General features: G+C 65.0%; 54 protein-coding genes and 2 tRNA genes (1 of these 56 running past the window's edge). 14 read left to right on the top strand and 42 right to left on the bottom strand.

The window, feature by feature from the left end; all coding sequences use genetic code 11:
* On the bottom strand, positions 1-1200 hold the 5' portion of the coding sequence (gene murA / locus CH292_RS10025) for a UDP-N-acetylglucosamine 1-carboxyvinyltransferase (protein WP_094654598.1). 54 nt of this gene lie to the left of the window's left edge; only the first 1200 of its 1254 coding nucleotides appear in the window; the start codon lies at positions 1198-1200; its stop codon lies beyond the left edge, outside the window.
* 55 nt (positions 1201-1255) lie between these two features.
* Between murA and CH292_RS10020 the strand changes: the two genes are divergently transcribed.
* Positions 1256-1840, top strand: a complete 585-nt coding sequence (locus tag CH292_RS10020; RefSeq protein ID WP_019667288.1) for a cob(I)yrinic acid a,c-diamide adenosyltransferase — start codon at positions 1256-1258, stop codon at positions 1838-1840.
* Position 1841: 1 nt separating this feature from the next.
* Here the strand turns inward: CH292_RS10020 and CH292_RS10015 are convergent, their stop codons facing one another.
* The 23 genes from CH292_RS10015 to argS all read right to left on the bottom strand — a co-directional run bounded on the left by CH292_RS10015 (position 1842) and on the right by argS (position 25764).
* Positions 1842-2279 (bottom strand): DUF2550 domain-containing protein, encoded by a 438-nt coding sequence (locus CH292_RS10015; protein WP_037162297.1) that lies wholly within the window; start codon positions 2277-2279, stop codon positions 1842-1844.
* A 32-nt stretch (positions 2280-2311) separates the two neighbouring features.
* Positions 2312-2671: a F0F1 ATP synthase subunit epsilon gene (locus CH292_RS10010; RefSeq protein ID WP_094654597.1), complete on the bottom strand. Its 360-nt coding sequence runs from the start codon at positions 2669-2671 to the stop codon at positions 2312-2314.
* A gap of 30 nt (positions 2672-2701) precedes the next feature.
* A complete protein-coding gene (gene atpD / locus CH292_RS10005; protein ID WP_019667285.1) occupies positions 2702-4150 on the bottom strand; it encodes a F0F1 ATP synthase subunit beta in 1449 nt (482 codons plus the stop codon).
* Between the two features lie 3 nt (positions 4151-4153).
* Entirely contained in the window at positions 4154-5128 is a 975-nt protein-coding gene (locus CH292_RS10000; protein ID WP_094654596.1) for a F0F1 ATP synthase subunit gamma, read from the bottom strand.
* 55 nt (positions 5129-5183) lie between these two features.
* Entirely contained in the window at positions 5184-6827 is a 1644-nt protein-coding gene (gene atpA / locus CH292_RS09995) for a F0F1 ATP synthase subunit alpha (protein WP_019667283.1), read from the bottom strand.
* 91 nt (positions 6828-6918) lie between these two features.
* Complete coding sequence (locus tag CH292_RS09990) at positions 6919-7740, bottom strand: F0F1 ATP synthase subunit delta (RefSeq protein WP_019667282.1); 822 nt, start codon at positions 7738-7740, stop codon at positions 6919-6921.
* 7 nt (positions 7741-7747) lie between these two features.
* Positions 7748-8311 (bottom strand): F0F1 ATP synthase subunit B, encoded by a 564-nt coding sequence (locus CH292_RS09985; RefSeq protein WP_019667281.1) that lies wholly within the window; start codon positions 8309-8311, stop codon positions 7748-7750.
* A 6-nt stretch (positions 8312-8317) separates the two neighbouring features.
* Positions 8318-8569, bottom strand: a complete 252-nt coding sequence (locus tag CH292_RS09980) for an ATP synthase F0 subunit C (protein ID WP_019667280.1) — start codon at positions 8567-8569, stop codon at positions 8318-8320.
* A 93-nt stretch (positions 8570-8662) separates the two neighbouring features.
* The gene (gene atpB / locus CH292_RS09975; protein ID WP_373454674.1) at positions 8663-9349 is read right to left on the bottom strand and encodes a F0F1 ATP synthase subunit A; all 687 of its coding nucleotides are present in this window, start codon (positions 9347-9349) and stop codon (positions 8663-8665) included.
* A 447-nt stretch (positions 9350-9796) separates the two neighbouring features.
* The gene (locus tag CH292_RS09970; protein ID WP_019667277.1) at positions 9797-10237 is read right to left on the bottom strand and encodes a hypothetical protein; all 441 of its coding nucleotides are present in this window, start codon (positions 10235-10237) and stop codon (positions 9797-9799) included.
* Positions 10238-10268: 31 nt separating this feature from the next.
* Positions 10269-11483 (bottom strand): glycosyltransferase family 4 protein, encoded by a 1215-nt coding sequence (locus tag CH292_RS09965; RefSeq protein ID WP_019667276.1) that lies wholly within the window; start codon positions 11481-11483, stop codon positions 10269-10271.
* Positions 11480-12763, bottom strand: a complete 1284-nt coding sequence (gene glyA / locus CH292_RS09960) for a serine hydroxymethyltransferase (RefSeq protein ID WP_019667275.1) — start codon at positions 12761-12763, stop codon at positions 11480-11482. Before glyA ends, CH292_RS09965 begins: the two co-directional genes overlap by 4 nt.
* Entirely contained in the window at positions 12760-13425 is a 666-nt protein-coding gene (locus CH292_RS09955) for an L-threonylcarbamoyladenylate synthase (RefSeq protein WP_094654594.1), read from the bottom strand. Before CH292_RS09955 ends, glyA begins: the two co-directional genes overlap by 4 nt.
* Before the next feature lie 85 nt (positions 13426-13510).
* Positions 13511-14395, bottom strand: a complete 885-nt coding sequence (gene prmC / locus CH292_RS09950; RefSeq protein WP_026348157.1) for a peptide chain release factor N(5)-glutamine methyltransferase — start codon at positions 14393-14395, stop codon at positions 13511-13513.
* 41 nt (positions 14396-14436) lie between these two features.
* The gene (locus tag CH292_RS09945; protein WP_094654593.1) at positions 14437-15177 is read right to left on the bottom strand and encodes an SHOCT domain-containing protein; all 741 of its coding nucleotides are present in this window, start codon (positions 15175-15177) and stop codon (positions 14437-14439) included.
* Positions 15178-15238: 61 nt separating this feature from the next.
* Entirely contained in the window at positions 15239-16318 is a 1080-nt protein-coding gene (prfA, locus tag CH292_RS09940) for a peptide chain release factor 1 (protein ID WP_019667271.1), read from the bottom strand.
* Positions 16319-16413: 95 nt separating this feature from the next.
* Positions 16414-16647 (bottom strand): 50S ribosomal protein L31, encoded by a 234-nt coding sequence (gene rpmE, locus CH292_RS09935; protein ID WP_019667270.1) that lies wholly within the window; start codon positions 16645-16647, stop codon positions 16414-16416.
* 201 nt (positions 16648-16848) lie between these two features.
* Entirely contained in the window at positions 16849-19038 is a 2190-nt protein-coding gene (gene rho, locus CH292_RS09930; RefSeq protein ID WP_094654592.1) for a transcription termination factor Rho, read from the bottom strand.
* A gap of 352 nt (positions 19039-19390) precedes the next feature.
* Positions 19391-20317, bottom strand: a complete 927-nt coding sequence (gene thrB, locus CH292_RS09925) for a homoserine kinase (protein ID WP_019667268.1) — start codon at positions 20315-20317, stop codon at positions 19391-19393.
* Positions 20318-20334: 17 nt separating this feature from the next.
* Positions 20335-21402, bottom strand: coding sequence for a threonine synthase (gene thrC, locus CH292_RS09920; protein WP_019667267.1), 1068 nt, complete (start codon positions 21400-21402; stop codon positions 20335-20337).
* Positions 21399-22697: a homoserine dehydrogenase gene (locus CH292_RS09915; protein WP_019667266.1), complete on the bottom strand. Its 1299-nt coding sequence runs from the start codon at positions 22695-22697 to the stop codon at positions 21399-21401. Before CH292_RS09915 ends, thrC begins: the two co-directional genes overlap by 4 nt.
* Positions 22694-24115, bottom strand: coding sequence for a diaminopimelate decarboxylase (gene lysA / locus CH292_RS09910; protein WP_019667265.1), 1422 nt, complete (start codon positions 24113-24115; stop codon positions 22694-22696). The genes CH292_RS09915 and lysA overlap by 4 nt, the downstream gene beginning before the upstream one ends.
* Positions 24112-25764 (bottom strand): arginine--tRNA ligase, encoded by a 1653-nt coding sequence (argS, locus tag CH292_RS09905; RefSeq protein ID WP_094654591.1) that lies wholly within the window; start codon positions 25762-25764, stop codon positions 24112-24114. The genes lysA and argS overlap by 4 nt, the downstream gene beginning before the upstream one ends.
* Before the next feature lie 220 nt (positions 25765-25984).
* Here argS and CH292_RS09900 point away from each other — a divergent pair, with 220 nt between their 5' ends.
* Both CH292_RS09900 and CH292_RS09895 read left to right on the top strand, forming a co-directional pair.
* Positions 25985-26899: a DUF3105 domain-containing protein gene (locus tag CH292_RS09900; protein WP_019667263.1), complete on the top strand. Its 915-nt coding sequence runs from the start codon at positions 25985-25987 to the stop codon at positions 26897-26899.
* Positions 26899-27606: a DUF305 domain-containing protein gene (locus CH292_RS09895; RefSeq protein WP_037140294.1), complete on the top strand. Its 708-nt coding sequence runs from the start codon at positions 26899-26901 to the stop codon at positions 27604-27606. The genes CH292_RS09900 and CH292_RS09895 overlap by 1 nt, the downstream gene beginning before the upstream one ends.
* Here CH292_RS09895 and CH292_RS09890 read toward each other — a convergent pair.
* Complete coding sequence (locus CH292_RS09890) at positions 27599-29995, bottom strand: phosphoketolase (RefSeq protein WP_094654590.1); 2397 nt, start codon at positions 29993-29995, stop codon at positions 27599-27601. The genes CH292_RS09895 and CH292_RS09890 overlap by 8 nt on opposite strands.
* A 122-nt stretch (positions 29996-30117) precedes the next feature.
* Here CH292_RS09890 and CH292_RS09885 point away from each other — a divergent pair.
* Together CH292_RS09885 and CH292_RS09880 are read left to right on the top strand one after the other, a co-directional pair.
* A tRNA-Arg gene (locus CH292_RS09885) sits at positions 30118-30190 on the top strand.
* Between the two features lie 34 nt (positions 30191-30224).
* Positions 30225-31145: a hypothetical protein gene (locus CH292_RS09880; protein ID WP_094654589.1), complete on the top strand. Its 921-nt coding sequence runs from the start codon at positions 30225-30227 to the stop codon at positions 31143-31145.
* Here CH292_RS09880 and CH292_RS09875 read toward each other — a convergent pair.
* On the bottom strand, positions 31075-31905 hold the full coding sequence (locus CH292_RS09875) for a TioE family transcriptional regulator (RefSeq protein ID WP_094654602.1): 831 nt from the start codon (positions 31903-31905) through the stop codon (positions 31075-31077). The genes CH292_RS09880 and CH292_RS09875 overlap by 71 nt on opposite strands.
* Before the next feature lie 76 nt (positions 31906-31981).
* Between CH292_RS09875 and CH292_RS09870 the strand changes: the two genes are divergently transcribed.
* Positions 31982-33214, top strand: coding sequence for an erythromycin esterase family protein (locus tag CH292_RS09870; RefSeq protein WP_094654588.1), 1233 nt, complete (start codon positions 31982-31984; stop codon positions 33212-33214).
* Here the strand turns inward: CH292_RS09870 and CH292_RS09865 are convergent.
* Positions 33175-34320: a 3'(2'),5'-bisphosphate nucleotidase CysQ gene (locus tag CH292_RS09865; RefSeq protein WP_033190364.1), complete on the bottom strand. Its 1146-nt coding sequence runs from the start codon at positions 34318-34320 to the stop codon at positions 33175-33177. The genes CH292_RS09870 and CH292_RS09865 overlap by 40 nt on opposite strands.
* A gap of 72 nt (positions 34321-34392) precedes the next feature.
* On the opposite strand from CH292_RS09865, the gene CH292_RS09860 reads away from it, so the two are divergent.
* Positions 34393-34983 (top strand): bifunctional 2-polyprenyl-6-hydroxyphenol methylase/3-demethylubiquinol 3-O-methyltransferase UbiG, encoded by a 591-nt coding sequence (locus CH292_RS09860; protein ID WP_179275241.1) that lies wholly within the window; start codon positions 34393-34395, stop codon positions 34981-34983.
* Here CH292_RS09860 and CH292_RS09855 read toward each other — a convergent pair.
* Entirely contained in the window at positions 34949-35566 is a 618-nt protein-coding gene (locus CH292_RS09855; RefSeq protein WP_037140424.1) for a PadR family transcriptional regulator, read from the bottom strand. The genes CH292_RS09860 and CH292_RS09855 overlap by 35 nt on opposite strands.
* Positions 35567-35612: 46 nt before the next feature.
* On the opposite strand from CH292_RS09855, the gene CH292_RS09850 reads away from it, so the two are divergent.
* Positions 35613-36059 carry a DUF1707 domain-containing protein gene (locus tag CH292_RS09850; protein WP_256978002.1) on the top strand — a complete coding sequence of 149 codons (447 nt, stop codon included), beginning with the start codon at positions 35613-35615 and terminating at the stop codon, positions 36057-36059.
* A gap of 7 nt (positions 36060-36066) precedes the next feature.
* On the opposite strand, the gene CH292_RS09845 is transcribed toward CH292_RS09850, so the two are convergent.
* Positions 36067-37008 (bottom strand): NADP-dependent oxidoreductase, encoded by a 942-nt coding sequence (locus CH292_RS09845; protein ID WP_019667253.1) that lies wholly within the window; start codon positions 37006-37008, stop codon positions 36067-36069.
* 115 nt (positions 37009-37123) lie between these two features.
* On the opposite strand from CH292_RS09845, the gene CH292_RS09840 reads away from it, so the two are divergent.
* Positions 37124-37621, top strand: a complete 498-nt coding sequence (locus CH292_RS09840; RefSeq protein WP_019667252.1) for a MarR family winged helix-turn-helix transcriptional regulator — start codon at positions 37124-37126, stop codon at positions 37619-37621.
* An 88-nt stretch (positions 37622-37709) separates the two neighbouring features.
* Here the strand turns inward: CH292_RS09840 and CH292_RS09835 are convergent.
* Positions 37710-37780: transfer RNA gene (locus CH292_RS09835), tRNA-Cys, on the bottom strand.
* 115 nt (positions 37781-37895) lie between these two features.
* Between CH292_RS09835 and CH292_RS09830 the strand changes: the two genes are divergently transcribed.
* Positions 37896-38429: a MarR family winged helix-turn-helix transcriptional regulator gene (locus tag CH292_RS09830; protein ID WP_026348155.1), complete on the top strand. Its 534-nt coding sequence runs from the start codon at positions 37896-37898 to the stop codon at positions 38427-38429.
* A 77-nt stretch (positions 38430-38506) separates the two neighbouring features.
* Positions 38507-39358, top strand: coding sequence for a hypothetical protein (locus CH292_RS09825; RefSeq protein WP_256978001.1), 852 nt, complete (start codon positions 38507-38509; stop codon positions 39356-39358).
* Here the strand turns inward: CH292_RS09825 and CH292_RS09820 are convergent.
* The 7 genes from CH292_RS09820 to CH292_RS09790 all read right to left on the bottom strand — a co-directional run bounded on the left by CH292_RS09820 (position 39348) and on the right by CH292_RS09790 (position 48436).
* On the bottom strand, positions 39348-40124 hold the full coding sequence (locus CH292_RS09820; protein ID WP_037180634.1) for an enoyl-CoA hydratase: 777 nt from the start codon (positions 40122-40124) through the stop codon (positions 39348-39350). The genes CH292_RS09825 and CH292_RS09820 overlap by 11 nt on opposite strands.
* Entirely contained in the window at positions 40121-41029 is a 909-nt protein-coding gene (mmsB, locus tag CH292_RS09815) for a 3-hydroxyisobutyrate dehydrogenase (RefSeq protein WP_037104646.1), read from the bottom strand. Before mmsB ends, CH292_RS09820 begins: the two co-directional genes overlap by 4 nt.
* Positions 41026-42141: an enoyl-CoA hydratase/isomerase family protein gene (locus CH292_RS09810; RefSeq protein WP_094654585.1), complete on the bottom strand. Its 1116-nt coding sequence runs from the start codon at positions 42139-42141 to the stop codon at positions 41026-41028. The genes mmsB and CH292_RS09810 overlap by 4 nt, the downstream gene beginning before the upstream one ends.
* Positions 42138-43277, bottom strand: coding sequence for an isobutyryl-CoA dehydrogenase (locus CH292_RS09805; RefSeq protein WP_019667246.1), 1140 nt, complete (start codon positions 43275-43277; stop codon positions 42138-42140). Before CH292_RS09805 ends, CH292_RS09810 begins: the two co-directional genes overlap by 4 nt.
* Before the next feature lie 3 nt (positions 43278-43280).
* The gene (locus tag CH292_RS09800) at positions 43281-44786 is read right to left on the bottom strand and encodes a CoA-acylating methylmalonate-semialdehyde dehydrogenase (protein WP_020113147.1); all 1506 of its coding nucleotides are present in this window, start codon (positions 44784-44786) and stop codon (positions 43281-43283) included.
* An 81-nt stretch (positions 44787-44867) separates the two neighbouring features.
* Positions 44868-45620 (bottom strand): SWIM zinc finger family protein, encoded by a 753-nt coding sequence (locus tag CH292_RS09795; protein WP_020113146.1) that lies wholly within the window; start codon positions 45618-45620, stop codon positions 44868-44870.
* A complete protein-coding gene (locus CH292_RS09790; protein WP_094654584.1) occupies positions 45620-48436 on the bottom strand; it encodes a DEAD/DEAH box helicase in 2817 nt (938 codons plus the stop codon). Before CH292_RS09790 ends, CH292_RS09795 begins: the two co-directional genes overlap by 1 nt.
* A 142-nt stretch (positions 48437-48578) precedes the next feature.
* Here CH292_RS09790 and CH292_RS09785 point away from each other — a divergent pair, with 142 nt between their 5' ends.
* From CH292_RS09785 to CH292_RS09775, 3 genes are all read left to right on the top strand, one after another.
* Complete coding sequence (locus CH292_RS09785) at positions 48579-49484, top strand: NADP-dependent oxidoreductase (protein ID WP_094654583.1); 906 nt, start codon at positions 48579-48581, stop codon at positions 49482-49484.
* Between the two features lie 115 nt (positions 49485-49599).
* The gene (locus CH292_RS09780; protein ID WP_256978004.1) at positions 49600-50268 is read left to right on the top strand and encodes an HNH endonuclease family protein; all 669 of its coding nucleotides are present in this window, start codon (positions 49600-49602) and stop codon (positions 50266-50268) included.
* Between the two features lie 16 nt (positions 50269-50284).
* Positions 50285-51103, top strand: coding sequence for a shikimate 5-dehydrogenase (locus CH292_RS09775; protein ID WP_094654581.1), 819 nt, complete (start codon positions 50285-50287; stop codon positions 51101-51103).
* 664 nt (positions 51104-51767) lie between these two features.
* Here CH292_RS09775 and CH292_RS09770 read toward each other — a convergent pair.
* The 5 genes from CH292_RS09770 to CH292_RS09750 all read right to left on the bottom strand — a co-directional run.
* Positions 51768-53951 (bottom strand): malate synthase G, encoded by a 2184-nt coding sequence (locus CH292_RS09770; RefSeq protein WP_094654580.1) that lies wholly within the window; start codon positions 53949-53951, stop codon positions 51768-51770.
* Positions 53948-55171: an acetyl-CoA C-acetyltransferase gene (locus CH292_RS09765; RefSeq protein WP_094654579.1), complete on the bottom strand. Its 1224-nt coding sequence runs from the start codon at positions 55169-55171 to the stop codon at positions 53948-53950. Before CH292_RS09765 ends, CH292_RS09770 begins: the two co-directional genes overlap by 4 nt.
* Positions 55168-55809, bottom strand: a complete 642-nt coding sequence (locus tag CH292_RS09760; protein WP_094654578.1) for a 3-oxoacid CoA-transferase subunit B — start codon at positions 55807-55809, stop codon at positions 55168-55170. The genes CH292_RS09765 and CH292_RS09760 overlap by 4 nt, the downstream gene beginning before the upstream one ends.
* Positions 55806-56567 carry a CoA transferase subunit A gene (locus tag CH292_RS09755; protein ID WP_094654577.1) on the bottom strand — a complete coding sequence of 254 codons (762 nt, stop codon included), beginning with the start codon at positions 56565-56567 and terminating at the stop codon, positions 55806-55808. Before CH292_RS09755 ends, CH292_RS09760 begins: the two co-directional genes overlap by 4 nt.
* Positions 56568-56802: 235 nt before the next feature.
* The coding region (locus CH292_RS09750) for a CoA ester lyase (protein ID WP_179277947.1) at positions 56803-57248 on the bottom strand (446 nt) is incomplete at its 5' end.

The following is a 57248-nucleotide window of genomic DNA, read 5'->3' as shown; positions in this document are numbered from 1 at the left end:
CGGGTAACCCCGATCGATGTGGTAGACGTCGTACACCTCGGTGACCCCGTCGGCGCACAGTCCTGCGAGTACCAGTCCTGCACCCGCCCTGATGTCGGACGACCACACGGGTGCACTCGACAACTGGGCTACGCCACGCACCACCGCGTGGTGACCGTCGGTACGGGCGTCGGCGCCGAGTCGGATCATCTCCTCGACGAACCGGAAGCGCGCTTCGAACACGTTCTCGGTGATCATCGACGTTCCGTTGGCCACTGCCGCGAGGCCGATCGCCATCGGCTGCAGATCGGTGGGAAAACCGGGGAACGGCAACGTCGCGAAGTTCACGGCGGTCGGCCGCTCACGCTGGACCACGCGGAACCCGTCGGCCTCGGACGTCACCTCCGAACCCGCAAGCCTCAGCTTGTCCAACACGAGTGACAGATGCTTGGGGTTGACGCCTCGAACTCGCACGTCGCCCCGCGTCATCGCGGCAGCGATTCCCCACGTCGCGGCGACGATACGGTCACCGATCACTTTGTGCGTGGTGGGCTTCAACGACTCGACGCCCCTGATGGTCAACGTGGAGGTGCCGGCGCCGCTGACCTGCGCCCCCATCTCGTTGAGCATGTTGCACACGTCGACGATGTCGGGTTCGCGCGCAGCGTTGTCGATGACGGTGTCGCCCTTGGCGAGCACTGCTGCCATCAGGATGTTCTCCGTCGCGCCGACCGACGGGAAAGCAAGACGGATGTTGGCGCCCCGAAGTTCCTCGGCCTCCGCCACGACGCAGCCGTGCTGGATCTCGCTGTGCGCACCGAGCAGGCGCAGTCCCGACTGGTGCATGTCCAACGGACGAGACCCGATTGCGTCACCACCGGGAAGAGCCACCACCGCTCGTTTGCACCGGGCGACGAGCGGACCGAGGACACAGACCGATGCTCGGAACTGCGTGACGGCCGGGAAATCTGCATGGTGCTTGGGTTCCGCCGGCGTGGTGATGTGCACGACGTCGCCTTCCAGCACGACCTCGCACCCCAATCCGCGGAGGACCTCGGCCATCAACGGCACGTCGAGGATGTCGGGGCAGTTGGTGATGGTGCTCGTGCCCTCGGCGAGCAGCGCTGCCGCCATCAACTTGAGCACGCTGTTCTTCGCGCCGCCGACCGACACCTCACCGACGAGCCGGTTACCACCGGAGACCAAAAAGCGTTCACTCACAGTTCGACAGCGTAGCCAGGGTTCGGTCGCCCCATCCGGGCGGTACCGTAGCGCCATGGCTGTGCACCTGACTCGCATCTACACCCGCACCGGTGACGACGGAACCACCGGTCTCAGCGACTTCTCGCGGGTCGGGAAGAACGATCCGCGGCTCGTTGCGTACGCGGACTGCGACGAGACCAACGCCAGCCTCGGAGTCGTTCTGGCACTGGGCAATCCGTCGGAGAAGGTCGTCTCGGTCATTCGAACGATTCAAAGCGATCTGTTCGACGCCGGAGCCGATCTCTCGACACCCGTCGTCGCCGACCCCGAGTATCCACCCCTACGCATCGATCAGTCCTACGTCGACCGGCTCGAAGGATGGTGCGACGAGTTCAACGAAGGCCTGAAGGCGCTCGATTCGTTCATTCTTCCCGGCGGCACTCCGCTGGCGGCGCTGCTGCACACCTCCCGAACCGTGGCGCGTCGAGCAGAGCGCTCGGCGTGGGCCGCGGTGGACGCCAACCCCGAGAACACGAGCGTCCTACCGGCGAAGTACTTGAACAGGCTCTCCGACCTGCTGTTCATCCTGAGCAGGTACGCGAACCCCGAAGGTGACGTGAAATGGGTGCCGGGAGCATCACGCTCCACCGACACGTAGATCAGGCGGCGGGCCGGCCCCGCCGAGAACGGCCGGACGGACGCGATTCCAGCCACGACATGAATGCGGTGAGCGCACCGCGGTCGAGAGCGATCTCGTAGCCCTGGCCCTGATCGGTCAGCTCGAGAATCGCGATCTCGTCGGACATGATGTCGAACTCGTCGTTGCGTGGGGTGCGCCGCTCCCCGACCTCGATGCCCTGACGGCTCATCCGGTGGTCCGGGCCGGGCCGCAGGCTCGACAGCTTGAAGAACACCAGGGTGTTGTCTCCGTACCGGATGACCCCGTGCCGCCAACCGCTTCCACCCGCAGCGGGCGTCATGCGCAGAATGGCAGCCGTTCCACCGCGACGAAGAATGGTGAGACGGTACAGAAAAGCCGCGACGAGGCCTGCGAGCAGCACGACCAGAATGATCAGAACGATCACTCCCATGTGCATCACAGAACCTCGTCGCGGCTTTCTCTTGGAACCTAGGCCCGCTCGACGGCGCGAATTCGGCCCTTCGCCACAGCGAGGGCTTCCTTGTCGTCGCCGCCGGCGTCGAGGACCGAACGGGCTGCGTCGACGTCGATGTCCTGAGCGAAGTCCGCGGACTCCGCCAGGACCGTGACGGTCTTACCCGTCACGGACAGGAACCCACCGTGAACCGCAGCAACGATCTTCTCGCCGTCGATCGTCGTGATGGACACCGTGCCTGCCTCGACGAGCTGGCCGAGCACTGGCTCGTGGCCGGCCATGATGCCGATCTCGCCCTCGGTCGTCTGAGCACTGACCAGAGTTGCGTTGCCGGACCACAGCTCGCGCTCGACCGCGACGAGAGCGACCTCCATGCCGGAGCTTTCCGCAGAAGTCACGTCGGGCTACTTTCCGGCGATCTTCTTGGCTGCAGCCTCGACGTCGTCGAGTCCACCGCAGCTGTTGAATGCCTGCTCGGGAAGGTGGTCGTACTCGCCCTTGGTGACCTTGTCGAACGCCTCGATGGTGTCCGAGAGGGACACGACCGAGCCGGCCTCACCGGTGAACTTCTCGGCGACGATGAAGTTCTGTCCGAGGAACTTCTGGAGGCGACGTGCGCGACCGACCAGAACCTTGTCCTCTTCCTGAAGCTCGTCCATACCGAGGATGGCGATGATGTCCTGCAGTTCCTTGTACTTCTGCAGGATCCGCTTGACCTCGTTGGCGACGCGGAAGTGCTCCGCACCGACGATGCCCGGCTCGAGGATTCGCGACGTCGAGCTGAGCGGGTCCACAGCGGGGTAGATACCCATCTGCGAAATCGGACGCGACAGCTCGGTCGTTGCGTCGAGGTGGGCGAACGTCGTCGCAGGCGCCGGGTCGGTGTAGTCGTCGGCGGGAACGTAGATCGCCTGCAGCGAGGTGATCGAGCGTCCACGGGTCGAGGTGATGCGCTCCTGGAGCTCACCCATCTCGTCCGCCAGCGTCGGCTGGTAACCCACGGCAGAAGGCATACGTCCCAGCAGGGTCGACACCTCGGAACCTGCCTGCGTGAAACGGAAGATGTTGTCGATGAACAGCAGCACGTCCTGGCCCTGAACATCGCGGAAGTACTCCGCCATGGTCAGTGCGGACAGGGCGACGCGCATACGCGTGCCCGGCGGCTCGTCCATCTGGCCGAAGACGAGGGCGGTGTCCTGGAGGACGCCCATCTCTTCCATCTCGAGGTGGAGGTCGGTTCCCTCACGGGTGCGCTCACCGACGCCGGCGAACACCGACGTACCGGAGAACTCACGCGCGATACGGGTGATCATCTCCTGGATCAGAACGGTCTTGCCGACACCGGCGCCACCGAACAGACCGATCTTTCCACCCTTCACGTACGGGGTGAGGAGGTCGATGACCTTGATGCCGGTCTCGAGGATCTCCGTCTTGCCCTCGAGCTGATCGAAGGCTGGTGGCTTGCGGTGGATGCCCCACTGCTCGCCGTCGCGTCCGAGGCCCGGGCTGTCGAGGCAGTCACCGAGGGCGTTGAACACGTGGCCCTTGACGACGTCGCCGACGGGCACCGAGATCGGCTTGCCGGAGTCGGACACCGAGGCGCCACGAACCAGACCGTCGGTCGGCTGCATCGAGATGGTGCGGACCAGGTTGTCACCGAGGTGCTGTGCAACCTCGAGTGTCAGGGTCTTCGCCACCGTGGGCAGCGTGATCTCTGCGTGGAGTGCGTTGAACAGGGCGGGGATGGAGCCGCGCGGGAACTCGACGTCCACAACGGGGCCGATGACCCGAACGACACGGCCGGACTGAGTGTCCGCTCCGCTCGCGTTCTCTTGGGCTACTGCTGCGGTCATTGCTTAGTCACTTCCTGCGCTGTCAGCCAACGCGTTTGCGCCACCAACGATTTCGCTGATTTCCTGGGTGATCTGGGCTTGCCGAGCCTGGTTCGCCTGACGGCTCAGGGTCTCGACCAATTCGTTCGCGTTGTCCGTGGCCGCCTTCATGGCAGTACGGCGCGCGGCCGACTCGGATGCAGCCGCATCGAGCAACGAGGAGTAGACCCTCGTGCTGATGTACTTCGGCAGCAGAGCCGACAGGAGAGTTCCGGCTTCGGGCTCGAAATCGTACTGAGCCTGAACCTCGGACGCCGACGGGGAATCGGTCAGAGCATCTGCGCCCAGCTCGATTTCCTCGTCCGTGTACGACACCTCGAGCGGAGCCATACGCCGGACCTCGGGCTTCTGCGTCAGCATCGACACGAACCGCGTGTAGACGATGTGCAGTTCGTCGACGCCCTCGACGGTGCCTTCACCGTTGGGAGCCTCGACCTCGGAGCCCGAACCCGCCATGAACAGCTCGACCAGGTGCTTGCTCGCCTTGGCTGCATCCGCGTAACCGGGCTCCTGCGAGAAGCCGGTCCACGCGCCCTTCACGTCGCGCTGACGGAAGGTGTAGTAGCCGAGGCCCTTTGCGCCGAGCACGTAGATGACCGGATCCTTGCCCTCCTTGCGCAGAAGCTGGAACAGCTCCTCCGCTTCCTTGAGGACGTTGGAGTTGTAGCCACCGCACATGCCGCGGTCACTGGTGACGACCAGAACTGCTGCGCGCGTGGGCTCGTCACGCTCGTTCAGCAGCGGGTGGTCGAGCGAACCCGACGCACTGGCCAGCGCGGAGAGGACCTTGGTGATCTCCTCCGCGTACGGCTTCGACGCTGCAACGCGCGCCTGCGCCTTGGTGATTCGCGACGTCGCGATCAGCTCTTGAGCCTTGGTGATCTTCTTCGTCGAGTTGACCGACTTGATCCGGGAACGTAGCTCGAGAATGCTTGCCATCTAGCTGTTCACGCTCCCTTCTCTGCTCGTAAAGACACTTGGCATCTCGTAAGACCTACTTACTGACTGTCTTGCGAGTGACGTTGACCTGCTCCTGGCTGACCTCGTCGGGGTTCAGCGTGTCCGCCTCTGCCTCGTTGACGACGCGGTTGCCCTCGGAGTCGAGGAACCCTGCCTTGAACTTCTCGGTTGCCTCGAGCAGCGACTTCTGAGCGTCGTCGTCGAGAGCCTTGCCGCCGGCGATGCTGTCGTAGACGCCGCTCGCGTTGCGATGCAGGTCCTCGAGCAGCTCGCTCTCGAAGCGACGGACGTCGCCGACGGGAACGGAGTCGTACGTGCCCTGACCGGCGAGCCAGATCGAGACGATCTGATCCTCGACGGCGACCGGTGCGTACTGGTCCTGCTTGAGGAGCTCGACGAGGCGAGCACCGCGGTCCAGCTGAGCCTTCGATGCAGCATCCAGGTCCGACGCGAACGCCGAGAATGCTTCCAGCTCACGGAACTGAGCGAGCTCGAGACGAAGCGAACCGGAGACCTTCTTCATGCCCTTGGTCTGCGCAGCGCCACCGACTCGGGACACCGAGATACCGACGTTGATCGCGGGACGAACACCCTTGTTGAAGAGGTCCGACTCGAGGAAGACCTGTCCGTCGGTGATCGAGATGACGTTGGTCGGGATGTATGCCGAGACGTCGTTGGCCTTGGTCTCGATGATCGGCAGCGCCGTCAGCGATCCACCGCCGAGCTCGTCGGACAGCTTCGCCGAACGCTCGAGCAGACGAGAGTGCAAGTAGAAGACGTCACCGGGGTATGCCTCGCGGCCCGGCGGGCGACGCAGCAGAAGCGAGATGGCGCGGTACGCCTCGGCCTGCTTGGTCAGGTCGTCGAACACGATGAGGACGTGCTTGCCCTGGTACATCCAGTGCTGGCCGATGGCCGAACCGGTGTACGGAGCGAGCCACTTGAAGCCGGCCGAATCGGATGCGGGAGCCGCGACGATGGTCGTGTACTCGAGTGCACCCTGCTCTTCGAGCGCAGCCTTGACGCCTGCGATCGTGGAGCCCTTCTGACCGATGGCGACGTAGATGCAGCGAACCTGCTTCTTCTCGTCTCCGGACTCCCAGTTGGCCTTCTGGTTGAGGATGGCGTCGATGCAGACGGCGGTCTTGCCCGTCTTGCGGTCACCGATGACGAGCTGGCGCTGTCCGCGACCGATCGGCGTCATGGCGTCGATGGCCTTGATGCCGGTCTGCAGCGGCTCTTCCACCGGCTGGCGCTCGAGCACGGACGCAGCCTGCAGTTCGAGGGCGCGGTTCTCGCTGGACTCGATGTCGCCGAGGCCGTCGATGGGCTGGCCGAGTGGGTTGACGACGCGGCCGAGGTAGCCGTCGCCGACCGGCACGGACAGAACGTCGCCGGTGCGCTTGACTTCCTGGCCTTCTTCGATGTGCTCGTAGTCACCGAGGATGACGGCACCGATTTCGGTGGCATCCAGGTTGAGCGCCACACCGAGAACGCCACCGGGGAATTCCAGCAGCTCGTTGGACATCGCCGACGGCAGTCCGGACACGTGAGCGATACCGTCGCTCGTGTCGGTAACCGTGCCGACCTCCTCGCGAGAGGACTCCGGTGAGTAGCTCGCGGTGAAGTTCTCGATCGCGCTACGGATCTCGTCGGAGGAGATCGTCAGCTCCGCCATATTTTTTCCTGCTCTTCCTTCAATGTTCGCGGTGTGAAGGGCTTCGAAGGTTCGAAACGCTTCTTCGTAAGAAGTGGTGTCCGCTCGCGGACTACTTGAGGGTCTTTCGTAGTGCGGCGAGACGACCCGCCCCGCTGCCGTCGATGACCTCGTCGCCGACCCGGACCACCAGTCCGCTGAGCAGTTCGGCATCGACCTCGACATGCACGGTGACCGGCTTGCCGTAGGTGCGTGTGAGTGTCGCGGTCAGCTTCTCGAGCTGGCTGGCGCTGAGCGGAGCAGCACTCCGCACGTGTGCGACAGCCCGATCGCGAACCTGTGCCGCCAAGCCTGCAAGCGCATCGAGTGCGTCCGCAGGTGCCGTCTTGCGCAGGCGGCTGACCGTCTGGATTGCCAGGGCTTCGGTCACCGCGGTGACCTTGCCGTACAGCAACCGGCCCAGCAGCTCACGCTTCGCCTGAACCGGCTTGCCGAGATCCGACAATGCCTGTTCCAGCTGAGGATTCGCGGCGACGATGCGACCGAGGCGGAACAATTCGTCCTCGACCGTGTCGAGCTGATCCTGATCGGCCGCGGCGCGAAGCAGTGCTTCCCGACCCAGTTCGACCAGAGAGTTCAGCAGGTCCGACGCCTTGGACCAGTTGTCCGCGACGGCGGACTTCAGGATCTGCGCCGTGGTGGCGGAGACCTGACCGGCGAACACTTCCTCCGCGAGCGCGCTGCGACGTTCGGCAGAGACCGAAGCGTCGGCCAGCGCAGTACGCAACGTGCGCTGGCCGTCGAGGGCCTCCACGACTGCGAAGAGCTCTGCACCGGTCTGAGCAGCGACCGCTGTCGCGTCCCCCGCCTGTCCCAGTGCTTCGTTCGCAACCGAACGCGTGCGAGCGAGAGCCTCGCGAGAAGTTGCGTACATGGTTATCTCACTTTCCCGCTGCAGAGTCAGCGGTGACGGAGTCGAGTTCGCTCAGGAAGCGGTCGATCGAACCAGCGCGCTTGGCCTCGTCGGACAGCTGCTCTCCGATGACCTTCTCTGCGAGTTCGACTGCAGTGCGTCCCAGGTCGCCACGGAGTTCCGTCACGATCTGCTGGCGCTGCGCAGCGAGCTGGTTGTGGCCTGCAGCCACGATCCGGTCGCTTTCTTCCTGTGCCTTCGTCTTCATTTCGGCGAGGATGGCCTGGCCTTGAGTGCGCGCTTCCTCACGGATCTGCGCAGCCTCGGCGCGGGCGTCGGCAAGCTGCTTCTGGTACTGCTCGAGAGCAGCCTTGGCTTCTGCCTGAGCCTCTTCGGCCTTCTTGATGCCGCCTTCGATCAGATCGCTACGCTGCGCCAACACTTCCTGGAACTTCGGAAGGATGTACTTCCAGAAGACGAAGCCGATGACAGCGATGCAGACCGCAGACCAAACGATGTCGTATGTCGCGGGGAGGAGAGGATTGATGTCCTCGCCTTCCTCCGCGGCCAAGATCGCGATGTTGGTTGCCATAGTGGATTAACCGAACAGGAAGCCGGCGACGATACCGATCAGCGCGAGCGCTTCGGTGAACGCGATGCCGAGGAACATGTTGGTACGGATGGTGCCCTGAAGCTCAGGCTGACGAGCGATGCCCTCGATAGCCTTTCCGACCACGATGCCTACACCGATGCCAGGTCCGATGGCAGCGAGGCCGTAACCGATTGCGCCGTAGCCGCCACCCGTGACGGTGGTTTCGGTGACTTCCTGTGCCAGGTACGCGAGGCTCATTTGATTTCCGTTCCCTTTCTGTTGCCCATCACCGGTCGGTGCGTGGGTCAGGTAGATCTTGGTCGTGCGGTCTAGTGAGAATCGGCGTGCAGATCAGTGCGAGTCTGCATGCAGGGCGAGATCGATGTACACCGCGGTCAGCAGTGCGAACACGTACGCCTGCAGACCGATGACGAGCATCTCGAACAGCGTGAAGCCGAAGCCCGCTGCAAGGGAGAACACGCCGAAAATCTTCATTCCCGCCGCGGCCTGGAAGAAGAAGAACTGAGTCGCGCTGAAGAACAGCACGAGCATGAGGTGGCCGGCCAGCATGTTCGCCATGAGACGAACGGTGAGCGTGAACGGACGGAGGATGAACGTCGAGATGAACTCGATCGGAATCAGAATGATGTGCAGTGCGGGCGGGACGTCCGGAACCACGACGCTGCTCTTGACGTACTTGAAGAATCCGTACTTCTTGATTCCCACGTAGTTGAACGTCACGTAGGCGATCAGTGCGAGCACGATCGGCATACCGATTCGAGCGTTCGGCGAGATGTTCAGGAACGGGATGATGCCCGACAGGTTCATGAACAGCACGGCGAAGAAAATCGTCATGATGATCGGCAGGAACCGCCTGCCCTGCTCCTTGCCGAGAATCTCGTCGGCGATCTGCACCTTGACGAAGTCCAGCATGTACTCGATGCAGTTCTGCAGACCACGCGGAACGACCTTCGGGCTGCGCATGGCCACTGCGAACAGCACGACCAACACGAGGGTCATCAGGATGCGGATCAGCATCAGCCGGTCGAGTTCGAAGGGTGTGCCCTCGAACAGTACAGCGGGAGGAAAGAAGTCGGATAGTGACGGCGGGTGGAACTCCGCAGCCAGGTTGGTGACGCTCAGCGGTCTCTCCCGTGTTCGGGCCGCAGACGCCAAAGGACTGCGGTTCGATCGGACATTGACGATCTATCAAGTCGACGAGATCGGCTCGAGGTCGTCAGCAGCTGAGGCCTGGTCTTGAAAGGCCAGCGTCTGTCGGGTGTCGGCGACTCACGTCGACTCGGTAACTTTGCGGCCGCGTCTGTAAGCAATTTCACGCAGCTTCGGTTACCTGCAAGGGCTGTTCTGCACGCCTTTTGTCCTATTAGCGGCAGTCCTACCCTTACTTGGTCGGAACTTTATCAACACAACTACGACGTTGTGTAGGTGGGGCTACTTCTTGACCGATTACGACTGGTCGTCGTACTACGCCTTGTCGGATTCAGGATCGTCGACGTAGGGGGCCTTCGTACGGACGACACCGTATACCTCCGCGCCGAGAACCAGAACCAGTGCGGCGATCACCACCCCGGCAAGAGCTTTCCTGTTGTAGAAATCCATGTCCTTCAGAACCGCGAGCACGACAACGGCGATCAGCATCTTCACGATCCAGCCCCCGAGCAGCACCGCGCCTGCCATCGTCGGCGGAAACTTGGACGTCAGGGCGATGGACAGCGCCGTGGTGAGAATGAATCCCCCACCGAGTGCCGCACCGATGAGCGCACCCCACAAACCGGGAAGACCGGCGGCCACCGTGGCGACGACGGCTCCGAGAACCGTCAGCGCAAGGAGGCCGATGATTCCGTACCGAACCGCGGCTCGCATCGAGTCGGACTGATCGGGCACCGGAGAAGGAGAGAAGCTCACAGCCGCACAGACTACCCAGCCATGTCCGACTTCAGGCCCGACGGCCTCGTCCAGCGGACTTTCTGGTGCGCCTGCGCTGCCTGGCCATGTCGAGACGGATGCTCGGCACGGCCGTCACCACCAGTGCGAACACCAATCCGGCAGCAACCAGCAACACCACTATTCGACGGTCGATCAACGACGAGCCGACGGCGCCGAACGCGAGGACACCGACCCAGAGGTAGATCACCAACACCACGCGCCGGTGAGAGTGCCCGATCTGCAGCAAACGGTGGTGCAGGTGCATCTTGTCCGGACTGAACGGACTTCGGCCTGCGCGCGTCCGTCGGATCACCGCGAGAAGGAGATCGAGGATCGGGATGAACATCACCGCGCCGACCAGGAGCAACGGCGACAGCAGACCGAGGAGGTCGCGTGGGCCGTACGCGACGAGCGGGATTCTGCCCGACGCACTGGTCGCGACCGTCGCGAGCATCAGCCCGATCATCATGGACCCGGAGTCGCCCATGAAGATCCGCGCAGGCTGGAAATTGTGCGGAAGAAATCCCAGGCAGGCACCGGCCAACGTCGCCGCGATGATCGCCGGCGGATAGATACCGGTGTCGCCGCCCTGCTCGTGCAACAGTCCGACGGAGAAGACACAGATGGCGAGCGACGCGATCAACCCGAGCCCTGCCGCGAGGCCGTCCAGACCGTCGACGAAGTTCATGGCATTGACCATCACGACCGTCACCAGCACCGTCACCAGCCCGGCCTGAAGCTGATCGAGCACGAGAGTGCTACCGCCGTCCGGCCCCCAAGGCAGATAGACGATGTTCCAACTCACGCCCATCACGACGAGCACACCCGCCGCCGTCACCTGCCCGACGAATTTGGTGAGCGCGTCGAGGCCCCATCGGTCGTCGATGATCCCCACCGCCACGATGACGAAACCGGCGACGGCCGCAGCTCGGACGTCCTGGTTGTAGGCCGAGTCGAAACCACGTGCGAGAGCAGGCAGCTGCGACGCGAACAACAAGGCAACCAGCATCCCGAGGAACATTCCGGTTCCGCCGAGACGCGGCGTCGGCGTCACGTGCACGTCGCGGTCACGGGGAGCGGCGACGGCACCGAACTTGACGGCGAGCACCCGCACACCACCGGTCGCCAGGAAGGTCACCACCGCAGCCGTGAAGAACACCAGCAGGAGTTCGCGGATCGGAACGCCTGCGCCCTGGCCGGACTGAGCGAGAACCTCGACCGTCATATGCCGGGATACGCAGGCTTGCGTGCCACGAGGGTGGTGACCTCGTCCCTGACGGCGGCGAGTTCACGGTCACCGTTGGCGGTGCCTGCCTCGGCGCGCACCGCACGGGCCACGAGAGATCCGACCGCGTTCATGTCCGCCGCGTCGAACCCCTGTGTCGTCACGGCCGCGGAACCGACCCGGATGCCCGACGCCACCGCAGGCGGCGCGGGGTCGAACGGAATCGCGTTCTTGTTGAGGGTGATCCCGGCTGCGGCACATCGTGCTTCGGCGGTACGTCCGTCGATCCCCAGATGCTGTAGGTCGAACAGAATCAGATGTGTGTCCGTCCCTCCGGACACGGCACGCATCCCGGCGTCGGTCAAGGACGCGGACAGTGTCTGCGCGTTCGCGACGACCTGGGCTGCGTAGCGTGCATAGCTCTCGGTCTGCGCCTCACCGAACGCGACGGCCTTGGCCGCGATCGTGTGCATCATCGGCCCGCCCTGGCCGAACGGGAACACAGCCTTGTCGATGGCGCGTGCGTGCTCCGCGCGGCACATCAACATTCCTCCGCGAGGCCCTCGCAGCACCTTGTGAGTGGTCGCGGACACCACGTCGGCGTACGGCACGGGCGAGGGAATTGCCTTGCCTGCCACCAGTCCGACGAAGTGCGCTGCGTCCACCCACAGGATGGCGCCCACCTCGTCGGCGATGGCTCTGAAGGCCGCGAAGTCGAGCTCCCGCGAGTACGCCGTCGCCCCGGCGACGATGATGCGCGGGCGGTGGACCAATGCGAGTTCACGGACCTCGTCGTAATCGATCAGTTCCGTGTCTTTTCGCACGTGATACGGCACCGCGGTGAACCATCGGCCGGAGAAGTTGACCGTCGCCCCGTGGGTGAGGTGGCCGCCGTGCGGGAGGCTCATCGCCAGAATCGAGTCGCCCGGCTGCGCGAAGGCTGCATAGACCGCGAGGTTCGCCGAAGCGCCGGAATGAGGTTGCACGTTGACGTGATCCGCGCCGAACAGTGCCTTCGCTCGTTCGATCGCAATGGTCTCCGCACGATCGACGACCTCGCAGCCCCCGTAGTACCGCGCACCCGGGTAACCCTCGGCGTACTTGTTGGTCAGCACGCTCCCCTGCGCCGCGAGAACAGCAGGCGACGTCAGATTCTCGCTCGCGATGAGCTGCAGACCGCCACGTTGACGGTCCAGCTCGTCCAGGACGATGCCCGCGATCTCGGGATCGGACGCCTCGAGCGCCGCGAAGTCGGGTCCGTGGAAACGCGGCTCGGTCATGCCTTACTCCCCTGCGTCAGGCTCTCCGCCGTCACTCCGAGCACCTCGGCGACGGCTTCGGTCGCGATGGCTCCGGCGCGCAGGATCCTCGGCTGCTCGGACGTGAGATCGACGATCGTCGACGCTTTCGCGTGCGCCGCAGGCCCGCCGTCGAGATACACCGCCGCAGATCCGCCGAGCTGATCGCGAGCTTCGACGACCGTCGTAGCCGGCGGTTGTCCGGAGATGTTCGCACTCGAGACGGCGAGCGGTCCGACTTCGCGGAGCAGTTCGAGCGCCACCGGGTGCAGCGGCATCCTGAGCATCACCGTGCCCTGCGCGTCACCGAGGTCCCAGGCAAGGGACGGTGCCTGCTGCACGACGAGGCTCAGCGCGCCCGGCCAGAAGGCCCGAATCAGATCTCTGGTGCGCGGCCTGACACTGCCGACCAGCCCGTCGATGGTGTTCCACGAACCCACGAGAACAGGAACCGGCATGTCGCGCCCACGGCCCTTGGCGCGGAGAAGGTCGGTGACCGCGCTGCCGTCGAATGCATCGGCCGCGAGGCCGTACAACGTGTCCGTCGGCATGACCACGAGGCGGCCGGATTTGAGTGCGCCTCTGGCTGCAGACAACCCTGCTGTTCGTGAATCGGCGTGCTGGCAGTCGTAGACGGTACTCACCCGTTCATCTTCTCACCTGTGTCTCCCGCGGTGCAGGACGCCTCTGCCGTGCGTCGCCTACCCGTCCGGCGGCAGCCGAGTGATGTCAGCTGTCCGCGGACACTGCGCGCGACGCGACGACGAACCGGGGCCGTCCGGACAGGTCGGGATGCTCGACGACGTCGCCGAACACGCGGCGCTTCTCGAACAGCGCAGCCACGCGATCACCGTGAGAATCGTCGTGTTCGACGCCTACTCCCCCGCCGACGCGGAGCCACCGCGCGATGTTCTGGATCATCGGCTCGATGACCGACAGACCGTCGACACCTCCGAACAGGGCGAGATGCGGGTCGTGATCGATCACCTCGGGATCCAGCTCGGCGCCCTCCGGGATGTAGGGCGGATTGGCGACCACGACGTCGACGCGGCCGTCCAGCTCTCGTAGCAGTTCGCGGTCGGTGACATCGCCGTGGTGGAGGGTGATGGGCGTGTCTCCCCGCTCGGCCCGCAGGTCGGCGTTGCGCCGAGCCCACGCGAGAGCCGACGGGTCGAGTTCGACGGCGTGGACCTGAGCGTCGGGCCTGGCGTTGGCGAGCGCCAGCGCGAGTGCCCCCGATCCGGTACACAGATCGAGAATCACCGGCGGCTTGCGATCGACGCCCTCGAGGAATGCGAGCGCCCACCCGAGCAGCAGCTCCGTCTCCGGCCGCGGAACGAAAACCCCCGGTCCGACCTCGACGTCGATGTTGCCGAGCGCCGTCGTTCCGGTGATGTACTGCAACGGGATTCGCTTAGCACGCTGTTCGATGGTGCGGTTGTAGGCCTCGACCACCTCGGGTTCCACGAGAGGGACCAGCCCGAGCCGACCACGCTCGACTCCGACGAGATGAGACGCGAGGAGTTCCGCGTCCACCCGCGGGCTCGGAACACCGGCCGCTTCGAGTATCGCTGTTGCTTCGAGAATGGCCAGTCGAAGAGGTTTCCGGGTCACGGTTACAGCCTGCCACGTCCCGCCGGCCACCCACGCGACGGTCAGATTCGCTTCAGCAGCTCGGCCTTCTTCGAGAAGAACTCGTCGTCCGTCAGGATGCCTTTGCCGTGCAGTGCCGCCAACGCCTCGATGGCCGACGTGATCTCGTCGAAATTCGTCGACGGTGGCGCTACCGGGCTCGTCGCCGGCGTGGGATCTGGTGCGGAACCGGAGATCGAATCGGCCGGCGCGGGATCCACCAGCGGAAGACTTGCCGCGGTGAACGTTCCGTACTGGCTGGTGAACTCCACCGAGCCTGGACTCCCGCCCTGCTGTTGCTGAACACCGCCGATGGAGTGGTCGAGAGTGTCGTACACCGACAACCGTCCACCGACCAGAACCGCGAGCCGCCGCGCAGCAGGAAAATACGCGTACTGCGAACCGTTCTGACCCCCGCTCGAACTGGGGCTTCCGAGGCCGCTCGGCCACCAGTTCCCGCCGAAACCCTGGTTCGACTGCAGCGGCGGATAGATCTGGTGCGAGGCCAGAAGCTCGGACAGATCGCGGCACAGGCCGTCGACGCGAGCTTTGAGACCGTGATCGAACATGTTGCCGACCATCGTCATTCCGCCGCGCATCCACTGCCCGCCGCCACCGAGCTCGGGAATGTGGAACTGCGCCATCGATCCCCGGCCTGCATTCACGGCGTCGAGCATCGCCCGCACAGCGTCGGTGGATACTCCGTGGCGAGCGGCCAGGTCCGCCACGGCGTCCTCGCCGGTGGGTGTGAGCTGCTGATGCATCGGTTCCCCTTCGTGTGCCCGTGCGGTGTCGTGCAGCGGAACCTACGCGCTCACGACCACATCATTCTGCCTGCATCCGAGCGTCGCGGTCGGCCTTGCCCAGAGCGTCGAGGAGAGCGTCGAGCTCGCCGTCGAGCACCGCGTCGAGATTGTGAGACTTGAACCCGATCCGGTGATCGGTGATGCGGTTCTCCGGAAAGTTGTACGTGCGGATGCGTTCCGAGCGGTCGACGGTACGGACCTGGCTCGCCCGACCGGCCGCGGCTTCCTCGTCGGCAGCCTCTTCGGCTGCGGCCTGCAACCGCGCGGCGAGTACCTGCATCGCACGCGCCTTGTTCTGCAACTGCGACCGCTCGTTCTGGCAGGTGACGACGATGCCCGTCGGCAAGTGCGTGATGCGCACCGCGGAGTCCGTCGTGTTGACGCCCTGACCACCCTTGCCCGAGGACCGGTAGACGTCGATGCGCAGGTCGGTCTCGTCGATCTGGACTTCCTCGACCTCGTCGGGCTCCGGATAGACGAGAATTCCGGCGGCCGACGTGTGCACTCGGCCCTGCGATTCGGTCACGGGAACGCGCTGCACGCGGTGGACTCCACCTTCGAACTTCAGCCGCGCCCAGACGCCGTCGAGCGGATCGCCTTTGGCTTTGATCGACAGGGTCGCGTCCTTGTAACCGCCGAGATCCGACACGTTCGCGTCGAGAATTTCGACGCGCCATCCGCGACGCTCGGCGTACCGGACGTACATCCGTGCGAGGTCCGCGGCGAACAGCGCTGATTCCTCGCCGCCCTCACCGGACTTGACCTCCATGACGATGTCGTCGCCGTCGTGCGGATCGCGCGGTGCGAGCAGATCGGCGAGCGTCTGTTCGAGCGACTCGACGGTGTGCTCGAGCTCCGGAATCTCGGCAGCGAAGGATGCGTCGTCGGCGGCGAGCTCACGAGCCGCAGCCAGATCGTCCGTGGCGGACATCAGCTTTCCGTGCACCGACATGATCGGCGCCAGCTCGGCGAAACGCTTGCCTGCCTTGCGCGCAGCGGACGGATCGTTGTGCAGAGCCGGATCGGCCAACTGCTGCTCGAGGCCTGAATGTTCGGCCAGAATGTCGTCGATGGCCGAAGGCTTCGTGGTCCTCGCCATGGTGTCGCTCCGCTCTGCTTCCCTGAAAAAGAATCGGTGGTGAAAAGCCGAACGCCCGCCCTGCAGACATCGCAGGACGGGCGTCGGGAGAGCAGCTAGCTGTCGGCTGCAGCCTTCTTGCCGGCGCGCTTTCCGTAGCGAGCCTCGAAGCGTGCAACGCGACCACCGGTGTCGAGGATCTTCTGCTTGCCCGTGTAGAACGGGTGGCACTGCGAGCACACCTCGACGTTGATGCGCTCTTTGTCGGTGGTGCTGCGCGTCTCGAAAGTATTTCCGCAACCGCACACGACCGTGGTCAGCGTGTAGTCGGGGTGAATTCCTGCCTTCATGGTGTCCCTTTCATATGGTCGCCGGGTCGACCTCGCTGTTCGAGGACGTGAACCGGAACCGGACTCGGCCGTTCAGTATGCCAGATATGCGATCCGACCTGCTAATCGCTCACCGACAGTGGCTTCAACACGAACCCCTGTCGGCTTGTTCCCCGCTGGGAGTACTTGTGTGTCCCAGGGGACACACAAGTACTCACGAGGTCAGTCGTCGAGCGCGCCGGGTGCCGTCTTCGACACCTGGATCAGGAACTCGATGTTGCTCTTGCTCTTCTTCAACCGGTCGATCAGCAGATCGATCGCCTGATGCGAATCGAGACCGGACAACACGCGACGCAGCTTGTGCAGCACCGCGGCTTCGTCGGAACTCAGCAGCAGTTCGTCCTTGCGGGTACCCGACGGGTTGACGTCGACCGCAGGGAACACACGACGCTCGGCGATCTTGCGATCGAGCTTGAGCTCCGCGTTACCGGTGCCCTTGAACTCCTCGAAGATCACCGTGTCGCCGGTCGAACCGGTCTCGACCATCGCCGTGGCGATGATGGTGAGCGATCCACCGTTCTCGATGTTGCGAGCAGCACCGAGGAAACGCTTCGGCGGGTAGAGGGCCGTGGAATCGACACCACCGGACAGGATCCGGCCCGACGCAGGTGAACTGTTGTTGTACGCACGACCCAGACGGGTGATGGAGTCGAGCAACACGACGACGTCCTGACCGGCTTCCACGAGACGCTTCGCGCGCTCGATCGCGAGCTCGGCGACCGAGGTGTGATCGCCCGGCGGACGGTCGAACGTGGAGGCGATGACCTCACCGTTCACCGAACGCTGCATGTCGGTCACTTCCTCGGGACGCTCGTCGACCAGAACGACCATGAGGTAGCACTCGGGGTTGTTGACCGAGATCGCGTTGGCGATGGCCTGCAGAACGCTCGTCTTGCCTGCCTTCGGCGGGCTCACGATCAATGCACGCTGGCCCTTACCGATCGGCATGACCAGGTCGATGATGCGCGTGGTCAGGATGTTCGGCGTGGTCTCGAGCCGCAGACGCTGGTTCGGGTACAGCGGCGTGAGCTTGCCGAACTCGGGACGCTTGCGCGCGGCCTCGACGTCTCCGCCGTTGACCGTGTCCAGACGCACCAGTGGGTTGAACTTCTGACGCTGGTTCGACTGCTCACCCTCGCGGGCCACCCGGACGGCGCCGGTGATCGCGTCACCGCGACGAAGACCGTTCTTGCGCACCAGGTTCATCGACACGTACACGTCGTTCGGGCCCGCAAGGTAGCCGGACGTACGCACGAACGCGTAGTTGTCCAGGACATCGAGGATGCCCGCTACCGGCTGAAGAACATCGTCCTCGCGGATCTCGGGCTCGCGCTCGTTGCCACCGCCGCCTTCGCCGCGGTCACGACCACGCCGACGCTCACGGAACCGACGGCCCCTGCGTCCGCGGCCGTCGCCGTCGTCCTCGGCGTTGTCCCGGTTGTCCCGGCCGTCACGCGGTCCGTTGCCGCGGTCTTCGGAACGGTTGTCGTTCTGGTTCTGATTGCGATTGCGGTTCCGGCCGTTCTCGCCGCGCGAGTTCTCCCGGTTGCCGTCACGGCTGTCCCGGTTGCCGTCACCACGGTTGCTGTCCCGGTTGCCGTCACCACGGTTGTTGTCCCGGTTGCCGTCACCACGGTTGTTGTCGCGGTTGCGGTCTCCGCGGCCACCCTCGGCGCGGTTGCCCTCGCCGTCCTGGCCTGCCGAATCACGACCGGGTGCGTCACCGCGCTGTGCGCGGGCACCGTCGTTGCTGTCGGCAGCGTTGCGGTTATCGGCAGCGTTGCGGTTATCGGCAGCGTTGCGGTTGTCGGCAGCGTTGCGGTTCTCTCGGTCACCACGATCGGCGCGAGCGCGACGCGGTCGCGTCGATGAACCGGTGTCCGACGCCGGGGCATCGGGGGTCGATCCCGAGTCCTGCTGAGCGGCGTCCGAATCGACCGACTGCGAGGCAGTGTCGTCCAGCGGAAGCTGGTCGGGAGCGCCTGCTCGGCGGCCTGCGGTGCGTCGACCACGTGTCCGGCGGGGCGGCTCGGTCGACGCGTCGTCGGACGCGGGCGCATCTGCTGCGGCCGGGGCTTCGGCTGCAGGAGCCTCGGCAGCGGGAGCGGCGTCCTGCGCACGAGCCTTGTCGGCTGCGCCTCGCCTTGTTGCCTTGGGCGCCTCGGTCGTTGCCGACGCACCACCGCCCTGACGTGCAGAGATGGCGGCGATCAGATCGCCCTTGCGCATGCCGGAAATGCTTTTGATTCCGAGTTCGCCCGCGAGAGTACGCAGCTCGGTGAGCACCATTCCGGACAGGCCAGCTCCACGACGCGTCTTTTCGGGCGCAGAGATCAGTTCCGTATCGGTCACGGAGGTCCTTTCCTTCCCTCGCTCGCAGTCTGCGCAGCCAAGGGTTCGTTCCGCAGCTCGAATCTCTTTCGAGCACGGATATTGCCGTTCACGATCACGCCACTTCCGACGGACGACCGACCCGCAGCCGTGTGAGAACCACGGTGGGTCGAAGCCGGCGACTTCCGGTCACTCCGCAGGCTCCTCTCCAAGGACGACAGTCGGCTCGGGCGTGGAACCCCCCGAATGCGATGACGTGATTGCCCTGGCGAAAACCGGCGTCTGAAGCGCACGATGTACGGACGACCCTCAGGATAGCGTCGATCCTCTCGGTCGGCAAGAAGCACCTACCGGCGAGTCACGAAAGGTTTTCTCAGGATGTGCTGACGCCGTCGGCGACGTCGAGTTCCAGGACCCGGAGACCGTCGGCGACGGCTTTGTCCTTGAGGTCCTGCGGGAACGGTTCGGTGCAGAGAGCAAGGACCGTCGGTCCGGCACCGGACAGTACTGCCGCGATTCCCCTGGACCGAAGTGAAGCAATCAATTCCGTGGCACCCGGGAGCGCGCTCGCACGTTGCCCCTGATGCAGCATGTCCTCGGTCGCGGGAATGAGAAGGTCCGGACGCTGGGTGAGCGCGACGACGGCCAACGCGCCGCGGCTGACGTTGAACGCGGCGTCACGGTGCGGAACCAACTCGGGCAACAGGCCTCGCGTGTGCGATGTCGACGATCGCTCCGCGGGGACGAACGCCACCACGTGGATGTCGGGGTGCACGGGCAGTCGCACCGCGGAGTACGTCCGCTGCGTGATGCTCGCGGGCTCGCTCCAGGAGACGACGGCACCGCCCAGGACGCTCGCCGACGCATTGTCCGGGTGACCTTCGAACTCGGATGCGAGCTGAACCAACTGGGCATCCGACAATGCGAACGACGAGTCCAGTTTGGCCGCAAGACCGTTCGCTGCCGACAGTCCACCGACGACAGCGGACGCCGACGAGCCGAGCCCACGTGAATGCGGAATCACGTTGGTGCACACCACGTCCAAGCCATCAGCCCAGACACCGGCGGCTTCGAGGCCCCGTTCGATGGCGCGGACGACGAGATGCGAAGGTCCCCACGGGACGTCGTCGGCACCTTCGCCCTCGACGTGAATACTCAGACCCGACGCCGTGGTGGTGACCTTGATCTCGTCGTACAGCCCGAGAGCAATCCCCAAGGTATCGAATCCGGGGCCGAGGTTGGCGCTCGACGCAGGAACCCGCGCCGTGACCGTCAAACCGTGCGGCAGTGTCGTCGTCATGGAACGAGACTCTGCCACTACGCCAACTCGAGCGCAGATGCCACAGCGACAGGGTCGACGGGAATGGGCTCGACCACCGGCATTCCGGACAACGCGGTGTCCGGATCCTTGAGTCCGTTGCCGGTGACCGTGCAGACGACGCGCAGGCCGCTGTCCAGCCAGCCTTCCTTGCGGGCTGCGATCAGGCCGGCGATGGAAGCCGCGGACGCGGGTTCGACGAAGACGCCTTCGGTCTTCGCGACCAGACGGTACGCCTCGAGGATTTCCTCGTCGGTGGCCGCGCGGAAGGCACCGCCGGACTCTTCTTTCGCGGCGACCGCACCGTTCCAGGACGCGGGCGAGCCGATCCGGATGGCCGTGGCGATGGTCTCGGGGTCCGCGACGGGCGCGCCGTGAACCAGCGGTGCAGCACCGGCGGCCTGGACGCCGAGCATGCGCGGCTTCACCGTGGTCAATCCGTCACGGAAGTACTCGGAGTAGCCCCGCCAGTAGGCGGTGATGTTGCCTGCGTTGCCCACCGGCAGCGCATGGACGTCGGGCGCGTTGCCCAGTGCGTCACAGATCTCGAACGCAGCCGTCTTCTGGCCCTCGATGCGCACCGGGTTGACCGAGTTGACGAGGCCGATGGTCGGGAACTCGGCCGTGGTCTTGCGCGCCAGCTCGAGGCAGTCGTCGAAGTTGCCCTGCACCTGAATGATCTTGGCGCCGTGCATGACTGCCTGCGCGAGCTTGCCCATCGCGATCTTGCCCTGCGGGACGAGGACAGCGCAGCCCATACCTGCCTTCGCGGCGTACGCGGCAGCGGACGCGGACGTGTTGCCCGTCGACGCGCACAGCACCGCTTCCTGGCCGCGCGCAAGGGAATCCGTCACGGCCATGGTCATGCCGCGGTCCTTGAACGAGCCCGTCGGGTTCAAGCCCTCGACCTTGAGATGGACTTCGCAGCCCGTCATCTCGGACAGACGCTCGGCGTGGATCAGCGGCGTGCCGCCCTCGAGCAGCGTGACGGTCTTCCAGTCCGGTCCGATCGCCAGACGATCGCGGTACGCCTCGATCAGTCCCGGCCACGGCGTATGCACGGTCATTCGGTGCCTTCCAATCTCAGAACACTGACTACAGAGGTGACGACGTCGAGCTTGTCCAACGCCGAGACGGTTTCGGACAGAGCGGAATCGGCGGCGAGATGGGTGACGACGACGAGCCTCGCCCCGTCACCCGAACCGGCCTGGCGAACGGTGGAGATGCTGACGTCGCGAGTGGCGAACTCCGCCGCCACGGTCGCGAGGACCCCTGGCTTGTCCGCCACCTGCATGCTGACGTAGTACCGCGTGGGGATGTCGCCCATGGGAGCTACCTTCAGCTTCGCGTACTTCGACTCCAGCGGGCCTCGGCCGCCGTAGAACTTGTTGCGGGCAGCCATGACGAGGTCACCCAGAACTGCCGACGCGGTCGGGGCTCCGCCGGCACCCTGCCCGTAGAACATCAGGCGTCCAGCGGCTTCCGCCTCGACGACGATGGCGTTGAAGGCCCCGTTGACGGTGGCAAGCGGGTGGTCACGCGGAACGAGCGCCGGGTAGACACGCGCCGAGATGCGTTCCTTGCCCTTGGGCGTCGTGATGCGCTCGCAGATCGCCAGCAACTTGATGGTGCAGTCGAGCGAGCGAGCCGTCTCCAGGTCCGCCGAGGTGATCTTCGAGATTCCCTCGCGGTAGACATCCCCCGCGGTCACGCGGGTGTGGAAGGCAATGGACGCCAGAATCGCAGCCTTCGACGCCGCGTCGTATCCCTCGACGTCGGCCGTGGGATCGGCTTCGGCGTAGCCCAACCGTCCGGCCTCGGCCAGGGTTTCGGCGTAGTCCGCGCCGGTCTCGTCCATGGCGGACAGGATGAAGTTGGTGGTGCCGTTGACGATTCCGGCGACCTTGTTGACGCGGTCACCTGCAAGCGACTGCATCAACGGACGTACGACGGGAATGGCACCGGCGACCGCGGCCTCGAAATACAGGTCTGCGCGTGACTTCTCGGCAGCGTCGGCAAGCTCGCCGGTGTACTCCGCGAGAAGAGCCTTGTTGGCCGTGACGACCGACTTGCCCTTCTCCAGAGCCGACAGGATCAGTTTGCGCGGGATGTCGATACCACCGAGCACCTCGACGACCAGGTCCACATCGTCGCGGGCGACGAGGGACTCGGGATCGTCGGTGAGCAACGCGGTGTCGACTCCGCGATCTCCATCGACTCGCCGGACCGCGATGCCGCGAATCTCGAGAGGTGCACCGACACGTGCGGCGAGGTCCTCGGCGTTCTCGGTCAGAATTCGGACGACTTCACTTCCGACGTTCCCGAGGCCGAGAACGGCTACTCCCAACGGCTTCGTTGTCATGGCTGCACCTCCAAGCTGAGCAGGTCTTCGAGTGTCTCTCGGCGCAGGACGAGCCGAGACTTTCCGTCTTTCACCGCGACGACGGCGGGTCGCGTCAGCAAGTTGTACCGGCTGGACATCGAGTAGCAGTACGCGCCGGTCGCGGCGACGGCAAGCAGATCACCGGGGCCGACATCGCTCGGCATCCAGGTGTTCTTGATCACCACATCACCGCTCTCACAATGCTTTCCGACGACGCGAGCGAGCACTGCATCGGCGTCGGAGTCACGCGAGACGAGCCTGCAGTCGTACTCCGCCTGATACAGGGAGGTGCGAATGTTGTCGCTCATTCCGCCGTCGACGCTCACGTAGCGTCGACGAGTCTGCGCGTCGACGGTGACGTCCTTGATGGTCCCGACCTCGTACAGCGTCACCGTTCCCGGGCCTGCGATGGCACGGCCGGGCTCGACGTCGATGTTGGGCACCGGAAGACCCACCAGAGCGGATTCCGTGGCGACGATCGACTTCAGCTTCGCGGCGAGTTGATCGACCGGCGGCGGATCGTCGCTCGGCACGTAGGAAATTCCCATTCCTCCGCCGAGATCGACCGTCGAGATCTGGGACGTCTTCTCGACGCCGAACTCCGCCACCACGTCTCGCAGCAGGCCCAGCAACTTGTGCGCGGCCAGCTCGAAGCCGTCGACCTCGAAGATCTGCGAACCGATGTGGCTGTGCAATCCGACGAGGCGGAGGTTGTCGGTCGCGAACACGCGCTTGATCGCTTCGAGCGCCGAACCGTCGGCGAGGGAGAAGCCGAACTTCTGGTCCTCGTGCGCCGTCGCGATGAACTCGTGGGTATGAGCTTCCACGCCGACGGTCACGCGAACCAGAACGTCCTGGACCTTCTTCTCGTCCGCGGCGACTGCGTCGAGACGGTCGATCTCGATCATGGAATCGAGCACGACGTGCTCCACGCCCGCTCGAACACCGGCCGTCAACTCCGCGACGGATTTGTTGTTGCCGTGCATCGCAATTCGCTCGGCGGGGAAGCCCGCCGCGAGTGCAATCCCCAGTTCACCGCCGGAGCAGATGTCGAGGGACAGTCCTTCGTCCGCCACCCACCGTGCGATCTCGCCGCACAGAAATGCCTTCGAGGCGTAGTGAACCCGTGCGGGATCACCGAACGCTTCCGCCATTTCCCTTGCGCGGGAACGGAAATCGTCCTCGTCGATGACGAACAGCGGAGTCCCGTACTGCTCGGCCAACTCGGTGACCGGCACACCCGCAAGCGTGACCACACCGTCGTCGCCGCGAGCAGCGTTGCGCGGGTAGACGTGCTCGGGAAGAGCAGTCATGTCGGAAGCGACCTTCGGGCGTTCGGCGAGCCCGTCCTGGGAGCGTACGTCCGCGTGCTTCGGACCCGCCGGATGCGCGCTCACATCCGCTCCGGTGCGCTGACACCGAGCAGGCGCAGGCCGTTGGCCAGTACCTGACGGGTTGCGTTGCCCAATGCCAATCGAGCAGTGTTCACGGGGCCTGGCTCCTCGTCTCCTTGTGGCAGTACTCGGCATGCGCCGTAGAACCGGTGGTACGCGCCGGCCAATTCTTCCAGGTACCGCGCGATGCGGTGAGGCTCACGGAGGTCGGCAGCGCTGGCGACGACCCGCGGATACTCGCCGATGGTCCTGATCAATTCGCCCTCCTGATCCTGCATGAGCAGGCTCAGGTCCGGATCGTCCCCACTGATACCCAGTTCGGCGGCGTTGCGCGCCAACGACGCGAGCCTCGCGTGCGCGTACTGCACGTAGTAGACCGGATTCTCGTTGCTCGCGCTCGCCCACAGTTCGAGATCGATGTCGATGCTCGAGTCCACCGACGAGCGGACCATCACGTAGCGGGCCGCATCCACACCGATGGCCTCGACCAGGTCGTCGAGGGTGATGACCGTGCCCGCACGCTTGCTCATCTTCACCGCGACACCGTCGCGGACCAGGTTGACCATCTGGCCGATCAGAACCTCGACCGTGTTCGGGTCGTCTCCGAACGCTGCCGCGGCGGCCTTGAGGCGGCCGATGTACCCGTGGTGGTCCGCGCCGAGCATGTAGATGCACAGGTCGAAACCACGTTGCCGCTTGTTCTGGAAGTACGCGATGTCCCCGGCGATGTAGGCGGCGTTGCCGTCGCTCTTGATGACGACGCGATCCTTGTCGTCGCCGTAATCGGTACTACGCAGCCACCACGCACCGTCGTCCTCGAAAAGACTTCCCGAGTTCTTCAGGAATTCGACGCTCTTCTCCACTGCACCGGATTCGAACAGCGAGTTCTCGTGGAAGTACACGTCGAAGTCGACACCGAACTCGTGCAGGTTGTTCTTGATCTGGTCGAACATCAACTCGACACCGATCGACCGGAACGTCTCGGCCTGCGGAACATCGGCCATGGCCAGAACCTCGGGGCTCTTGGCGAGCACCTGCTGCGCGATCTCGTGGATGTAAGCGCCTGCGTAACCGTTCTCCGGAGCAGGCTCACCCTTCGCCGCAGCGATCAGGGAGTTGGAGAACCGGTCGATCTGAGCACCGTGATCGTTGAAGTAGTACTCGCGTACCACCTCCGCGCCCTGAGCCGACAGAATGCGGCCGAGTGCGTCGCCGACCGCAGCCCACCGCGTTCCACCCAGGTGGATGGGACCCGTCGGATTGGCCGAGACGAACTCGAGGTTGATCTTGGTACCTGCCAGCGTCGACGAGGTGCCGTACGCGGCACCCGCGTCGAGCGCCTGCGCGACGATCGCGCCCTGGGCGTCGGCGTCGAGACGGATGTTCAGGAAGCCGGGACCTGCCACCTCTGCACTGGCGATCGATGCGTCGGCGCTCAAGGCCTCGGCGAGCCACCCGGCGAACTCACGAGGGTTCGCGCCTGCCTTCTTCGCGACCTGAAGGGCGACGTTGGTGGCGTAGTCGCCGTGTTCGGGGTTGCGTGGGCGCTCGACCGTCACCTTGTCAGGCAGGACGGATACGTCGAGGCCACGGTCGGCGAGTACCGCACTTGCGGTCGCGCGTAGTAGTTCGGCAAGGTCGGCGGGAGTCACAGGTGTCTATCCTATTGTCTGAGGTGCCCGAGGTTCGAGGCGCCCGTGGTCTGAGGCGGGGACTGTCGGCAACCACTGGCCCGAGGCAACGCGAGCCCGTACTGGCGGCACCTCAAAGCAAGCACTCAGACTAGGACCGTACAGTAAGGGCGCTCTGCGATCACAAGTAGTTTTTGCGCGCCCAACTGCACCTCCGACAACCGAAAGAGCGACGACAGCGATGCCCACGGGTTCCAACAACGGCGGTCCGGACAAGAAGTCTGCAGCCAAAGCCAACAAGGCCATCAAGGCTGCGAAGAAAAGCAGCGGCGTCCCCGCGACCAGAAAATCGGGCGCGCCGAAGAACCGCCAGGTCCCATGGCTGACCGTTGGAGCCGTCGTCGTCGTGGTCGGCCTCATCGCGGCTCTCGCCATCAACCTCTTCCCGAAGTACCAGGACCGCGCCGAGGCGCAGCGCTGGGAGCCCAGCGAAAGCAACCAGGACCCCTCGTCGGAAATCGCCGACGTGGTGGTTCAGCCGTACGAGGCTGCCCTGCACGTGTCCGCCACCCAGCGCGTCGCCTACGACCAGACGCCTCCGTTCGGCGGACCCCACGACGCGACGTGGGCCACCTGCACCGGCGTCGTGTACCCGGAAGCGATTCGCACCGAGAACGCAGTCCACTCCCTCGAGCACGGTGCCGTGTGGATCACCTACAACCCCGACGCACTGTCCGAGGACCAGATCCAGGTTCTCGCCGACAAGGTCGACGGTGAGACGTACATGCTGATGTCGCCGTACCCCGGTCAGGAATCTCCCGTCTCGCTGCAGTCCTGGGGACACCAGCTCAAGGTGGACAGCGTCGACGACGAGCGCGTGGACCAGTTCATCTCGGCGCTCCGCCTCAACCGGTACCAGTACCCCGAGGTCGGCGCGAGCTGCTCGACGGTGCCCGGTGGCGGATTCGATCCCGACAACCCACCGCCGTTCGACGCCTCGGCACCCGGCCCCGACGCCGTCCCGATGGACGGCGCAGGCATCACACCCGACGCCAGCGAGACGGGCGCGACCGGCGGCCTGCCGTCGGACCTGCAGCTTCCGAGTGACCTCCAGATCCCGACCGAAGCACCGGCAGCTCCGGCACCTGCTTCCTGATGACTGCTCCCACGAAGCCGAGGGTCAGCAGGCCACAGTTGGTCGCCCTGTTGGCCCTCGGCGTCGTCGCCGCAGTCGCAATCGGGTTCGCTCTGGGTTTCTTGGCACGAACGAACTTCCTCGGCGGAAACGACAACGTTCCTGCATCCGATTCGGTGGACGTCGGCTTCGCGCAGGACATGTCGGTGCACCACAATCAAGCCATCGACATGTCGTCGATCGCGCTGACCAACGCCTCCGACCCACTCGTCCGTAACCTCGCGTTCGACATGCTCACTTCGCAGCAGAACCAGGTCGGCCAGATGCAGGGCTGGCTCGCCATCTGGGACCGCTCCCCCGTCGGGACCGACGGCTACATGGGCTGGATGTCCGGCGACGAGCACGGCCACTCGATGGCCGGAATGTCCGCCGGCTCCGACGGATCCGAGACGACGGGCCCCGTCGCGGCAATGCCGGGAATGGCGACCAGCGACGAACTCGCCGCCCTCCGCCAGGCAACCGGACCGGCTGTCGACGTCATGTTCCTGCAACTGATGCTGCGTCACCACCAGGGTGGACTCTCGATGATGGAGTACGCGGCGGATCACGCCGAGACTCCGGCGCTCGTCCGTCTCGCTCAGTCGATGATCTCGACTCAGGAAAGCGAATCCACCCTGATGACACAGATGCTCGCCGAGAAGGGCGCTCAGCCCCTCGGTACTAACTGACGGTCGGCGAGTACGTCCAGTCCGCTACCTCGGGCATGTCCTCCATGCGCTCGACGACGTAGGTCGCATGCCGCTCGAGTTGGGCGTTGCAGTAGGACACCAACTCTGCGCCGCGCTCCGGTACCCGCCTCGATCGACGCAGGGCCTCGAGCACGAGGTGGTAGCGGCTCATTCTGTTGAGCACCACCATGTCGAACGGCGTTGTGGTCGTGCCCTGTTCGTTGAAGCCGCGCACGTGGAACCGATCGACCTTCGGCCGGCCGTGCAGTAGTTCGTGGACCGCGCGGGGATAGCCGTGGAACGCGAACACCACGTCGGTGTCCGCGGTGAAGAGATCGACGAACTTCTCGTGCGTGAACCCGTGCGGGTGGTCCCCCGGCGTCACCAGCGCCATCAGATCCACGACGTTGACGACGCGGATCCGCAAGTAGGGAACCCACTCGGCGAGGATCTGTGCGGCGGCGAGGATTTCCTGGGTCGGTACGTCACCCGCTGCGGCGAGCACCACGTCGGGTTCGCTGGGGCTCCCGGCGGACTCGGTTTCCGTTCCCGCCCAGTGCCACACCGACGCGCCCGCGGCACAGTGCTCGGCCGCCTGTTGGAGCGTCAAATACTGCAGGTGAGGTTGCTTGTCCACGACGATCAGGTTCACGTGGTCCCTGCTGCGGAAGCAGTGATCGGCGATCGACAGCAGGGTGTTGGAGTCCGGTGGTAGCCAGATTCGCACGACCTCGGGCGAGAGCGGAATCGCGGCGTCGATCATGCCTGGTCCTTGATGGCTGAACCCGTTGTGGTCGTTGCGCCAACACGTACTGGTCAGCAGCACGTTCAGCGACGCCACCGGTTCTCGCCACGGCAGATCGGCGGCGTGCTGCAGCCACTTGACGTGCTGGATCATCATGGACACGCTCACCATCGCGAATGCCTCGTAGCTCGCGAACAGTCCGTGGCCTCCCGCCAGCAGATAGCCTTCGAGCCACCCTTCGCACAGGTGCTCGCTGAGTACCTCCATCACACGTCCGTCGGGTGAGAGGTGGTCGTCCCAGTCCTCCGTCGGGAGTTGCCAGCAGCGGTCGGTCTGCTCGAAGACCGCAGCCAAGCGGTTGCTCGAGGTTTCGTCCGGTGAGAACAACCGGAAGTTTCCTCCACCGTCGTCCGTGGTGTTCCCCGCGTAGATGTCGCGCATCAATTCACCGAGCACCCTCGTCGTCTCGTGGAAACCTGCGCCGGGCGACTCGACCGAGATCTCGTAGTTCTCGAGTGGCGGGATACGTAGTGGTTGCAGCAGACGGCCGCCGTTGGCGTACGGCGTCGACCCCATACGTTTGTCCCCCGCCGGAGCCAGCGCTGCGATCTGCGGGGCCAGGGCTCCGTCGCCGTCGAACAGTTCGTGCGGACGGTAGGACTGCAGCCAGGTCTCCAACTGCGCCAGGTGCTCCGGGTTGGTCCTGACACCGGACAGGGGCACCTGGTGCGCCCGGAAAGTGCCCTCGACGAGGACACCGTCGACGGTGTGAGGGCCCGTCCAGCCCTTGGGTGTGCGCAGGATGATCGCGGGCCATCGGGCACCGGTCTCGGGCTCCCCGGTTCGAGCGGCGCTTTGGATCGCTCGGATTCTCCGATGCGACTCACGAAGCACGCGGAGCAGTTCCGGGAACACCACACGTGGATCGTCACCGGCCACCACGACGGGTTCCCATCCTTGCCCGTGCAGGAAGTCGACGATGTCCTCGTCGCGACTCCGGCCGAACACCGTCGGCCCCGCGATTTTCGCGCCGTTCACGTTGACGATCGGCAGCACAGCACCGTCGCGTCGTGCGTTCAGGAAAGCCGGGAGCTTCCAGGAGCCCGCGAGCGGACCCGTCTCCGCCTCTCCGTCACCGATGACGCACGCAACCGTCAACTGTGGTCGGTCGAATGCTGCTCCGCCCGCATGAACGAGTGCATAGCCGAGTTCGCCGCCCTCGTGGATGCTGCCCGGCGTCTGCACGCTGACGTGACTCGGTATCCCTCCGGGAGCGGAGAACTGACGGCACAAGCGTCGTATCCCGTCCGCGTCGCGGGACACGTGCGGGTAGATCTCGGTGTACGTCCCTTCGAGATAGGTCGACGCCACGAGCGCCGGGCCGCCGTGTCCCGGTCCTGTCACGTAGAGCCAGTCGGTGTCGGTCTCTGTGATGTGACGGTTGAGCAGGGTGTAGATCATCGACAGGCAAGGGCTTGTCCCCCAGTGCCCGAGCAAGCGCGGTTTGATGTGCGACGCATCGAGCGGCTCACGCAGAAGCGTGTTGTCCTTCAGGTATATCTGCGCGACGGTCAGATAGTTCGCTGCCGACCACCACGCCAGGTCGAGATCGAGAGCGTCGTCCGAATACTCGTAGTCGGTCATGCCCTCGACTGTCCTCTTGTTGCGTTAACACCAGGTGCGATTTCAGGTGACGGTTGCAATGCGCTAGTCTTGGAGCCGCCCAACAGGCACGCCGAATACGCAGGTTTTCTTCGTCTCGGCGCGCCCCCGTAGCTCAGGGGATAGAGCGTTCGCCTCCGGAGCGAAAGGCCGCAGGTTCGAATCCTGCCGGGGGCACACATTTCTGCCGCGCGGTGCAACAATTGCGCACATGCCCTCCGCCGAACTCGACGACGTTGCAGCCGAGCTGTATTCCGTCGATCCGGCCGAGTTCGTCGCCGCTCGCACATCCGCTGCCGCAGCCGCCAAGGACTCGGGGAATCGAAAACTAGCGGCCGCGATCAACAAGCTCCGTAAGCCGACGACCGTCGGATGGATGGTCAACCTCCTCGTCCGTGAAGAACCCGAGGACGTGGCAGATCTGTTCGACCTCGGCGACAGGCTTCGCGACGCCCAGCGCCGATCGGCCGCCGGGGACCTCCGAGAACTGTCGGCGGACCGTCAGAAATCGATCCGCGCCCTCTCCGCCCGTGCCGTCGAGATCGCCGCCGATCGCGGACGGACCACCACGGAGGACGCGGCCCGCGAAGTCGGTCAGACCCTCGGTGCCGCACTCGCGGATCCCGATGTCGCCGAGCGCGTACGCGCGGGACGAGTGGTGACGGCCGAGTCCTACAGCGGCTTCGGCCCGGCCGTGCTGTCGTTGGCGCCGGAACCGGCCACATCCACCGACACTGCCGAACCCGAGCAGCCGGACGAGGCGACGCACGAGGAGGACACAGAGGCGGCCGCCAGGGCCGCGGAGGTGCGAGCGGAGGCTCGGAAGCGATTCGACGAGGCCAAGGAACGGCTCGAGGAGGCTCGGGAGGACGAGGAGGCAGCCGAGAACGCCGCCGCGGCCGCCGACGCCGCGGCCGAGGCTGCGTCGACCCGATTGACCGAGATCAAACAGCGGTTGACTCAGCTGCGCTCCGAGTTGCACGACGCCGAAGAGCACGAAGCCGACGCCAGAAAGGACGAGAAATCGACCGAGCGCGAATCCCGCCGTCTACGAAGGATTCTCACCGATACACAGGCACGGACGGCGGAGCATCGGGCAGCTCTGGACGAACTCGACCGTCAGGATTCCTGAGCACGAGGTACCGGTCCAACTCTGCAGCACCGCTGAGCATCGCGCGCCCGCGAGCATGAATCCGGTCGCGCCAGTCGTCCATCAGATCCACAAGCGGTTCCACCCCGCCCGCGCTTCGAACGTGAGCAATCAGCGGCGCAATCCGGCTCAGCGCAAACCCTCCTCGCCGCAGCTGCCTGATCAGCTGCGCGTCGCGTACCGCGGACTCGGCGTAGACCCGATACCCCGTCTTCCTGTCACGGTCGGGTCGCACCAAACCGGCGCGCTCCCACTTGCGCAAGGTCGCGGGCTCGACACCCAGCTTGTGAGCAAGCGGGCCGATGAACAACCCGGCGCCCGACGAGGCCACAGGCTGCACTCCCCCTCGAGTCGTTCCTGCAGGCTGCACTCCCCCTCGATTCGTTCCTGCAGGCTGCACTCCCCCTCGAGTCGTTCCTGCAGGCTGCACTCCTGCCAGAGCATGTTCGACCGAGCGCAGGGTTGCACGTTCTTCGCGCAGCTGTGCGTGTGCGTCGTCGATCGTCTGAAGCGCGGCGTCGACATCACCGGAGTTCACAGCGCACATGATTGCCGTCGACATCGCGTGACCGTGCCCCGCGGTGAGAGCTCGGAACGTCCTCACGGCTTGCGCGTGCATCGGCGTGTACGTCCGGTAACCGTGCTCGGTTCTCGTGGCCGCGGGAAGTATTCCGGCATCCTCGTAATTTCGCACAGCCTGCGTCGACACCCCGTGTTCGCGAGCCAGGTCGACGGGACGCAATCGAGACTTTTCGGCAGCCGAAATGGCAGGATCCTTCCAAAGCTTCAACCGTTGGTTCAACGATAGCGTTCACTGTATGCCTGCTTCGATCGAACACGCCGTCCACCCAGTCGAATCGTCGTCCCTCGTCCGCCTGCTGGGTACCCGGCCGCGCCTGCTCGCCGTGGGAGAGCCGACCCACGGCGCTCATGGACTCCTGGAACTGCGGAACGACCTTTTCCGCGAACTCGTCGAGAAGGAGAAGTACCGCACCATCTCCATCGAAAGCGACTGCCTGATGGGTCGGTTGGTCGACGACTACGTCGTGAGCGGCGTCGGCACACTCGATCACGTTCTGGCACACGGTTTCAGCCACGAGTGGGGCACGTTGGACGGGAATCGGCAGCTCGTGCAGTGGATGCGAGAGCACAACCGTCGGCGCCCGGTATCCGAGGCCGTCCGATTCGCTGGTTTCGAAGCACCGCTGGAGATGGCGTCGGCAGCCAGCCCACGGCACGCGCTCACCGAACTCCATGCCTACCTCGCCCGTTGGGTGGAGTCGGATCTGATCCCCGTCACCGGTGAGACTCTGGATCGGTTGCTCGGTCCGGACGAGCGATGGACCGATCCCGACGCGATGCACTCCCCGTCCCGCTCCTTCGGACGCAGTGCACAAGCCATCGAATTACGGCTCGTCGCAGACGATCTGGCGAGCCTGCTCGATATGCAGGCGCCACGTCTCCGCGCGGTGACGACCCACGAGTCCTGGTTCGATGCGCACCTGTGTGCTCGGACCGCCGCCGGGTTGCTGCGCTACCACTACTGGATGGCGGACGACTCCGCGGCACGCATCACGAGGTTGTGCAGCCTACGAGACTCCATGATGGCGGAGAACCTCCTGGCACTCGCCGAGCGGGGACCGACGCTGGTATCGGCGCACAACAGCCATCTCCAACGCTGGAAGAGCAGCATGCAGATGTGGCAGGGGCGAATCGAATGGTGGAGTGCGGGCGCACTCGTCGACGCCCGACTCGGGGCCGACTTCGCGTTCCTGCCGACCGCAGTCGGCACGATCGAACGCCACGACGTCGGCCCACCGTTGCCGAACACGGTGGAGGGCCACCTGTTCTCGTTGCGTGCCGGGCGAAGCCTCGTCGACACTCGCGTGCTGGCCGAAGCGCTGGCAACGGAGTGCCCCGATGCCCGCGTGTCACCGTGGTTCGGTTACGCGCCGCTCGACCCCGATCACCTCGTCGACAACGACGGCTTGCTTTTCGTCGACGACGCCGATCACTCCGCCGAGGACGGTCCAGCGGGTTCGCCCGCTTGATCGTCGGGAACGACGATCGTCGTGATGGCGGTGATGTCGCCGGCGGGGATGGCGAAATGTTCGACCGTGGACAGTGTCGTGTTGTCGTCCAGTTCGATTCGGTACCGTGCGACGACGAAGGACTCCCACTCCTCGATGTCCACGTCACGGACCGCGGTGACGCGACGGTACCGCGACGACTGTTCCAGGTCGTCCCGAATGTGTTGCCCGCTCTCCCCGGTGACGTCGCCGTTCTCGACGCGTCGGCATCCCTCCGCGAGGCGCAATTTGGTGGCGTCGTGACTCGTCAAGGCCTTGATGTATTCGCGTGCCATCGCGACGCGTCCGGTGTCTGCTTGCCTCGTCGCATGCCGGGCGATGCTCGCCAGCAAGGGCTCTGCGAGTTCGGTACGGCAGATCAGCAGATCCGGGAGGTAGGGATGAGACTGGTTGTACAGCAACGGCGTTCCGTCGATGCGGGAGCAGTGCAGGCCTGCCGCGAGGGCAACGCCCACTGGCGCAGCCGAATCCCATTCCCACTGACCGCCCGAGTGCACGTAGGCGTCGGCGTCCCCGCGGACGACGGCCATCGCCTTCGCCCCGGCCGATCCCATCGTGACGACATCTCCACCGACGTCGTCGGCGACCGCTTCGATGTAGTACGGCGGACGACTGTCGCTCACGACGAGGGTAGGCCTGCCGTTCGACGGCGCCCGTTGCCCCGTCTTCGTGGTCGAGTAGACGGCTCCGAGAGCAGGTTGAGCAACCGCGGACGCGGTCATCCCCTTCCCGGCCTCCCAGAGTCCGACGTGGACCGCCCAGTCCTCACGTCCCTGGATTCCGTACTCGCGCGACCCGTCCAGTGGATCGATGATCCAGACGCGCTGTGCGTCGAGCCGGGCCGGATCGTCGGCGGACTCCTCGGACAGCACGGCATCGCCCGGCCGATCGGCTCTCAATCTGGCGAGGATGAGACCGTTCGCCTCGGCGTCTCCGAGACGGCCGAGCTCGCGCCCTTCCGTTCTTCCGTTCTCGCGCGTACGAATGTCGAGCAGCACTCTGCCCGCGGCCTGCGCAACGTCGGCTGCGAACCGTGCGTCGTCTTCGGGTGTAAAGGATGCACTCACAGGTTCACAATTCCACGATTGCGCTCGATCGTGTGGCGGAGGTGTGCGCGGCGGCCGCCTAGAGTGTCCACCATGGCTCCGACACGCTGGCAGACCGAGAACGACGAGGCACAGTCCAGGAAATACGTCGACAGGTTCGCTCGGCTCGAGGCTCGGGGCGTCGACTTGCACGGTGAGGCACGGATGGTCGACGCGCTCCTCACGCCGGGCAGTTCGGTCCTCGACGCGGGTTGTGGCACAGCGCGTCTCGGCGCGGAGCTCGCCCGTCGAGGACATCGGGTGACCGCAGTGGACCTCGACCCCGTGTTCGTCGACGCAGCCCGCCTGAACCCGGACATCACCGTTCACCAGGCCGACCTGACCCAGCTGGACCTCGGTGAGACGTTCGACGCCGTCGTCGCGGCCGGGAACGTGATGGTGTTCATGGAGCCCGGAACCGAGCGCAGTGCGGTGGAGCGCATCGCGGCGCATCTGACGCCGGGCGGCGTGTTCGTCGCGGGCTTCGCCACCGACCGGGAGTACACCGTGGGACAGTTCGACGACGATCTCGCCGCGTCCGGCCTGATCGTCGAACATCGTTTCGGCACTTGGGATCTGCGACCCTGGCGATCGGACTCCGACTGGGCGGTCACCGTGGCGCGGGCGGCTCGGCTCCTGGCCTGAAGCTTCCGGCTCGAAGCTGGTCGGGTAGTGCATCGAACCAGTCGAGTGTCGCCTGCTCGTACCTGATTCCGAAATCCAATGTGGCCAGATCGAACACACTCGCGCCGCCCGACGCGGCGCGCTGCTCCCGGTAGCGAGCCAGGGTGTCCGCGTGCCGACGCCGGTGGTCGGCCAGTATCCCCGCCACCCGCCCCGGGGCGAGATGCTCGCCGAACGCCAGAGTCAACAACAGCGGGTGTCGAATGTTCTCCTCACCGGGAGCCCGGTCGATCCACCGGGCGAACTCCGCCCGCCCGTCATCGGTGATGGTGAACGGTTTCTGAGCCCTGGCTCCCACCGCGCCTTCCTCGATCAGGCCCCTCGTGGTCAGCGCCGCAAGTTCCCGATACACCTGACTCCGCGTGACGGTCCAGAAGCCGCCGATGCAGGCAACGGCAGTGGCATGAAGGTCCCAGCCGGTCATGGAGCCGCGATGCAGGAACCCGAGCAGTGACGCCGCGGTCGCGTTCAACGGTGGTTTTTCGGGCACATCGTCATGCTCCCACACCTTGACATTCCACAGTGGTAGGTCGATGCTGGACACACCCCGACAGTCCACAATGGAACGTCAGTCCGGAGTTGGAGTGCAGATGCCGTACCAACCGAATGTCCGTGAAACGAACTCGAACACCCGCCTGTCCGACGCGCACCGCGACGCCGCCGTCGACCTCCTGACCAGCCATGTGGCGTCCGGCCGCCTGACGATCGAGGACTTCGACGGACGCGCCGCCCAGGCCTACGCCGCCGTCACGCGCGCCGACCTCGACGACGTGTTCCGCGACCTCCCCGCACCTGTCGCCTCGACACTGGTGGCCTCGACACTCATCGAGCCGCAGTCCCCGCAACGCCCACCGATGAGCCGCGAGCTGCTGACGTGGGCGAGCGTCGGAGTCCTGTGCCTGACCATCTGGGCCGTCACCTCGGTCGCCACCGGGAACTTCCTCTACCCCTGGCCGGTGTGGGTCATCGGTCCATGGGGAGCGATGCTGGCACTGCACCGGGTCACCGGAATGCCGATGGGCTGCACCAGTCGCTGACACCACGTCACGAACCGGGAATCACGACGACCTTGCCCGGCAGGTTCCCCGCTGCGGCGCGGGCGTGCACCGTCGCGAGCTCACGGAGCGCAACTCGGTCGGCCACGTCGACGACGAGCTCGCCTCGGTCGACACGCGTCGAGAGTTCGGACAGTTGCGCGGCGTCGCTGCGGAGGTACATGTCGATGCCGCGAACACCGCGCGCCTCGTCACTCGGCGCGGGCATCCAGACCGTGGTGTTGACGACCACGCCGCCGTCCGCGACTCGGGTTGCCAAGGCGCCGAACAGGTCCGGCGTGATGGGCGCGAAGTTCACCAGAACGTCGACGGGCGTCGTCAGCGCGACCACGACGTCGACCGCCGAATGGTCGACGACCTCGTCGGCACCGAGCTTCCTCAGACGCTCTGTCTCCGACGCACGCCCCGTCGCGACGACGTACGCGCCTGCCGCGTGGGCCAGCTGCACGGCGAACCCACCGACGGCCCCGCTCGCGCCGTTCACCAGGATGCGTTGTCCGCGCTTCAGCTCGGCGTGATCGAACAATGCCTGCCACGCGGTCAGTCCGACCACGCCGAGCACTGCCGAATCAGCGAGCGGAATCGACGTCGGAGCCGGTGCGAGCGCGTCGGCGTCGACGACCACGAATTCTGCTGACGCACCGTCCGTGACGAACGGAAGGAATCCGATCACCCGGTCCCCGACCTTTCGGTTGTCGACTCCGTCGCCCAGCGCGTCGACGGTTCCCGCGACATCGACACCCGGGATGTGCGGCAGGGTCAGTGGCATCGGCTCCTGCATGTTGCCCGCCCGGATGTTTCCGTCGACGCCGTTGAAGGTGGTTCCTGCAACGCGAACGCGAACCTGACCGGCTGCGGGAACGGGAGTCTCGACGTCCTCGTACCGCAGAACATCGGCGTCGCCGTACTGGTGGAAGCGAATGGCCTTCATGGTGTTGCCTCTCGTCGAACCCGAAGTGCTTCGATTTCGAAGCACACCGCAAAGCTAGCACTGTTGCGAATTCGAAGCAAGTCTTTCGAATGCGAAGCAGTTGTAGAGTGGCCTCATGTCGGAACAACCGCCCGCCCTCGACTCCGTTCAACTCGGCGCGTACTTCTCGCTCATGGAGGTCGCCGGCCTGCTGCGTCACGCGGTGGAGCAGCAATTGAGGGAGGACGGAGACCTCAGCTACGTGCAATTCCAGTTGCTCGCCCGCCTGGCCCTCGACTCGCCATCGGGCAGCGAACGCATGACCGACCTCGCCGACGGCGTCGTCTACAGCCGTAGCGGACTGACCTACCAGGCTGGATTGCTCGAAAAAGCGGGTCTCGTGTCCCGCGGACCGTCGCCCGACGACGAACGCAGCGTCACCGTCACGGTCACCGACTCCGGACGGGCGTTGATCGCCAAGGTGATTCCCGGCCACGTCGAGATCGTTCAGCAGCAACTGTTCTCGTCGCTGTCGCCGTCGGACACCCGGGCTCTCGGCGAACTCCTGTCGCCGGTCCGCGATCACATGCGCACAGCACCCCCACGCTCGGCGGCAGCCCGCCGGAAGCGCTGAGCAGAACCAGCGCGGAACACGTCGGCCGGCGGACGGCGCAGGGTGAGAAAAGCGGAACCGCCAGGCATGTCGCCTGGCGGTTCCTTCGAGCGAGCGACGGGATTCGAACCCGTGTAAACGGCTTTGCAGGCCGGTGCCTAGCCACTCAGCCACACCCGCATCGAGGACAAGAGTGCCCCAGTGAACCCGATGTGACCATGGTTCTGCTCAGCGTGATTTCAAAGACACGGCAGACGACGGCGCCCAGGCCGGATGCCATGGGAGGATGGACGGCATGTCTGCTTCGTCGCCGCTTCCACTCGATCCCATTGCAGAGGCCCACCGTCAGTGGACCAAGCATGGATGGGGCGACGTCGCCGACGGGATGGCCGCGGTCACGTCGCTGATGCGCGCGCAACAGATCATGCTCGCGCGGGTCGAGGAAGTGCTGAAGCCGACTGGTTTGACGTTCTCGCGCTACGAGTTGTTGACGTTGCTGACCTTCACCAAGACCGGTGCGATCCCGATGGCAAAAGCAAGTGCGCGCCTGCAGGTCCACCCGACGAGTGTCACCAATGCGGTGGATCGGCTGGAGACCGCCGGGTACGTGCGCCGGACACCGCATCCGAGCGACCGACGCACCACCCTCGTCGAAATCACCGACAGCGGCCGCGAACTGGCGGTCGATGCCACCGAGAAGCTCAATGCGCAAGTGTTCGGCAAGCCCGGTCTGGCGAAGGACCGGTTGACGTCGCTGGTGCGAATCCTGGCCGAACTGAGGCGCACCGCTGGCGATTTCGAGGACGACGGGGCCACTGCGGCCTGGTGAATCGCGCTCGCTCACCCGTTTCATGATCAAATGGTCACCGGGTGTGGCGGGGGCCGCTCCCAGGTTGGAGCAAAGCAGTGTTGGTTGTGGGTGTAGGCGCGGGCGCACACGGTGCGCGCGCGATCCTGACGTATCTCGACAGTCCTCATCGCGCGCCGGTGGCGTCGCGTACCGTGCGTCGCCGACGAGGTCAGTCGTTGGTGTCCACGATCTCCGACGGGGTGTCCGCCCTGCATGCCATCGCCGCCAAACTATCTCTACCGGTGCAGTATTCGGCCATCGCGTACCGGCTGGCCGAGGAAGCCGACGCCATCAGCGCCCACCGTGATCCGCGCTACGCCCAACTCGTGCACGAAACCGCGGCGCAGCTGCGTTACCTTCGGTTCACCGGAACCGTTCCCGCGCACGGATCGACGGTGCTGTGCGATCTGGGGAGCACCGGTATGACGGTGTCCGTGCTGGATCTGGCCGCGGGCAGAACCGTCGCCGCCCGTCGAACAGAGACGTTCTGCGGTGACGACCTGGACCACCTCGTTCGCCGACATCTCGCCGACCACGGAGTCCGGACGGACATCGACTCGTCCCGCGCACTCAAGGAGCGGCTCAGTGACGGCGGAGTGGTGAGCGCACACGATCCCGACGGCGCTGGCCACCACGTGCTGACGCGCCGCGACTTCGACGACATCATCGCCGGTCCGGTGCGCTACGCGACGATGGTGGTGGAACAGACGATCGAACTGTCCGGCACCAAACCTGCGTCCATCGTCCTGCTCGGTGGGGGCGCCAACGTCACCTCGATCGGCGCGGCCTTCGAGAAATGCCTGCGCCTGCGGACGGTGGTGCCGCAGCGCCCCGAGCTCGTGTCGGCCCGGGGCGCCGCGTTGCTGTCCACGATCAGTGGTGCAACCGATCAGCAGTTCAGCGATTGACGAACTTGGCCTGACGCTTCTCCACGAACGCGGCCATGCCTTCCTTCTGATCTTCGGTTGCGAACGTCGAATGGAACAGGCGACGCTCGAACCTGACTCCCTCGGCGAGCGACGACTCGAACGACCGGTTCACGGCGTCCTTCGCCATCATCGCAACAGGAAGCGACATCTCCGCGATCGTGGTCGCCGTGGCGATGGCGTCGTCGAGCAGGTCGGCTACCGGGACGACACGAGAGACGAGGCCGGCTCGCTCGGCCTCCTCGACCTTCATGTTCCGCCCGGTCAGCACCATCTCCATCGCCTTGGCCTTGCCGACCGCACGAGTCAGACGCTGCGAACCACCGATTCCGGGAATGACGCCGAGCTTGATCTCGGGCTGGCCGAACACCGCGGTGTCCGACGCGATCAGGACGTCACACATCATCGCGAGTTCGCACCCACCGCCGAGTGCATAACCGGACACCGCCGCCACGATCGGCGTCCTGGCCGCGGCGAGACGATCCCACGCCGTGAAGAAGTCGTCGAGGTAGACGTCCATGTAGGACTTGGGCTGCATCTCCTTGATGTCCGCCCCGGCAGCGAAGGCCTTCTCCGAACCGGTGACGAGGATGGCGCCGATGTTCTCGTCACGATCGAGTTCCTCGACGACCGAGACGACCTCGTGCATCAGCTGAGAATTAAGCGCGTTCAGTGCTTTCGGTCGATTCAGGGTGATGATGCCGACGCGCCCACGACGCTCGAGCAGAATGGTCTCGAAATCCGTCACTGTGCTGCTCCTGTCGAACGCTCACGAATGTCGTTGATGATGCCGGAGAAGTCGACATCGGTACCGCCGCCGGACGTCTCCTTGAACTTCGCGTAGATCTCGGCGGCCTGCAACCCCAGAACTCCCTCGACACCATTGTCGCGCAACGCATTGGCGGCGAGACCGAGGTCCTTGTCCATCAGAGCAGCGGCGAAGCCCGGCTTGTAGTCGTTGTTCGCCGGCGACGTGGGGACCGGGCCCGGAACCGGGCAGTTGGTGGTGAGCGCCCAGCACTGACCGGACGCCGTCGACGCAACGTCGAACAGAGCCTGATTGCTGAGTCCGAGCTTCTCCCCCAGCACGAACGCCTCGCTGATCGCGATCATGGACACGCCGAGGATCATGTTGTTGCAGATCTTGGCGGCCTGACCGTTACCGGCCTGCCCGCAGTGCACGACCTTGCGGCCCATCACATCGAGAACCGCTGCTGCCGAGGCGAAGTCCTCCTCCGAGCCACCGACCATGAACGTCAACGTCCCCGCAGCCGCCCCGCCGACTCCGCCGGACACCGGCGCGTCGAGACCACGGTGGCCCGCGTCGTCGATCAGTTTGTGCGCGGCGTGGGCGTCGGCGACATCGATCGTGGAACTGTCGATGAACAACGTGCCCGGCGCCGCCGCCGGCAGCAGATCCTTGTACAGATCGAGGACAAGCCGTCCGTTCGGAAGCATCGTCACGACGATGCCCGCGTCCTTCACTGCCGCCACCGCAGAGTCGACGACGGTCACCCCGTCGGACTCGGCCTGCGCCAATGCCGCCGGGACCAGATCGAAGCCCTGCACCGTGTACCCGGCCTTGACCAGATTGGCCGCCATCGGGCCGCCCATGTGGCCGAGACCGATGAAGCCGATCGTCTTCTCACTCATGTGTTCTTCTCCAGTCCCATCGGTCGTTTCTGCAGGCTCCACTCCAGCCCCAGTTCCCTGTCACCCAACGATGCGAAGTACCGATCGACGTCGGCGTCGGTCACGTCGGCGAGCGTCGCCGGCGACCACTTCGGGTTTCTGTCCTTCTCCACGACCTGCGCGCGGATGCCCTCGACGAGATCGTGTGATTCGAGGCTCGCGAGCGAGACTCGATACTCCTCGTTCAACACCTCCTCGAGCGACGACGCCGTAGCCGCGTGCCGCAGCGAGCGCAAGGTCACCTTCAGCGAGACAGGCGATTTCGATTCGATGTCGCCCGCAGCTTTCTCGGCGTCGGGTATCCCGCTGCCGCGCAGTCCGTCCACGACGGCCTGGACACTGTCTCCTGCGTAGTACCTGTCGATCCACTCACGCGATGCATCGAGCGTCGACGCAGGTGCTTCTTCGGTGAACTCGTCGAGAGCGTCGGACAATTCACCGGATTCCAGGGCGTCGTAGAATTTCTCCAGATTCTCCGACGGCATGTAGTGGTCCGCGAATCCTGCTGCGATCGCGTCGCCTGCGTCCATGCGCGCCGTCGTCAGGCCGAGGTGGGTGCCGAGTTCTCCCGGCGTCCGGGCGAGGAGGTACGTGCCACCGACGTCGGGGATGAAACCGATCCCGACTTCCGGCATCGCGATCTTCGATCGCTCGGTGACGATTCGGACGTTCCCGTGAGCGGACAACCCGACGCCGCCGCCCATGACCACACCGTCCATGATGGCGACGTACGGCTTCGGGAATCGGGCGATCGCCGCGTTGAGAATGTATTCGTCGCGCCAGAAGTCCTTCGAACCGCTGCCGCCGTCCTTGGCGTCGTGGTAGATCGAGACGATGTCGCCGCCCGCGCACAGGCCACGTTCACCTGCTCCCACGAGCAGCACGAGGTCGACGTCGTCGGCGGTAGCCCACTGGTCGAGCTTCGGCGCAATCTGCTGCACCATCGCGTGATTGAGCGCGTTGATCGCCTTGGGGCGGTTCAGCGTGATCCGGCCGACTCCGCCGGAGACGTCGAACAGCACTTCTGCTTCGGATCCGGTAACTGCCCCGGATTCGGTAACTGCATCGGTCATGCTGCTCCCACTATCGAGCGAGCCACCACGACTCGCATGATCTCGTTGGTTCCCTCGAGGATCTGGTGCACACGAAGATCGCGGACGATCTTCTCCACACCGTATTCCGCGAGGTAACCGTATCCACCGAGCAACTGCAGCGCAGCGTTGGCGACCTCGAAACCCGTGTCCGTGGCGAATCTCTTTGCCATCGCACACAGTTCGACCTTGTCCGCCTCGTCGTTCTGCAGTGCGTCGGCGGCGCGCCAGAGCATGGTGCGTGCAGCTTCCAGTTCGGTCTTCATGTCCGCCAGCCGGAACTGCAGAGCCTGCGAGTCCAGCAGCCGGGCACCGAACGCCTTGCGTTCGAGGAGATAGGCAACGGCCTTGTCCAGTGCGCTCTGCGCCCCGCCGATGGAGCAGGCTGCAATGTTGAGCCGGCCACCGTTAAGTCCGTTCATCGCGATGCGGAAACCGTCGCCCTCGTTACCGAGGACGTTGGCGGCCGGGACGCGAACGTCCTCGAAGATGACCTGGCGTGTGGGCTGGGCGTTCCACCCCATCTTCTTCTCGTTCGCCCCGAAGGACAGGCCGGGCGAATCCTTGGGCACGATGATCGCGGAAATTCCCTTGGGACCCGCAGTGCCCGTTCGGACCATCACGACGTACACGTCCGACGTACCTGCACCGGAGATGAACTGCTTGACGCCGTTCAGCACATAGTCGTCACCGTCGCGAACAGCCTTGGTACTCAAGGCCGCCGCGTCGGACCCCGCACCGGGCTCGGTGAGGCAGTAGCTGCCCAGCTGGTCCATCGAGCACAATCCCGGCACCCACTGGCGACGCTGTTCGTCGTTGCCGTAGGTGTCGATCATCCACGTCACCATGTTGTGGATGGAGATGTAGGCCGCGATCGACGGATCACCCGTCGCGAGCTGCTCGAAGATGCGGACCGAATCCAGCCGAGTCAAGCCGGACCCACCGACGTCCTCACCGATGTAGATACCGCCCATTCCCAGACCGGCCGCCTTGCGCAACACGTCCACCGGGAAGTGCTTGTTCTGGTCCCATTCGACTGCATCGGGAGCGAGGAACTCGTCGGCGAAATCCCGTGCGGTTTCGTTGATCGCCTTTTCGTCTTCGGTCAGTGTGAACATGCGTCAGTCCATGTTGGGGATGACGAAGTGATTGGCAGCTTGCTCCTTGGTGCCCGACGGCCACCGCTGAGTGACGGTCTTGGTCTTGGTGTAGAAGCGCACCGAGTCCGGTCCGTGCTGGTTGAGATCGCCGAAGCCGGACCGCTTCCAGCCGCCGAACGTGTGGTAAGCGATCGGCACCGGGATCGGGACGTTGACGCCGACCATGCCGACCTGCACGCGCGAGCAGAAGTCGCGAGCAGTGTCGCCGTCACGGGTGAAGATGGACACGCCGTTGCCGTATTCGTGCTCGGTCGGCAGACGCAGTGCGTCCTCGTAGTCCTCGGCGCGCACCACGATGAGGACCGGTCCGAAGATCTCTTCCTTGTAGATGCGCATGTCCGTGGTGACCTTGTCGAACAACGTTGCGCCCGCGAAGAATCCGTTCTCGTGGCCCTCGAGCACGAAGTCCCGGCCGTCGACGACGAGCTCGGCTCCTTCGTCGATACCGATCTGGGTGTAGTCGTTGACCCGCTTCAGCGCGTCGCTTCCGACGAGCGGCCCGAAGTCCGCGGCCTCGTCGTCGGAGCGGCCGATCTTCAGCGTCGCGACGCGTTCCTTCAGCTTGGCGACGAGTGCATCGGCAGTCTCCTCACCGACAGGAACGGCAACCGAGATGGCCATGCAGCGCTCGCCCGCGGAGCCGTAGGCAGCACCGAGGAGGGCGTCGGCGACCTGATCGAGATCGGCGTCGGGCATGACGAGAGCATGGTTCTTGGCGCCACCGAAGCACTGGGCGCGCTTGCCGTTCCTGGCGGCTTCCTCGTAGATGTACTGCGCGATCGGAGTCGACCCGACGAAGCCGATGGCCTTGACGCGATCGTCGTTCAGCAGCACGTCGACGGCGTTCTTGCCGCCGTTGACGACGTTGAAGATGCCCGGCGGCAAACCGGCTTCGAGGAACAGCTCGGCCAGCTTGAGCGGTACCGACGGGTCACGCTCGGACGGCTTGAGGATGAACGCGTTGCCGCACGCAATGGCCGGGCCTGCCTTCCACAGCGGGATCATCGCCGGGAAGTTGAACGGGGTGATACCCGCGACGACGCCGAGCGGCTGCCGCATCGAGTAGACGTCGATTCCGCCGCCCGCGCCTTCGGTGTACTCACCCTTGAGCAGGTGCGGGATACCGACGGCGAACTCGACGACCTCGAGGCCGCGCTGGATGTCGCCCTTGGCGTCGGCGATGGTCTTGCCGTGCTCGCTCGACAGCAAGCGAGCGAGCTCGTCCATGTCGCGGTTGATCAGCTGCAGGAACTTCATCAGCACGCGGGCGCGGCGCTGCGGGTTCCACGTCGCCCACTCGCGCTGCGCCTGCTCGGCGTCGGCGATGGCCGCCTCGACCTCGGCGTCACTGGCCAGCGGAACGAGCGCCTGAACCTCGCCGGTATTGGGGTCGAACACGTCGCCGAAATTCCCCGACTCTCCGGGAACGTGCTTGCCGCCGATGAAATGCGTGAGTTCGCGAGCCATGGAATCCGTCCTAACAGGTACGAGAATGAAGTGTGCTCATCCTATAGTCGGACTTCCATGTATGTCCAGCACGTGAGCGGGTCAGAGCCGGTCGTACAACGCCCGCAGCTCGGCAACAGCCCGGCTGACCTCGGCCTCGTTGGACCCGTCGGCTCGGAAGACCTTGCGCAGGATCAGCGGGTCCAGGTCGTCCATCGCCGGCGCCGACGTCGGTTTCGGAAGAGCGGGTAGTCTGGCGTCGTCCCCGAACCAGTCGCCGGAATCGAGTTCGTCGTCGCCGTCACCGACGCCCTCGATCAGTTGATCCAAATCGACGCCGCGGAGCGTCAGAATTGTCGCGGCGGACGCATCGACGTGCTCGGCGGCGATGTACATCAAGGCAGCCGCATGCTTGCACGGCCAACCGTCGTCGGGGCAGGTGCAGTCGAAGTCCAGCTGACCGCGGTCGTGCGGAAGAAGAATCGACGCCAGTGCCTGTGGGATCGAGTTGGACGCCAGTTCGGCCAACATTCCTGGGTTGGATGCGACGCGGCTCATCAGCGCCGAGATCTGACCGTCGGTCAGCGGATCGACGGTGATCGACGCCGAGAACGGTTCCAGCTGGCTGCCCTGAACCTCGCCGTAGATCTGGCCGCGTTCGACACCGAGATTGAGCACCTGGCCCTGTCGCGCGTACGTCCGGCCACGGGCGATTCTGCCCGGATCGGCCAGGTCCTCCATGGCGGTGACGAAGTGCCTCCCCCACCAGGTCTGGCCGAATGCACCGCGCTTGTTGCGGGACTCGATGCCGCCCTTGGCTTTCCGACGCTTGCCGTACTGACTGAAGTCGACCATCACTCACCTACCGCGTCTTCGCTGAGACGGAACAGTTCGTGCAGTTCTGCGGTATCCATCTCGGTCACCCAGTTCTCGCCGGTGCCGACGGCGAGATTCGCGAGGTCTTGTTTGGAGTGCAACATCGAATCGATGCGCTCCTCGACCGTTCCGACACAGAGCAGCTTCTGCACCGAGACGTTCTTGCGCTGGCCGATCCGGAAGGCGCGGTCGGTCGCTTGGTTCTCGACCGCCGGATTCCACCAGCGGTCGAGGTGCACGACGTGGTTGGCCGCGATGAGGTTCAACCCGGTTCCACCTGCCTTGAGCGAGAGCATCATGATCGGTGGGCCGCCGTCGGCTTGGAAGGCCTCCACCATCGCATCACGCTTCGATTTGGTGACGCCGCCGTGCAGGAACGGCACGGCGGTGCCGAACCTTTCCGCGAAGTACGGCGCGACGATGTCGCCGAACTCCCGAAACTGCGTGAACAGCAACGCTTTCTCGTTCTCCCCGAGGATCGAATCGAGCATGTCCTCGACGAGGCCGATCTTTCCGGAGCGATGGTGCCCGCGCTTGAGCACCGGAGAGCCGTCCGACAGGAAGTGCGCTGGATGGTTGCACACCTGTTTCAGCCTCGTCAGCGCAGACAGCACGGCGCCCTTGCGCTTCATCCCCTTGGCGTCGGCGATCTGGGCCATCATCTCGTCGACGACGGCCTTGTACAGGCCCGCCTGCTCGGCGGTGAGGTTCGAGCGCACCGTCATCTCGTTTTTCTCCGGAAGATCGGAGATGACGGCGGGATCGGTCTTGACCCGTCGGAGAATGAACGGAGAGGTGATGGCGCGCAGGCGTGTCACCGCGTTCTCGTCTTTCTCGCGTTCGATGGGAACGGAGAAGCGCTTGCGGAAATCCGTTGGTCTGCCCAGCATTCCAGGGTTGGCGAAGTCGAGGATCGAGCGGAGCTCGTCCAGTCGGTTCTCGACGGGAGTTCCGGTGAGGGCGATCTTGTGCTCGGCCGGAATGGCGAGAGCCGCCTTCGCCTGTCCCGTACCGGAGTTCTTGATGTGCTGCGCTTCGTCGAGCACGACCCGACGCCACGTCCGCTCCGCCAACTGCGCCCGATCGCGCGCCATCAGTGCATACGTCGTCACGACGAGATCGTGCGCGGAAATGGCATCTCGAAGCTCGTCACCGCTCAACCGCGCCGCACCGTGGTGAACCATCACGCGTAGGCCGGGGGTGAACTTCGCGGCTTCGCGCTGCCAGTTTCCGACGACCGACATCGGCGCCACCAGGAGCGTCGGCGTCGTACTCCGTTCGTGCGCGAGCAAGGTGAGTACCTGCAGAGTCTTACCGAGCCCCATGTCGTCGGCGAGTACCGCTCCGAGTCCCAGCCTGCTCATGAACGCCAGCCACTCCACACCACGCTGCTGGTACGGCCGCAGGGTTGCGTTCACGCCCGGTGGAAGCGGAATCGGCTCCGGGCTCGCTCCCGGCTCGAGCAGCGCCTTCGCCCATCCCGTCGCCCGGATGTCCTGAACGGACGCCGGAGGCGGATCGGCAAGGGTCATCTCGCGCATCAGCTTGCCGAGCGGGGTCCCGTCGCCGTGGTGCTCGGCGACGTATTTGGCGGCGCGGGCGAGTTGACCACCGTCGGCGAGCACCCACTGCCCGCGCAGACGCACCAGGTCACCCTTGGATACGGCCAGGCGGTTCATCTCGGCCTCGGTGAGGACCATGTCGCCGAGCTGAAGTTGCCAGTCGTAGGAGACCAGTTCCTCCATGCCGACGGCTCGGTCGGCGGCGGCCTTGGTCACCGCGGGTGATTCCACCCGCAAGCGCATCGACGGATCCAGCCGCGTCCATGCCCGGGGCAGCAGCACCGTCGTTCCGGTCGCCTGCAGTGCCGTCGCACCGTGCTGGACGAGATCGATCACCACCGACGTGGGCAGCAGGAGATCGAGCGTGCCGTCCTCCGATGGCAGATCCCGCAGCCGCGGGTACGCCGCCACGGCCTCGCCGAGCTTGCGCACGGCTGTGGAGAGCAGGGTCGCGTCGACGCGGCGGTTCATCGGAACCGGCACGGGCGCTTCGCCGTCGGCGCGCAGACACACCTGCAAGGTCCAGAACGCTTCGCCGAAATCCGCAGCATCTTCGGGCTCGTCGTCGGTGGGTTCGAGCAATCGCAGTACCAGCGACGGCTCGTCGACGGTGAGGGTTTCCCGCCACTTCTCCAGCAGAGTCGACGCCTGCTGAGTGCCTTCCACGTAGGGGTCGTCCAGAACGAGGGCCGACAGCAGCGGGTGTTCCGGAAAGGGTCTGCCCAGCACCGACCTGACGATGGGATCGGTCAGCTCGGCCAGCATGTCGTCCAGGATTGCCTTGGGTCTGTGGGCCGCACGCTGCACGGACGGCATGGCCGCGGCGAGTTCGCTGGCCCAGGCCCGTTGGCGCTCCCCGCCCACCAGACGCCACCTCGGCCACCACGTCCCTTCCAGTCGGACGAGCGAGGGTACGACTCTGCCTGCGCGCGCCCACCGCTCGATGCCGTGCGCGACGTGCGCCAGATACTGCAGATCACCTGCGATCAGCGGATGCGGCATGATCCTGAGCAGCAGGTCGGCTGCATTGAACGGCACGAGCGCGATCGCGGGAACGCTGGCCGTCGGGGGCCGCCCCCCGTCGGTCGGCGGGAACGTGACCTCGACTCGGTGACGAAACGGTCTGCCGAGTACCTGCGCGAGCGCGGCAGGTAGAGCGGGCTCCGTACCGGTGGTGACCTCGTCGTCCCACAGCGCCAACCCGCTGCCGGGAGACCAGAGACCGTGAAGCACTCGTCCATCCAACCAGGGTGCTCGGTTACGGATGGGCGTGGTGTGCCGGTTGCCGCACCGTGCGCGGGGTCCGTGCGACGCCGACGGGCGAGAAATGGCACACCTCGCCCACCGACTACCGGACATTTGGCACAGTGGATGAATGATCGCTTATGGGTTCAGTGAGTACGGAGGTCCCGAAACCGAGTATTTCCTCGACGTGCCGATTCCAGACCCCGGACAGGGACAGGTGCTGGTAGCGGTGCATGCAGCCGGGGTGAACCCTGCCGATTGGAAGGTGCGGGCCGGCAACCGCAAGGACACCGTACAAACGTCCCTACCGGCAGTTCTCGGCCGTGAGGTGTCCGGCACGGTGGTTCAGGTCGGTACTCATGTGGACGGTTTCTCGGTGGGCGATCGAGTGTTCGGATCCACCGCGGCCGGTCACGGCGGGTACGCGCAGTACACGGTGCTGAACGCGTCCAGCGCCGCACACAAGCCCGATGCCGTGACGTTCGCCGCCGCCGCCACGCTGCCGGTTGCGGCAGGTACGGCCTACGACGGTGTCGACCAGCTGGGCCTCGCGAGCGGTTCGACGTTGCTGGTACTCGGCGCGGGCGGCGGGGTCGGTTCCGCCGTGCTGCAGATAGCCAAGGCGCGCGGTCTGAGCACGATCGGCGTGGCCGGCACGGGTAAGCAGGAGTGGGTGGCCGGCCTCGGGGCTCGTTTCGTCCCCTCCGGCGAGCACTTCGCCGACGCCGTGGACACCGTGGTGGACGGCATCTTCGATCTCGTCGGCGGGGACACCTTGAAATCGGCGGTATCGCTGACCAAGCCCGACGCACCTGTCGTCAGCGTCGCGGATCCCGTGCTCGCGACGTCCCTGGGCGGGTCGGGCGTGCACCGCAGGCGAACCACGGAGGCGTACGAGGCCGTGGCCGACCTGGTGGCCACCGGTGTGCTGACACCGCGAATCGACCAGACCTTCCCGCTCGAGCGGGCAGGCGAAGCACTCGCGACGGTGGAGAGCGGCCACGCAACCGGCAAGGTGATCATCGAAGTCGGCTGAGCAATCACTGTCGGTGGAGTGCGGCACAATCGTGTCCGGATAGACCGAGTACGACGATTGGGCGTGTGTGAAGAAGCTCCGTGTGGCGCTGCTGTTGCTGGTGGCCGCTCTGGCCATGACTGCATTCGGGTCCTGCGACAGAGCGTCGATTCCGGGTTTCTCGCCTCCTCCCCCGGCGCCGGGTAGTCCCACACGAGTGCAGATCGAGGATCTACTTGCACGGGTACAGGTGGTCGCGGACAGGCCCAACAACCCGGGGTACGAGCGGGGCTGCAAAAGCGGGGAGGGCTGTGTGTTCGGTCCGGCGTGGACCGACGATTACGACGGGCCCGGAGGTCACGACGGCTGCGGTACCCGCGACAACGTCCTGGCGCTTTCCCTCACCGAGGTGACGTTCCGCGACGGGACTCGAAACTGCGTGGTCACTTCGGGGGTTCTCGCGGACCCGTACTCCGGTGAGTCCGTCGAATTCGTCAAGGCCGACGCAGGCAAGATCCAGATCGACCACGTCTACCCACTCTCCGCGGCCTGGGACATGGGCGCGAACGCCTGGACACCGGACAAGCGAGTCCAGTTCGCCAACGACATCGACTTCAACCTACTTGCCGTGAACGGGCCCGACAACCAGTCGAAGAGCGACTCCACTCCAGCGCAGTGGCTACCACCCAACGCCGCGTACCGATGCTTCTACGCAGGCAAGTACCTGTCCGTCGCGGCGCAGTACGCACTGCCGATCACGCAGGCGGACCAGCGAACGCTCTCGTCGGTGGCGCAGAACTGCTGAGAGTAAAGTTCCAACGATGTCCTCGCGCAGCTTCCTCGACCGTGAAACGCAACTGTGCATGTCGCTCTCCGGGCGCCCGAGCAACATCGGTACACGCTTCCACAACTACCTCTACGACGAACTCGATCTGAACTTCGTCTACAAAGCCTTCACGACGACGGATCTCGCTGCCGCGATCGGAGGCGTCCGCGCTCTCGGAATCCGCGGGTGCGCAATCTCGATGCCGTTCAAGGAAGACGTCATCGCGTCGATCGACGTGATGCACGATTCCGCGAGCGCCATCGAATCGGTCAACACCATCGTCAACGAGAACGGCGTACTGCACGCGTACAACACCGACTACCAAGCAGTCGCGAATCTTCTTGCGACATCGGGCTTCTCCACCGACTACACAGTGTCCGTGACCGGCAGCGGAGGAATGGCCAAAGCCGTCGTTGCCGCGCTTCGTGATTCGGGATTCACCCGAGGCAACGTCGTCGCCCGCAACGAGGTCACCGGTCCGGCTCTGGCGGCCGCCTACGGGTACGAATGGTCGGCCCGCACCGTCCAAGCAGACCTGCTCGTCAACGTCACTCCCGTCGGAATGGCGGGCGGCCCCGACGCCGATGCCTCGCCCTATTCCGACGAGCAGATCGACGCCGCCCACGCAGTGTTCGACGTAGTCGCCATGCCGTCGGAAACGCCGTTGATCGTAAAAGCCCGGGCCGCAGGCAAGCCCGTCGTCACCGGCGCCGAGGTCATCGCCCTCCAAGCCGCCGAACAATTCGTCCTCTACACCGGCATCCGGCCAACGGACGAGCAAATCCAGCGGGCATCCGAATTCTCGCGAAGCTAGCACGAGAACCGCGCAGATACGAAAACGACAGTTACCGCACCGTCAAACTGCGTTGACGGATTCGGTGAATCCCCTGGCAATTCGCGGATTAACCGATACCGGATATTATGTTAGGTCGGATCCGAAAACCGCCCTCTTGCAACAATGTTAGCGAAATCCCCGTATTGCGCCGAGTCGAACTGGCGCGCGGATGCGCGTGTTCGTCGCCGGTGTCACCGATGTAAGACGGGGCTTAGTCGAGAGCCGCATCTCAGGCGCTGAGTGAGAACCCGATGGCGCATCATTTGTGGCCGACCTCAAGGACACTGAAACGATGTCCCTTACAAATATTTAAGTCCGTCTAACCCTTTAAGGCTGAAGACTCGCAATTGATTTGACAAAGAATCGCATCGAACTGGCGGGAGACTGCCGAGTCTCGCATGGGTGGTATTCGCCGGCTTATTCCGCGCGAGGCTCGGACCATTGAGGGGGCTAGAGCGTGGTTAATCAGTGCGCTTTGCCCCCGACTGCTTGGATTGACTGTAGGCGTTCCGCGCAGCCATGCACTCGAAGTTGGGGTGGGGTCCACCGCTATCGAGTTGGTGGACCCCACCTCGCGTGCATCGTTAGTGGCCTCGACTGCCCTCGGTCGACCTCTTGGACGTAGCACGCGCATGCATATGGCTCAGTCGTTAGTCGTCTTGTATTCCCTCCTGCGGCGGTGCAGGATCGGCTCGGTGTAGCCGTTGGGCTGGCTGGTGCCCTGGAAAATCAGGTCACTTGCGGCCTGGAACGCGATGTTGTTCGCGAAGTCCGGTGCGAGATCGTTGTAGGTCGGGTCCGAGCTGTTCTGCCTGTCCACCACCGGCGCCATCCGCTCGAGCGAAGCGCGAACCTGCTCTTCGGTGACAATGCCGTGGCGCAACCAGTTTGCAATGAACTGGCTCGAAATGCGCAGTGTCGCGCGGTCTTCCATCAACGCGATGTCGTTGATATCGGGCACCTTGGAACACCCGACGCCATGGTCGATCCACCGGACGACGTACCCGAGGATCGACTGCGCGCTGTTGTCGAGCTCGCGCTGCTTGCGCTCGTCACTCCAGTCCGTCGACGGTGCGAGCGGGATTTCGAGGATGTCGTCGACGGTGGCGCGCTTGGATTTCGCGATCTCTTCCTGGCGGGCGAACACGTCGACCTTGTGGTAGTGCAGCGCATGCAATGTGGCCGCCGTCGGGGACGGAACCCACGCGGTGTTCGCGCCGGCTTTCGGATGACCAATCTTCTGCTCGAGCATGTCGGCCATCAGATCAGGCATCGCCCACATACCCTTACCGATCTGCGCCTTGCCTTCGAGGCCGGCAGCCAGTCCGGTGTCGACGTTGAAGTCCTCGTATGCGGCAATCCATTTCTGCGCCTTCATCTCGCCCTTGGGCACGACAGGCCCGGCTTCCATGGAGGTGTGGATCTCGTCGCCCGTGCGATCGAGGAAACCGGTGTTGATGAACACCACGCGTTCCTTCGCCGCTTCGATGGCGGCCTTGAGATTGACCGTGGTGCGGCGTTCCTCGTCCATGATGCCGACCTTGAGGGTGTTCTCGGGCAAACCGAGAACCTTCTCCACTCGCCCGAACAACTCGACGGTGAACGCGACCTCCTCGGGACCGTGCATCTTCGGCTTGACGATGTAGAGCGACCCGGTACGGCTGTTGGCCAACTCGTTGTCACCGGTCAGCGAATGCATACCCGCAAGCGAGGTGAACACGGCGTCGAGGATGCCCTCCGGGACCTCGTTGCCCTCGGCGTCGAGAATCGCATCGGAGGTCATCAGGTGCCCCACGTTGCGCACGAACAGTAGCGATCGGCCGTGCAGGGTGATCTCGCCGCCGCCGACCGCGGTGTAGGTGCGGTCCTTGTTCAGCGTGCGGGTGAACGTCTTGCCGCCCTTGGTCACCTCTTCGACCAAATCTCCGCGCATGAGCCCGAGCCAGTTGCGGTAACCGAGGACCTTGTCGTCCGCGTCGACCGCTGCGACCGAATCCTCGAAGTCCATGATCGTGGTGACAGCCGACTCGAGCAGCAGGTCCTTGACCCCCGCAGCGTCGGTCGAGCCGATGGGGCTCTGCGGGTCGATCTGAATCTCGAAATGCAAACCGTTGTGCGCGAGCAGGATTGCCGTCGGTGCTTCCGGCGAGCCCTGGAAGCCCAGCACCTGCGCTGCATCGCCCAGCCCGGTGACGGTGCCGTCGGCGAGCGTCACCTCGAGCGAAGATCCGGCCGCGGAATCGAGGACGTACTTCGTCGACCCGACGTGGCTACCGGAGGACAGCGGGGCGGCCTCGTCGAGGAACTCGCGAGCGAACGCGATGACCTTGTCGCCGCGCACCTTGTTGTACGAGGTGCCCTTCTCGGCGCCGCCCTCTTCGGAAATGGCGTCGGTGCCGTACAGCGCGTCGTACAGCGAACCCCACCGCGCGTTGGAAGCATTGATCGCAAAGCGTGCATTGAGCACCGGAACCACCAGCTGCGGGCCCGCCGTCGACGTGATCTCGGTGTCGACGCCCGAGGTGGCGATCGAGAAGTCGGCAGGCTCGTCGAGCAGGTAGCCGATCTCCTTCAAAAACGCTTTGTAGGCCCCACGGTCGTAATCGGGACCGGCATGCTCACCGTGCCAAGCGTCGACCTTGCCCTGGATCTCGTCACGCACCGCCAGCAGCGCCTTGTTCTTCGGTGCCAGATCGGCGATCACCGATTCCACACCACCCCAGAACTGGTCGGAATCGACACCGGTACCCGGGAGCGCCTCGTTCTGCACGAAGTCGTACAGCACCTTGGCAACCTGGAGACCACCAACACGTTCGCGTTCAGTCACTTTCGGCCGCTCCCCTCGTTGTGAGCGGAATGTGCCCTCGGTACGCGGACGATGAGTGCGTCGCCTTGTCCGCCGCCGCCGCACAGTGCTGCTGCCCCGATGCCGCCGCCTCGGCGTTGCAACTCGAGCACCAGGTGCAGTGCGATGCGGGCGCCGGACATGCCGAGGGGGTGACCGAGGGCGATGGCGCCGCCGTTGACGTTGACCTTGCCGGAGTCGACTCCGAGTTCGCGCATCGAGGCGATACCGACGGCGGCGAAGGCTTCGTTGATTTCGATCAGATCCAGATCTGTCGGGTCGATGCCTTCCTTGGCGCAGGCTGCCGCGATGGCGCGTGCGGGCTGCGATTGCAGTGAGGAGTCCGGGCCGGCGACGACGCCGTGGGCGCCGATTTCCGCGATCCAGGACAGGCCGAGGCTTTCGGCCTTCTCACGGCTCATCACGATGACCGCGGCGGCGCCGTCGTTGATGGTCGAGGCGTTGCCGGCGGTGATGGTGCCGTCCGTGCTGAATGCCGGCCGGAGGCGGGCGAGGGTGTCGGCGGTGGTGTCGGCGCGGATCCCCTCGTCCTGGGAGAAGACGATCGGGTCGCCTTTGCGCTGGGGGATGGAGACGGGGACGACTTCGTCGTCGAAGATGCCGTTCTTCCACGCTGCTGCGGCTCGTTGGTGCGAGGTGGCGGCGTACTGGTCTTGTTCTTCCCTCGTGCTGGCGTGGGCGCCGTCGTTGCGTGATTCGGTGAGTCCGCCCATGGCTTGGTCGGTGAAGATGTCGTAGAGGCCGTCGTAGGCGAGGTGGTCTTTCATGGTGACGTCGCCGTATTTGAACCCTGCGCGGCTTTTTTCGAGCATGTGCGGGGCCTGGGTCATCGACTCTTGGCCGCCGGCGACGACGATGTCGAATTCACCGGCGCGGATGAGCTGATCGGCCATCGCGATGGCCGACACCCCGGAGAGGCAGACCTTGTTGATCGTCAGCGCGGGGACGTTCATGGGGATACCTGCCGCGACGGCGGCTTGGCGGGCGGGGATCTGTCCGGCGCCTGCGGTGAGGACCTGGCCCATGATGACGTACTCGACCAGTTCCGGTGCCACCCCGGATTTGTCCAGTGCGCCTTTGATCGCGATACCGCCGAGATCCGAACCCGACAAGTCCTTCAGCGAGCCGGACAACCGACCCACCGGAGTACGAGCACCAGCGACGATGACGGAGGTAGTCATGACAGTTCTACTTTCAATTCGGATCCGGTTGCCTTCTCGACCTGTTCGCGTGTGACGTCCGGTGCTAGTTCGACGAGTGCCAGCGATCCCTCGCCGACGACGTCGATGACAGCCAGGTCGGTGATGATGCGGTCGACGACGCCTTGGCCGGTCAGTGGGAGCGTGCAGGTGTCGAGGATCTTCGGGTTGCCGTCGCGATCGCTGTGTTCCATGACGACGATGACCCGGCGCGCGCCGTGGACGAGGTCCATGGCCCCGCCCATGCCCTTGACCATCTTGCCCGGCACCATCCAGTTCGCGAGATCGCCGGTACGCGACACCTGCATGCCACCGAGCACCGCGGTGTCGATGTGTCCGCCGCGGATCATGCCGAACGAGAGCGACGAATCGAAGTATGCGGCACCGGGATTGACGGTGACGGTTTCCTTGCCCGCGTTGATGAGGTTGGCGTCGATCTTGTCCTCGGTGGGATACGGCCCGGTACCGAGGATGCCGTTCTCCGAGTGCAGCACAACCTTGATGGCGGGGTCGAGGTAGCCGGGAATCAGTGTCGGCAGCCCGATTCCGAGGTTGACGTATTCGCCGTCGACCATTTCGGCGGCCGCGCGTTCGGCCATCTGTTCGCGGGTCCAGCTCATGCTCGTCCTCCTGCGCTGACGGTGCGCTTTTCGATGCGCTTGTTCTGTGGTCCGGTGTGCACGATCCGCTGAACGAACACTCCCGGCAGGTGCACTGCGGCGGGGTCGATCTCGCCCGGTTCGACCAGCCGCTCGACCTGGGCGACGGTCACCCGTCCTGCCATCGCGGCGAGCGGGTTGAAGTTCATGGCCGTCTTGTCGAACACGAGATTGCCCTCGGTATCGCCGAGCTCGGCGTGGACCAGTGCGTAGTCGGCGTTGATCGCCTCTTCGAGCACGTACCGCTTCGATCCGAAGACGCGGGTTTCCTTCGGCGGCGACGCCAGCGCGATCGTCCCGTCGACGTTGTAGCGCCACGGCATACCGCCGTCGGCGATGGGGCTCCCGACGCCCGCCGGGGTGAAGAAGGCCGGAATTCCGGTGCCGCCGGCGCGAAGCCGCTCGGCCAGCGTTCCCTGCGGAGTCAGTTCGACCTCCAGTTCACCGGCGAGGTACTGCCGCGCGAATTCCTTGTTCTCTCCCACGTACGACGCAGTGACGCGGCGGATCCGGCCGATCGCCAGCAGGATGCCCAGTCCGTGATCGTCGACGCCGCAGTTGTTGGAGAACACCTCGAGGTCGGTGGCGTCCGTCGCGGCGATCGCTTCGATCAGTGCATCCGGGATGCCGCACAACCCGAACCCTCCGACTGCGATTTTCGCGCCGTTGCCGATGTCGGCCACGGCGGACGCCACCAATTCGTAAACCTTTCCTGCCATGTCATCTCTCCTCGCATGTTCACAGAGCAAACGCGTTCTGTTCGGTTCCCAGTAGACGCCGAACTGCGGTCAATGGGTAGTCGCACCCGTGATCTGGTCGATTGGCGAACCTTCACTGCTCGATGCGTTCATTGAGCGGACGTCGATAGCGGTCGTCGTCCAGTCGCCCGTTCGGTCCCTTTTCACCGTCTCAGCCTCGTCGTGGGCGCAGCTACCACCCCTCACTCGGCGTATCTCAGGTCGACGACGACAGATGCCCATGCGGCGCCGTATTACCGCAGCGAGCGAGTATCCGCTCGGCCTGGTGGGCAACAGGCGCGTCGACCATTCGGCCTTCATAGGTGAAGACACCGCGGTTGACGACGACGGCGTCCAGAATTCCGCGAGCCCACTGCACTTCGGAGTCTGTGGGTGCGTAGGCGGCTCGGATAAGGGGCACTTGGCGGGGATGGATAGCCACCTTGCCGTCGAACCCCACGGCAACTGCATCGTCCGATTCAGCGGCGAGCCCGTCAGGGTCTTCGATGTCGAGGAAAACCGAGTCCAGGGCGAACTTGCCTCTTGCTTTCGCTGCCAACAGAGTCTGAGATCGCACATGGTGTGCAACATCGCGGTATGCGCCGTCTGCGTGTCGGCTCGAGTTCCCACCGAGAGCGGCAATGAGGTCCTCGCCCCCCCCCC

It is taken from the genome of Rhodococcus sp. 14-2470-1a (assembly GCF_002259425.1).
Classification (GTDB): Bacteria; Actinomycetota; Actinomycetes; order Mycobacteriales; family Mycobacteriaceae; genus Rhodococcoides; species Rhodococcoides fascians_E.
Note: the sequence above shows the minus strand (reverse complement) of the source record. Positions and strands in the feature narration are given on the sequence as shown.

Coding starts and splice junctions, on each gene's coding strand:
- CH292_RS09830 (WP_026348155.1), top strand. CDS start 37,896: ATGTCTGCTTCGTCGCCGCTTCCACTCGATCCCATTGCAGAGGCCCAC.
- CH292_RS09890 (WP_094654590.1), bottom strand. CDS start 29,995: ATGACCGACTACGAGTATTCGGACGACGCTCTCGATCTCGACCTGGCG.
- CH292_RS09805 (WP_019667246.1), bottom strand. CDS start 43,277: ATGTTCACACTGACCGAAGACGAAAAGGCGATCAACGAAACCGCACGG.
- CH292_RS09810 (WP_094654585.1), bottom strand. CDS start 42,141: ATGACCGATGCAGTTACCGAATCCGGGGCAGTTACCGGATCCGAAGCA.
- CH292_RS09980 (WP_019667280.1), bottom strand. CDS start 8,569: ATGAGCCTCGCGTACCTGGCACAGGAAGTCACCGAAACCACCGTCACG.
- CH292_RS09840 (WP_019667252.1), top strand. CDS start 37,124: ATGTCGGAACAACCGCCCGCCCTCGACTCCGTTCAACTCGGCGCGTAC.
- CH292_RS09775 (WP_094654581.1), top strand. CDS start 50,285: ATGTCCTCGCGCAGCTTCCTCGACCGTGAAACGCAACTGTGCATGTCG.
- CH292_RS09945 (WP_094654593.1), bottom strand. CDS start 15,177: ATGCATCAGCAGCTCACACCCACCGGCGAGGACGCCGTGGCGGACCTG.
- mmsB (WP_037104646.1), bottom strand. CDS start 41,029: ATGAGTGAGAAGACGATCGGCTTCATCGGTCTCGGCCACATGGGCGGC.
- CH292_RS09845 (WP_019667253.1), bottom strand. CDS start 37,008: ATGAAGGCCATTCGCTTCCACCAGTACGGCGACGCCGATGTTCTGCGG.
- CH292_RS09755 (WP_094654577.1), bottom strand. CDS start 56,567: ATGGCAGGAAAGGTTTACGAATTGGTGGCGTCCGCCGTGGCCGACATC.
- CH292_RS09795 (WP_020113146.1), bottom strand. CDS start 45,620: ATGGTCGACTTCAGTCAGTACGGCAAGCGTCGGAAAGCCAAGGGCGGC.
- CH292_RS09860 (WP_179275241.1), top strand. CDS start 34,393: ATGGCTCCGACACGCTGGCAGACCGAGAACGACGAGGCACAGTCCAGG.
- CH292_RS09800 (WP_020113147.1), bottom strand. CDS start 44,786: ATGGCTCGCGAACTCACGCATTTCATCGGCGGCAAGCACGTTCCCGGA.
- CH292_RS09985 (WP_019667281.1), bottom strand. CDS start 8,311: ATGGCAACCAACATCGCGATCTTGGCCGCGGAGGAAGGCGAGGACATC.
- atpD (WP_019667285.1), bottom strand. CDS start 4,150: ATGACCGCAGCAGTAGCCCAAGAGAACGCGAGCGGAGCGGACACTCAG.
- CH292_RS09760 (WP_094654578.1), bottom strand. CDS start 55,809: ATGAGCTGGACCCGCGAACAGATGGCCGAACGCGCGGCCGCCGAAATG.
- rpmE (WP_019667270.1), bottom strand. CDS start 16,647: ATGAAGGCAGGAATTCACCCCGACTACACGCTGACCACGGTCGTGTGC.
- prfA (WP_019667271.1), bottom strand. CDS start 16,318: ATGGCGAGGACCACGAAGCCTTCGGCCATCGACGACATTCTGGCCGAA.
- CH292_RS09870 (WP_094654588.1), top strand. CDS start 31,982: ATGCCTGCTTCGATCGAACACGCCGTCCACCCAGTCGAATCGTCGTCC.
- CH292_RS09965 (WP_019667276.1), bottom strand. CDS start 11,483: ATGACGGTCGAGGTTCTCGCTCAGTCCGGCCAGGGCGCAGGCGTTCCG.
- thrB (WP_019667268.1), bottom strand. CDS start 20,317: ATGACGACGACACTGCCGCACGGTTTGACGGTCACGGCGCGGGTTCCT.
- CH292_RS09990 (WP_019667282.1), bottom strand. CDS start 7,740: ATGTACGCAACTTCTCGCGAGGCTCTCGCTCGCACGCGTTCGGTTGCG.
- thrC (WP_019667267.1), bottom strand. CDS start 21,402: ATGACCGTGCATACGCCGTGGCCGGGACTGATCGAGGCGTACCGCGAT.
- CH292_RS10015 (WP_037162297.1), bottom strand. CDS start 2,279: ATGCACATGGGAGTGATCGTTCTGATCATTCTGGTCGTGCTGCTCGCA.
- CH292_RS10000 (WP_094654596.1), bottom strand. CDS start 5,128: ATGGCAAGCATTCTCGAGCTACGTTCCCGGATCAAGTCGGTCAACTCG.
- CH292_RS10020 (WP_019667288.1), top strand. CDS start 1,256: ATGGCTGTGCACCTGACTCGCATCTACACCCGCACCGGTGACGACGGA.
- CH292_RS10010 (WP_094654597.1), bottom strand. CDS start 2,671: ATGGAGGTCGCTCTCGTCGCGGTCGAGCGCGAGCTGTGGTCCGGCAAC.
- CH292_RS09880 (WP_094654589.1), top strand. CDS start 30,225: ATGCCCTCCGCCGAACTCGACGACGTTGCAGCCGAGCTGTATTCCGTC.
- atpB (WP_373454674.1), bottom strand. CDS start 9,349: ATGCTGATCCGCATCCTGATGACCCTCGTGTTGGTCGTGCTGTTCGCA.
- CH292_RS09785 (WP_094654583.1), top strand. CDS start 48,579: ATGATCGCTTATGGGTTCAGTGAGTACGGAGGTCCCGAAACCGAGTAT.
- CH292_RS09900 (WP_019667263.1), top strand. CDS start 25,985: ATGCCCACGGGTTCCAACAACGGCGGTCCGGACAAGAAGTCTGCAGCC.
- CH292_RS09765 (WP_094654579.1), bottom strand. CDS start 55,171: ATGACTACCTCCGTCATCGTCGCTGGTGCTCGTACTCCGGTGGGTCGG.
- glyA (WP_019667275.1), bottom strand. CDS start 12,763: ATGACCGAGCCGCGTTTCCACGGACCCGACTTCGCGGCGCTCGAGGCG.
- CH292_RS09895 (WP_037140294.1), top strand. CDS start 26,899: ATGACTGCTCCCACGAAGCCGAGGGTCAGCAGGCCACAGTTGGTCGCC.
- CH292_RS09850 (WP_256978002.1), top strand. CDS start 35,613: ATGCCGTACCAACCGAATGTCCGTGAAACGAACTCGAACACCCGCCTG.
- CH292_RS09780 (WP_256978004.1), top strand. CDS start 49,600: ATGACTGCATTCGGGTCCTGCGACAGAGCGTCGATTCCGGGTTTCTCG.
- atpA (WP_019667283.1), bottom strand. CDS start 6,827: ATGGCGGAGCTGACGATCTCCTCCGACGAGATCCGTAGCGCGATCGAG.
- CH292_RS09915 (WP_019667266.1), bottom strand. CDS start 22,697: ATGACAACGAAGCCGTTGGGAGTAGCCGTTCTCGGCCTCGGGAACGTC.